This is a genomic window from Paralimibaculum aggregatum, from assembly GCF_030270585.1.
Classification (GTDB): Bacteria; Pseudomonadota; Alphaproteobacteria; order Rhodobacterales; family Rhodobacteraceae; genus Thermohalobaculum; species Thermohalobaculum aggregatum.
Window position 1 is genome coordinate 1 of sequence record NZ_BSYI01000031.1, and the last position, 56709, is coordinate 56709.

The 56709-nt window shown below is 72.7% G+C and carries 44 protein-coding genes and 2 pseudogenes (1 of these 46 only partly in view); 21 read left to right on the forward strand and 25 right to left on the reverse strand.

Annotation, left to right across the window (positions count from 1 at the left end; genetic code table 11):
* Positions 1-103: 103 nt before the first annotated feature.
* From QSJ97_RS16865 to QSJ97_RS16890, 6 genes are all read right to left on the reverse strand, one after another.
* Positions 104-544 carry an ExbD/TolR family protein gene (locus QSJ97_RS16865; RefSeq protein ID WP_285673149.1) on the reverse strand — a complete coding sequence of 147 codons (441 nt, stop codon included), beginning with the start codon at positions 542-544 and terminating at the stop codon, positions 104-106.
* Positions 541-981: an ExbD/TolR family protein gene (locus tag QSJ97_RS16870; RefSeq protein ID WP_285673150.1), complete on the reverse strand. Its 441-nt coding sequence runs from the start codon at positions 979-981 to the stop codon at positions 541-543. Before QSJ97_RS16870 ends, QSJ97_RS16865 begins: the two co-directional genes overlap by 4 nt.
* Entirely contained in the window at positions 962-1675 is a 714-nt protein-coding gene (locus QSJ97_RS16875; RefSeq protein WP_285673151.1) for a MotA/TolQ/ExbB proton channel family protein, read from the reverse strand. Before QSJ97_RS16875 ends, QSJ97_RS16870 begins: the two co-directional genes overlap by 20 nt.
* 28 nt (positions 1676-1703) lie before the next feature.
* Positions 1704-2195 (reverse strand): hypothetical protein, encoded by a 492-nt coding sequence (locus QSJ97_RS16880; protein ID WP_285673152.1) that lies wholly within the window; start codon positions 2193-2195, stop codon positions 1704-1706.
* A gap of 229 nt (positions 2196-2424) precedes the next feature.
* Complete coding sequence (locus tag QSJ97_RS16885; protein ID WP_285673153.1) at positions 2425-5979, reverse strand: hypothetical protein; 3555 nt, start codon at positions 5977-5979, stop codon at positions 2425-2427.
* Between the two features lie 19 nt (positions 5980-5998).
* On the reverse strand, positions 5999-8977 hold the full coding sequence (locus tag QSJ97_RS16890) for a hypothetical protein (protein WP_285673154.1): 2979 nt from the start codon (positions 8975-8977) through the stop codon (positions 5999-6001).
* A 221-nt stretch (positions 8978-9198) separates the two neighbouring features.
* Between QSJ97_RS16890 and QSJ97_RS16895 the strand changes: the two genes are divergently transcribed.
* Positions 9199-10491 (forward strand): NAD(P)H-dependent oxidoreductase, encoded by a 1293-nt coding sequence (locus QSJ97_RS16895; protein ID WP_285673155.1) that lies wholly within the window; start codon positions 9199-9201, stop codon positions 10489-10491.
* A gap of 215 nt (positions 10492-10706) precedes the next feature.
* On the opposite strand, the gene QSJ97_RS16900 is transcribed toward QSJ97_RS16895, so the two are convergent.
* The 3 genes from QSJ97_RS16900 to QSJ97_RS16910 are packed head-to-tail and all read right to left on the reverse strand — an operon-like array spanning position 10707 to position 13430.
* Positions 10707-11612 carry a glycine reductase gene (locus QSJ97_RS16900; protein WP_285673156.1) on the reverse strand — a complete coding sequence of 302 codons (906 nt, stop codon included), beginning with the start codon at positions 11610-11612 and terminating at the stop codon, positions 10707-10709.
* Between the two features lie 19 nt (positions 11613-11631).
* Positions 11632-12501 (reverse strand): aldo/keto reductase, encoded by an 870-nt coding sequence (locus QSJ97_RS16905; protein ID WP_285673157.1) that lies wholly within the window; start codon positions 12499-12501, stop codon positions 11632-11634.
* 44 nt (positions 12502-12545) lie between these two features.
* Positions 12546-13430 (reverse strand): DMT family transporter, encoded by an 885-nt coding sequence (locus QSJ97_RS16910; RefSeq protein WP_285673158.1) that lies wholly within the window; start codon positions 13428-13430, stop codon positions 12546-12548.
* 278 nt (positions 13431-13708) lie between these two features.
* On the opposite strand from QSJ97_RS16910, the gene QSJ97_RS16915 reads away from it, so the two are divergent.
* The 3 genes from QSJ97_RS16915 (at position 13709) to QSJ97_RS16925 (ending at position 16268) form a co-directional block, all read left to right on the forward strand.
* Positions 13709-15025, forward strand: a complete 1317-nt coding sequence (locus QSJ97_RS16915; RefSeq protein WP_285673160.1) for a hypothetical protein — start codon at positions 13709-13711, stop codon at positions 15023-15025.
* Positions 15026-15216: 191 nt separating this feature from the next.
* Positions 15217-15954: a 1-(5-phosphoribosyl)-5-[(5-phosphoribosylamino)methylideneamino]imidazole-4-carboxamide isomerase gene (gene hisA, locus QSJ97_RS16920; RefSeq protein ID WP_285673161.1), complete on the forward strand. Its 738-nt coding sequence runs from the start codon at positions 15217-15219 to the stop codon at positions 15952-15954.
* A complete protein-coding gene (locus tag QSJ97_RS16925; RefSeq protein WP_285673162.1) occupies positions 15951-16268 on the forward strand; it encodes a hypothetical protein in 318 nt (105 codons plus the stop codon). Before hisA ends, QSJ97_RS16925 begins: the two co-directional genes overlap by 4 nt.
* Here the strand turns inward: QSJ97_RS16925 and QSJ97_RS16930 are convergent.
* A complete protein-coding gene (locus QSJ97_RS16930) occupies positions 16240-16695 on the reverse strand; it encodes a DUF302 domain-containing protein (RefSeq protein WP_285673163.1) in 456 nt (151 codons plus the stop codon). The genes QSJ97_RS16925 and QSJ97_RS16930 overlap by 29 nt on opposite strands.
* A 200-nt stretch (positions 16696-16895) precedes the next feature.
* Here QSJ97_RS16930 and hisF point away from each other — a divergent pair, with 200 nt between their 5' ends.
* The 3 genes and pseudogenes from hisF to QSJ97_RS16945 form a co-directional block, all read left to right on the forward strand.
* Entirely contained in the window at positions 16896-17660 is a 765-nt protein-coding gene (gene hisF, locus QSJ97_RS16935; protein ID WP_285673164.1) for an imidazole glycerol phosphate synthase subunit HisF, read from the forward strand.
* A 5-nt stretch (positions 17661-17665) separates the two neighbouring features.
* Positions 17666-17986, forward strand: a pseudogene (locus QSJ97_RS16940) (phosphoribosyl-ATP diphosphatase); the annotation flags it as partial.
* Positions 17987-18052: 66 nt separating this feature from the next.
* Positions 18053-18409 (forward strand): annotated as a pseudogene (locus QSJ97_RS16945) (GNAT family N-acetyltransferase); the annotation flags it as partial.
* A gap of 7 nt (positions 18410-18416) precedes the next feature.
* Here the strand turns inward: QSJ97_RS16945 and QSJ97_RS16950 are convergent.
* The 5 genes from QSJ97_RS16950 to rsmI form a co-directional block, all read right to left on the reverse strand.
* Positions 18417-19334: an alpha/beta hydrolase fold domain-containing protein gene (locus tag QSJ97_RS16950; RefSeq protein WP_285673165.1), complete on the reverse strand. Its 918-nt coding sequence runs from the start codon at positions 19332-19334 to the stop codon at positions 18417-18419.
* A 33-nt stretch (positions 19335-19367) separates the two neighbouring features.
* The gene (gene gshB, locus QSJ97_RS16955) at positions 19368-20306 is read right to left on the reverse strand and encodes a glutathione synthase (RefSeq protein ID WP_285673166.1); all 939 of its coding nucleotides are present in this window, start codon (positions 20304-20306) and stop codon (positions 19368-19370) included.
* A 50-nt stretch (positions 20307-20356) separates the two neighbouring features.
* Positions 20357-20983 (reverse strand): BON domain-containing protein, encoded by a 627-nt coding sequence (locus QSJ97_RS16960; RefSeq protein ID WP_285673167.1) that lies wholly within the window; start codon positions 20981-20983, stop codon positions 20357-20359.
* Positions 20984-21176: 193 nt separating this feature from the next.
* Positions 21177-21536: a YraN family protein gene (locus QSJ97_RS16965; RefSeq protein ID WP_285673168.1), complete on the reverse strand. Its 360-nt coding sequence runs from the start codon at positions 21534-21536 to the stop codon at positions 21177-21179.
* 3 nt (positions 21537-21539) lie between these two features.
* On the reverse strand, positions 21540-22457 hold the full coding sequence (gene rsmI / locus QSJ97_RS16970; protein ID WP_285673169.1) for a 16S rRNA (cytidine(1402)-2'-O)-methyltransferase: 918 nt from the start codon (positions 22455-22457) through the stop codon (positions 21540-21542).
* Positions 22458-22564: 107 nt separating this feature from the next.
* On the opposite strand from rsmI, the gene QSJ97_RS16975 reads away from it, so the two are divergent.
* From QSJ97_RS16975 to QSJ97_RS16990, 4 genes are read left to right on the forward strand one after another with little or no spacing between them, the layout of a single operon-like run.
* The gene (locus QSJ97_RS16975) at positions 22565-23758 is read left to right on the forward strand and encodes a penicillin-binding protein activator (protein WP_285673170.1); all 1194 of its coding nucleotides are present in this window, start codon (positions 22565-22567) and stop codon (positions 23756-23758) included.
* Positions 23759-23765: 7 nt separating this feature from the next.
* Positions 23766-26627 carry a [protein-PII] uridylyltransferase gene (locus QSJ97_RS16980; RefSeq protein ID WP_285673171.1) on the forward strand — a complete coding sequence of 954 codons (2862 nt, stop codon included), beginning with the start codon at positions 23766-23768 and terminating at the stop codon, positions 26625-26627.
* A 7-nt stretch (positions 26628-26634) separates the two neighbouring features.
* Positions 26635-28209, forward strand: coding sequence for a murein biosynthesis integral membrane protein MurJ (gene murJ / locus QSJ97_RS16985; protein WP_285673173.1), 1575 nt, complete (start codon positions 26635-26637; stop codon positions 28207-28209).
* Entirely contained in the window at positions 28209-29495 is a 1287-nt protein-coding gene (locus tag QSJ97_RS16990) for a patatin-like phospholipase family protein (protein ID WP_285673175.1), read from the forward strand. The genes murJ and QSJ97_RS16990 overlap by 1 nt, the downstream gene beginning before the upstream one ends.
* Here the strand turns inward: QSJ97_RS16990 and QSJ97_RS16995 are convergent.
* The gene (locus tag QSJ97_RS16995) at positions 29419-30102 is read right to left on the reverse strand and encodes a rhomboid family intramembrane serine protease (RefSeq protein ID WP_285673176.1); all 684 of its coding nucleotides are present in this window, start codon (positions 30100-30102) and stop codon (positions 29419-29421) included. The two genes, QSJ97_RS16990 and QSJ97_RS16995, sit on opposite strands and share 77 nt — an antisense overlap.
* 140 nt (positions 30103-30242) lie before the next feature.
* On the opposite strand from QSJ97_RS16995, the gene trpS reads away from it, so the two are divergent.
* A complete protein-coding gene (gene trpS / locus QSJ97_RS17000) occupies positions 30243-31271 on the forward strand; it encodes a tryptophan--tRNA ligase (RefSeq protein ID WP_285673177.1) in 1029 nt (342 codons plus the stop codon).
* A 95-nt stretch (positions 31272-31366) separates the two neighbouring features.
* Here trpS and radC read toward each other — a convergent pair whose 3' ends face one another.
* Positions 31367-32224, reverse strand: a complete 858-nt coding sequence (radC, locus tag QSJ97_RS17005; protein ID WP_285673178.1) for a RadC family protein — start codon at positions 32222-32224, stop codon at positions 31367-31369.
* A gap of 79 nt (positions 32225-32303) precedes the next feature.
* On the reverse strand, positions 32304-35273 hold the full coding sequence (locus QSJ97_RS17010) for an Ig-like domain-containing protein (RefSeq protein ID WP_285673179.1): 2970 nt from the start codon (positions 35271-35273) through the stop codon (positions 32304-32306).
* Between the two features lie 287 nt (positions 35274-35560).
* Here QSJ97_RS17010 and QSJ97_RS17015 point away from each other — a divergent pair, with 287 nt between their 5' ends.
* The 4 genes from QSJ97_RS17015 to QSJ97_RS17030 all read left to right on the forward strand — a co-directional run bounded on the left by QSJ97_RS17015 (position 35561) and on the right by QSJ97_RS17030 (position 44674).
* On the forward strand, positions 35561-38413 hold the full coding sequence (locus QSJ97_RS17015; protein WP_285673180.1) for a CARDB domain-containing protein: 2853 nt from the start codon (positions 35561-35563) through the stop codon (positions 38411-38413).
* Between the two features lie 30 nt (positions 38414-38443).
* The gene (locus QSJ97_RS17020) at positions 38444-38932 is read left to right on the forward strand and encodes a hypothetical protein (protein WP_285673182.1); all 489 of its coding nucleotides are present in this window, start codon (positions 38444-38446) and stop codon (positions 38930-38932) included.
* A gap of 241 nt (positions 38933-39173) precedes the next feature.
* Positions 39174-43199 carry a G8 domain-containing protein gene (locus tag QSJ97_RS17025; protein ID WP_285673183.1) on the forward strand — a complete coding sequence of 1342 codons (4026 nt, stop codon included), beginning with the start codon at positions 39174-39176 and terminating at the stop codon, positions 43197-43199.
* Between the two features lie 119 nt (positions 43200-43318).
* A complete protein-coding gene (locus tag QSJ97_RS17030; protein ID WP_285673185.1) occupies positions 43319-44674 on the forward strand; it encodes a sensor histidine kinase in 1356 nt (451 codons plus the stop codon).
* Here the strand turns inward: QSJ97_RS17030 and QSJ97_RS17035 are convergent.
* The 7 genes from QSJ97_RS17035 to QSJ97_RS17065 form a co-directional block, all read right to left on the reverse strand.
* Complete coding sequence (locus QSJ97_RS17035) at positions 44652-45674, reverse strand: histone deacetylase family protein (RefSeq protein WP_285673187.1); 1023 nt, start codon at positions 45672-45674, stop codon at positions 44652-44654. The two genes, QSJ97_RS17030 and QSJ97_RS17035, sit on opposite strands and share 23 nt — an antisense overlap.
* Entirely contained in the window at positions 45671-46165 is a 495-nt protein-coding gene (locus QSJ97_RS17040; protein WP_285673189.1) for a GNAT family N-acetyltransferase, read from the reverse strand. The genes QSJ97_RS17035 and QSJ97_RS17040 overlap by 4 nt, the downstream gene beginning before the upstream one ends.
* A complete protein-coding gene (locus QSJ97_RS17045) occupies positions 46162-46878 on the reverse strand; it encodes an ABC transporter ATP-binding protein (protein ID WP_285673190.1) in 717 nt (238 codons plus the stop codon). The genes QSJ97_RS17040 and QSJ97_RS17045 overlap by 4 nt, the downstream gene beginning before the upstream one ends.
* Positions 46875-47609: an ABC transporter ATP-binding protein gene (locus QSJ97_RS17050; RefSeq protein WP_285673191.1), complete on the reverse strand. Its 735-nt coding sequence runs from the start codon at positions 47607-47609 to the stop codon at positions 46875-46877. The genes QSJ97_RS17045 and QSJ97_RS17050 overlap by 4 nt, the downstream gene beginning before the upstream one ends.
* A complete protein-coding gene (locus tag QSJ97_RS17055; RefSeq protein ID WP_285673192.1) occupies positions 47606-48826 on the reverse strand; it encodes a branched-chain amino acid ABC transporter permease in 1221 nt (406 codons plus the stop codon). Before QSJ97_RS17055 ends, QSJ97_RS17050 begins: the two co-directional genes overlap by 4 nt.
* Before the next feature lies 1 nt (position 48827).
* A complete protein-coding gene (locus tag QSJ97_RS17060; protein WP_285673193.1) occupies positions 48828-50096 on the reverse strand; it encodes a branched-chain amino acid ABC transporter permease in 1269 nt (422 codons plus the stop codon).
* Positions 50097-50182: 86 nt separating this feature from the next.
* A complete protein-coding gene (locus tag QSJ97_RS17065; RefSeq protein ID WP_285673194.1) occupies positions 50183-51427 on the reverse strand; it encodes an ABC transporter substrate-binding protein in 1245 nt (414 codons plus the stop codon).
* Between the two features lie 191 nt (positions 51428-51618).
* Here QSJ97_RS17065 and kce point away from each other — a divergent pair, with 191 nt between their 5' ends.
* The 5 genes from kce to QSJ97_RS17090 form a co-directional block, all read left to right on the forward strand.
* Positions 51619-52557 (forward strand): 3,5-dioxohexanoate:acetyl-CoA acetone transferase, encoded by a 939-nt coding sequence (kce, locus tag QSJ97_RS17070; RefSeq protein WP_285673195.1) that lies wholly within the window; start codon positions 51619-51621, stop codon positions 52555-52557.
* Positions 52558-52574: 17 nt separating this feature from the next.
* Positions 52575-53534, forward strand: a complete 960-nt coding sequence (locus QSJ97_RS17075) for an aminotransferase class IV (protein WP_285673196.1) — start codon at positions 52575-52577, stop codon at positions 53532-53534.
* Positions 53535-54206: 672 nt separating this feature from the next.
* On the forward strand, positions 54207-54647 hold the full coding sequence (locus QSJ97_RS17080; RefSeq protein ID WP_285673197.1) for a YeeE/YedE family protein: 441 nt from the start codon (positions 54207-54209) through the stop codon (positions 54645-54647).
* Entirely contained in the window at positions 54644-55099 is a 456-nt protein-coding gene (locus QSJ97_RS17085) for a DUF6691 family protein (protein ID WP_285673198.1), read from the forward strand. Before QSJ97_RS17080 ends, QSJ97_RS17085 begins: the two co-directional genes overlap by 4 nt.
* 195 nt (positions 55100-55294) lie before the next feature.
* Positions 55295-56709 carry the 5' portion of a cytochrome ubiquinol oxidase subunit I gene (locus QSJ97_RS17090; RefSeq protein WP_285673199.1) on the forward strand. It continues 4 nt past the right edge of the window, so 1415 of the gene's 1419 nt are visible here — the first part of the coding sequence; the start codon lies at positions 55295-55297; its stop codon lies beyond the right edge, outside the window.

Below are 56709 nucleotides of genomic sequence, written 5' to 3' on the forward strand. Positions count from 1 at the left end.
CCGCCCGGCTCCGCCGCCGGCCAGAACACCGCCAGCGCGAGCGCCCCGTGGAGCCCCGCGGCGACCAGCGCGCCGAAGCCGATATGGCGGGCGCCGAGCTCCATCAGCGCGCGCCCCCGGCCGGCAGGGTCAGGAGCCCGATCCGCGTCGCTCCGGCGGCGCGCAGCTCGGCCATCAGCGCCACCACCGCGGCCGCGTCGGCCCGGCGGTCGGCCCTGATCCGGAGCGGCGCCGCCGCCTCCGCCGCCGCGCGCCCGGCGATCTCGGCGATCAGCGCGGGCCGGGTCAGCCGCCGCCCGTCGAGCGCGAGCTGCCCCTCGGCGCCGACCAGCAGGGTGCGCTCGCCGCCGGGACGCGCCGCCGCCGCCGAGCGCGGCGCCTCGACCTCGAAGGGATCGCCGGGCGCGAGCCGCCCGGCCACCATGAAGAACACCAGCAGCAGGAAGACGATGTTGATCAGCGGCAGCACCGCCTCGTCGGAGGCCGCCGCCCGCCGGTCGCGCCGCGCCCGGCGCGCCGGCCGCCCTGCCGCCCGGCCCCTCATCGCGCGCCGCCCGCCGGGGCCAGCGCGAGATCGCGCACCCCGGCCGCGCGCAGCAGGTCGACCGCCGCCACCAGCCGCTGCATCTCGGCCCCCGGCAGCGCGCGCAGCAGCACCCGCTGCTCCGGCACCGCCGCGAGCCGCTCGGCGAGCCGCCGCCGCAGCGCCGCGCCGCTCACCGGCGCCCCGGCCAGCCGCAGCCCGGCGGGCGCCACCTCGACCAGCATCGCCCCCGCCATCGCCGGGGCCGGCGCCCCCGCCATCGCCGGGGCCGCCGCCAGCGGCAGGCTGCGCCAGTCCTCGAAGCTCGAGGCCAGCATGAAGAAGACCAGCAGGATGAACACCACGTCGATCAGCGGCGTCAGCCCGATCCGCAGGCGCCGGCGCAGGCGGCGCCGGGGCCGAGCGGGCTGCGCCGCGTCACTCCCCCGCCGCGGCATGTAGGCTCGGCCCGGCGGGCGCGTCCTGGCCCGGTCCGGCGCTGCGCTCGGCGGGGAAATCGGTGGCGAAGAGCCCGGCCAGCGCGTTGTCCACCGCATGCTCGGCGCGCTCGATGCGCCGCTCGAACCAGTTCACCGCGGCGACCACCGGCATCGCCACCGCGAGCCCCGCCGCGGTGGTCAGCAGCGCCTCCCAGATGCCGCCTGAGAGCAGGCCGGGATCGACCCGGGAGCCCGCCGCCTCGAGCTCGGCGAAGGCCGCGATCATGCCGAGCACCGTGCCGAACAGCCCGAGCAGCGGCGCCAGCCCGGCGATCACCTCGAGCGGGCGCATCCAGCCGCGCAGCAGCTCGAAACGGTCGTCGGCGACGCGGTAGCACTCCTCGCGGATCTTGCCGTCGGGCACGCCGCGGGCCTGCGCCTCGATGGCCAGCGCCAGCGCCTCCGCCGCCGGGCCGCGGCGCCCGCGCACCAGCGCATAGGCCTCGCGCACCGCGCCGGCGCGATAGAGCTCGAGCGCCCGGCGCGGGGTCTGCCGGTCACCGAGCCCGGCCCGCGACAGCTGCACCAGCTTGGCCAGCACGATGGCGGTGGCGAAGACCGACATCGCCGCCAGCACCGCGCCGACCGGGCCGGCGCCGAGCGCCCGCTCGCCGAGCGCGGCGGCCGCCGCCGCGAGCGCGTCTCCCGCCATCGCGATCTCCTCCGTGGCCATGCCCGGTTCAGTCGAGGAATTCGGCCGAAGCGCGCGAGCGGGTGCGGATCATGCCGGCGCAGTCGTCGCGCGCGCCGGCGCCGGTGTCGCAGGAGACCACGCCGTTCACCAGGATGCGGCCGATGGCGTCGCAGGCCAGCCCGTCGATGCCGAAGACCTTGACGCGCATCTTCGCCGCCGCCACCGGGCCGAGCTCGACCGCGAGGCGCCGCACGATGATGCCCTCGGCGTCGAACAGCACGAGGTCGAGCGCCAGGCTCTCGAAGCGCGCATCGGTGCCGTTCTCCATCACCATGTAGGCCTGGCAGGCGGCCCCCGAGGGCTCGAGCCGGTTCAGCTCGATGCTCAGCGCCGGCGCGTCGGCGGCGCCGGGGGCCGGGACCGCGGCGACCAGCGCGGCGGGCAGGGCGATCGGCAGGGCGGCGGGCAGAACGGCGGGCAGGCCGAAGGGGACGGCGAGCGCGAGCGCCCGGCAGGCTGCGGCAATGGAACGGGTCATGACATCCTCGACAGGCTGCGGCTTCGGCGCCTTTTCGCGCGGATCGCCGGCCGCGGCAAGCCGGGGGACGACGGCACCTGACCCGATGGCGACGCCGCCGCGCATCTGTCCCCGCGCGGCGCCGCGCATCTGTCCCCGCGGGGCGCCGCGCATCAGTCTCCGCGGCGCGCCGCGTCTCTGTCTCCGCGGGGCGGCGGCGCGGTTCGGGCGGCTGCGGCGGCGGCGTGGCTCAGTCCTTGTGCCGGGACTCGGGGTCGGGCTGCTCCTCGGGCTCGCGGAGGGCGAGCTCGGCAACCTCCTCGTCTTCGTCTTCGTCTTCGTCTTCGTCCTCGTCCTCGTCCAGGTCTTCGTCCTCGTCTTCGTCCGGGTCCTCGTCCTCGTCCCAGTCCTCGTCCTGGTCTTCGTCTCCGTCCCAGTCTTCGTCCCCGTCCTCGTCCCAGTCTTCGTCCTCGTCCTCGTCTTCGTCCCAGTCCTCGTCCTCGTCGTCGTCGACGGGGGCGGGGGCCAGCGCCGCCTGGTGCGCCTCGACATCGTAGCCCGCCTCGGCCGACATCATGCCGGCGAGCGCGATCAGGCTGTCGGTGATCGCCTGCATCCCGGCATGCGCGCTGCCGTCCCCGGCGACCGGCCGGTAGCCCTGCAGCGCCGTCTGCGCCGCCTTCGCCGCCTTTGCCGCGCCCGCGACGAAGGCGCCGTATGCCGGCGTCGCCGGCGGCTCGCCGAGCGCGTTCAGCGGAAACTTCGCATCGCGCAGCGCGGCATAGCCCCCGGCCGCGTCGGTATAGTCCTTCAGCCCGGCCAGCGCCGCATCGACCGCCGGCGAGCGGCCCGAGGCCTCGCCGAGCGGCGGATCGGTGCGGGTCATCGCCGCCGCCTTGAAGCGCACCCAGCTCTCGAGCGTCAGCACCGGCACGCCGGGATGCCAGTCGGCCGGGATCGGCACCCGGCGCATCACCACCGGGTCGTCGCTGTAGAGCGTCTCGAAATAGCTCACCACGCGGGGGCAGACATCCTTCTGGTCGGCCAGCACCTCCGGGGTCAGCCCGCAGTTGCGCCCGACCTCCATGGCGATCGGGTCCTTGTCGATCACCACCCCGTAGGCGATCACGCATTTCGACAGCGTCGAGTTCCAGCGCATCGCGCTGCGCGCCTTCTTGCGGTTGTTGGGGTGGGCGAGGGCGTCCTTGTAGGTCCGCCAGCCGGCGATGATCTCGCCTTCCTTGTGCATCTGGTAGCCGAACTTCTTCAGCGCCCGCAGCAGGTCGTTGGCGATCTCGATGCCGTGCCCGGCCGCGCCCACCGGCGCGCCGACGCCGCTGGCATCGGCGAGCTTCAGCGCATCGGCGGTCAGCGCCACCGCGTCGAGCAGCACGTCGACGGTCTTCTCGCTGACCTGCACCGCGGCGAGGCGCAGGCGGTTCTTGATCGCCGGGCCATAGACCGAGTCGTTGCCCCAGGTCAGCACCATGTTCTTGCGCCAGGTGTTGAGCTGCGCCGACTTGCGCACGAGGATCGCGATGTCGCAGGCCAGCTTGGTCGCCGAGGCCACGCCGCCGGCCACCGGCAGCGCCGCGGCGATCACGCCGGCGCCCCCGGTGGCGAGGCCGGTGAACGCCTTCCAGGCCATGTTGCAGCGCTGGGCCTGCTTGATCAGCTTCTCGATCGCGGCCATCGCCGCCCGGGCGCGCTCCTCGTCGGCGAGATCGGTGGCGGAGGGGGTGGCCTCCTCGATCAGCCTGCGCATCGCCTCGGCCTCGCCCTCGGCCTCGGCATTGACCTCCGCCGCCACCCTGGCACGGAAATCCGGATCGGTGCGGAGCTTCTCCCGGAAGCCCTTCACCTCGGCCGCGGCCTGCTCCGCCTCGGCCTTCCGATGCGCCTCCATCAGCGCCTTCATGCGCCGGTCGACGGCGGTCTCGTCGGCGCGGTCGATGAAGCCGTCGAAGGCGGCGCGCAGGGCATCGGCATCCTTCGCCATGGCGGCGAGCGCGGCGCCCTGGCCCTCCTTGCGCAGCTGCTTCGCATAGGCGTCCTCGGTGAAGGCGTTGCGGTCCTCGGCCTGGCGATCCGTCTCGCCCTCCTGGAACTGGTCGATATCCTTGCGCACCACGTCGCCGAGCGGCTCCTGGCTCGCCGCCGCGCCGATCTGGACGATGTCGACGATGCTCTTGCCCGCGATGCCGGCGAGGAACCAGCCGAGATCGGCCTTGGTGAGGCTCGGGTCCTTGCCCGCCTCGATCCTCGTGATGATGGCGCCGGCCAGCTTGCCGGCATCGGCGCCGCGGCGGATCGCGGCCCCGAAGGCGGCGCCGACCAGCGCGAACTGGCCCTCGGTGCCGGTGTCGCGCTCGGTCACCTTGTCGCCCTTGCGGTCGTAGACCTGCTTGCCGGTTTCGTCCTTCTTGTCGACATTGCCGGGCGGCGTGTCGCAGGCCGCGATCGCCTGCTCGATCACGTCGCCGAGGCAGCCGGCCACCTTCTGCAGCGCCGCCTCGCGCTCGGCCCGGCTCTTGTTGGGCATCATCGCCTCGGCCAGGTGCAGCCCGGCCCGGGTGCCCTTGAGCCCGCCCGTCACCGCGCGGGTGACGATGTTCTGCATCTTCTTGTGGTCCTGCGTCTTCGCGGTATCGCTGTCGCGCACGGCAAACTCGGCAAAGCCGAGCGCGAGGCCCGACGCCGCCAGCGCCTCGATCTGCCCCAGCGCCCTCTCGGCAAAGGCGAAGACGTTCCGGTCCTTGCCCTTCTTCGACGCCATGTCGATCGTGGCATCGACCATCTCGAGGCCGCCGTTCAGCGCCAGCACCCCGAGGCTGATCGCCGCCCGGTCGCGCAGGTTCTCGCGCCCGGCTTCGTAGAAGTCGTCGATCCGGTCCTTGACCGAGGCCGCCTCGATCTTGTCGAGCTGGCCGTCGATGCCGTCGATCCTGCCCTGGAGCTGCGCGACCTTCGCGGTATCGCCGGCCTTCTTCGCCTCGCCGAGCTGTGCGGTCAGGTCCTTGCGCTCGTCCTTCAACTCGCCCGCCTTGAGGTCGAGCTGCTTGTTCTTCTTCCAGTCGTCGGCGTCGATGAAGCCGCCATCGGCGAAGCCCTCGACATTCACCGCAAAAGTCGCCGCGGCGCCGCAGAGCGAGATGCCGGCCTGCGCGATGCGCAGCGCCTGCTTGACGTTCTGGTGCCGCGAGGCGGTCTCGGAGAAGTCCTCGAGCTTCTTCCGGTAGAGCTCGCAGGCGCCGTTCCAGACCTGCACCTCCTGGCTGTATTCGTCGGCCACCGCGTTGGAGGGGATCAGCCCGGCCTGCACCAGCGGCGTCCAGAGCTCGCGCGTGATGTCGCGGGCATCGAAGAGCGGCACCTCGGCCGGCTCGCCCTCCCGCGCATCGGGGTTCGGCATGGTCTGGGCGGCGAGCTCCTCCTGGATCTGCACCAGCCGCCGGTGGAACCGCTGCACCGCGCGGGCGGCATCCTCGTCCACCTCCATGCGGCCGGTCATCTCGTCGGTGTCGAGCTCGTCGCCGCGGTCGCCGGACATCCAGTCCACCGTCCTGTCGCGGGCGCCGAACAGGGTGGAGAGGCTGCGCTTGCCCTTGAAGACGATCTGCAGCCGCTCGTTGGCGGCCACCATCTCGTCGCGCAGCGCGTCGATCCTGGCGCTCATCTTCTCGAGCGCCTCGGTCTTGCGCGCCGCGGCTTCCGAGGCGGCGATCAGGCTGTCGGCCGAGCCGGGCGCGCCGCCGTCGCCGAGCACCTCGCCGAGCCATTTCTTCTGTTTCGCGGTGAAACCCATGGCGGTTCTCCCTGACGGTTCAGGCCCCCGGGCCGGTGTGGATCGCGGTCAGCAGCGCCAGCTCGAGCCGCGGCAGGCTGAGGCGCAGCGCACCGAGCGCCGCGGCATCGACGAAGGGCTGCCGGCGGAACGCGGCCATGCCGGGATGCGACTCGACCGCCAGCTTGAGTTCGCGCACGATGCCGAGCGCGCTGCGCCGGGCATCGAGCCGCTTCGCCTTGGCCTCGTCGCCATTGACCACGATCCGCACCAGCCCCGGCAGCGTCTTGGCCTGCTCGGCCGGGATCGCCCTGGCCAGCGCATCGGCGATCCGCTTCAGCCGCGCCTCGCCCTTCGGATAGACCGAGAGATCGCCGGCATCCTTCACCGCGGGCACGAAGGCCTGCACCGCGGCGTGCAGCTTGCGGGCCGCGCGCGCGGCCTGCCGCGCCTGCTTCAGCGCATCGCCCGAGGCGATCTGCCCGGCGCCGCCGAGCTCGGCCTTCAGCCTGCCGAGCTCGGTCTCGATCTCGGCCAGCGCGGCCATCCCCGAGGCATAGGTCTCCGAGGCCTTCACCCGGCTGCGCTCGCCCTTCAGCCGGCGCTCGAGCGCCATCGCCTCGGTCGGGTCCATGCGGCGCTTGCCGAGCTGCTTGACGAGGCTCTTGATATCCTTGCCGAGGCGCCTGGCGATGCGCCCATAGGCCTTCTTCGACGCGAGCTGCTTGCTGCGGTCGGCGTCGCGGGCGCGCACCTCCTGCAGGCAGGCCTTCAGCATCGCGTCGTTCAGCGCCTGCATCCGCTGCGCAGCGGCCTCGTCGCGCTTCTTCCCGGCGCCGATGCCGTCCAGCACGGCGTTCAGCGCCTCGGCCTCGTCGCGCAGCCGGTCGAGCATCGGCCCCGCCTCGTACATCGCCGCCTCGGTGCGCTCGTCGAGCTTGGCGCGGATCTTCCGCGCCTGGTCGGTCAGCGGCAGCAGGTTGACATCCGGCACCGGGTCGAGCGCATGCCGCCCGATGATCTTCCAGAGCCTGTCGAGCCGCGCCTCCTCGTCCTTGAGCTTCCCGAGCATCGCCTTCCGGGTCGCGCCCACGGCGTGGCATTTGCGGATATGCGCCAGCGTGTCGGCGCGCAGCGCCCTGTAGGTCTCCCGGCTCTTCTCGAAGGGCTGGGTCTTGCAGGCCGCCTCCAACGCGTCCCAGCGGTCGAGCAGGCGCTTGCGGTCGGGCAGTTCGTAGAGCTTGACCAAATCCTTGTTCGAGAGCCGCTCGCGCCAGGCCGGGATCAGCCGGCCGAGCGTGTCGAAGAAGGTCTCGGAGAAATGCTTGCCGGCCTCGGCCTTGACGTCGGCCATCAGCGCGGTGAGCTCCGCCAGCGCCGCGCTGGCCTCGGCCGCCGCCTCGCCCGAGCCGCTCGCCGCCAGCAGCTCGGCCGCGCGGATCGACAGCTTGAGATGCTCGACGGTCTCGCGGGGCACCGATTTCAGCGGGTCGATCCGCTCCTTCGACGCCTGCGTGCGGCGGTCCGACTGGGTGACGACCTTGCCGGTCACCGGGTTGTGCAGGAACAGCGCGTCGAGATCCTTCTTCAGCGCGGCGATGTCCCGGCTCACCGCCAGCGGATCGACCTTGGCCTTGCGCAGCGCCGCGGCGCGGGCCGCGATGGCCGCCCGGTCGGCGGCCGCGACCGCCTTGCCGAGCGCGCCGATGATCGGGTCGACATCCGACCTGCCGAGCGCCGCCGTCACCGCCGCCTCCAGCCGGTCGGCCTCGGTGCCGGCACCGTTGACCCGCAGCACCCGGCCGATCTCGGCCGCCCGCGCGCAGAGCGCGGCGATGGTCTCGCGCGCCCCGGCGAGCCGCGCGGTCCGGCCCTCCAGCGCGTCGAGCGCCGCCCGGTTGCGCCGGTGCAGCTCGTCGAAGATCCAGTCCGGCTCGAGATCCGCCGCGGCGGGCAGGGCGTCGATCGCCGCCCGCGCCGCCACCAGATCGGCGACCGCGGCCCTGCGGTCGGCCTCCAGCGCGTCGGCCGGCTTCGCGATCAGCGCCTCGCGCAGGCGGTTCACCTCGCCGGCGGCGTCCTGCAGGATCCGGTCGATCCGCGGGCCATGGCCGGCATCGGTGCGGCCCGTGCCGTCGATATCGGCGGTGCCGAGCGCGATGCTGGTGCCGGTGCGCGCGGCGATCAGCGCGCCGATCTTCGCCCGCACCGCCTCGAGCTTGTCCATCGCCGGCTTCGGGTCGCCCCCCGCGGCGTCGCGGAACAGCAGCACCGCGGTGCTCAGCATGGCGTTCAGCAGCACCTGCTCCCGGGTGCCGAGGGCCGGCAGCGTCTCGCTCAGCTCGGAGCCGTCGGGCAGGGTGTAGCGGGTCTCGTAATAGTCCTCCCCGTAATCCGCGATCTGCCCGCGCAGCCGCTCCACCGCCGCCTGGAACGCCTTGAACGCCGCCGGGTCGGCCCGCACCGGCACCGTGCCGCCGCTGTCCTGCGCATCGCGCAGCGCCTTGGCCGCCGCCGCCTCCGCCGCGAGATCGCCGGCGATGGCCTGCTCCAGCCGGTCGAACCGCTCCACGCGCTGGCGCAGCTCCCTGCGCGAGTTGCGGCGGAAGTCGCGCAGCTCCACCTCGGCATCCGCGGCATCGCGCTCCGCGGCGAAGAGATCCTCCATCAGCGCGTCGACCCGGTCGCCGTCCTCCATGACGTCGAAGCCGTGGAGCAGCGCGCCGATCCGGGCGACCTCGGCGCGCGCCATGTCGCGCCGCCGCTTGAGCTTCCGGCGCCCGGCGCGCCCGGCCTCGCGGAACTCCGCCGCGGCCGCCTTCGGCGTGACCTCATCGGTCCGCGTCGGGGCCAGGCGGAGCTCGCGCAGCACCGCCTGCGCCCAGGCCTCCTGCGCCTTGCGCTCGGCCTCCTTGGCGGCATCGCCGGTGATACGGTCCCTGATCTGGCCGGCGGTCTTCGATGCCTTGTCCTTCGCCCCGTCGAGCTTGCCCTTTGCCGAGCCCAGGAATCCGCTCATTCGGCCAGTCTCCCCTTGGTTACACGCCCTGCACGCGGGGGAGTCTTGCCCGACAGGCCGACATTCACAAGAATTTATCCGTATCGCCCGGCCCCCGCCGCGTCACGGGTTGCATGCTGCCACCGCACCGGCCGATACTCCGCGCGCGGCGGGCATGACCGCCCCCGCAGGGCCATCATGACAGGCATAACCACAGGCATCAGGACAGGGGGAGGAGAGCGATGAATCTCGCAAGGCTCGCGGCGGCCCGCGCCGATCAGGGGAGCCCGGTGCGCGCCGGGCTGATCGGTGCCGGCAAGTTCGGCTCGATGTTCCTGGCGCAGGTGCCGCATATCGCCGGGCTCGAGGTCGCCGCCATCGCCGACCTGTCGCCCGACCGGGCCCGCGCCGCCTGCGCCGCCACCGGCTGGGACGAGGCCCGCATCGGCGCCACCGCCTTCCTCGAGGACGGCCGCGCGCTGGCCGCCCGCGACGATGTCGACGTGGTGATCGAGGCCACCGGCAACCCGGCCGCCGGCATCGCCCATGCGCTCGCCGCCATCGCCGCGGGCAAGCATGTGGTGATGGTCAATGTCGAGGCCGACGTGCTGGCCGGGCCGGCGCTGGCGGCGGAGGCGGCGCGCGCCGGGGTGGTGATCTCGATGGCCTATGGCGACCAGCCGGCGCTGGTCTCGGAGATGGTCGACTGGGCCCGCGCCACCGGCTTCCGGGTGATGGCGGCGGGCAAGGGCACGAAATATCTCCCGGCCTATCACCAGGTCACGCCGGACGATGTCTGGAGCCATTACGGCATGACCCCGGAGGCGGCGCAGGCCGCCGGCATGAACCCGCAGATGTTCAACTCCTTCCTCGACGGCACCAAGAGCGCCATCGAGATGGCCGCCATCGCCAATGCCTGCGATCTCGCGGTGCCGGAGGCCGGGCTCGGCTTCCCGCCCTGCGGCGTCGACGACCTCGCCCACCTGCTGCGGCCGCGGGCGCTCGGCGGGGTGCTCGAGGGGCCCGGCATGGTCGAGGTGGTCTCGAGCCTCGAGCGCGACGGCCGGCCGGTGTTCCGCGACCTGCGCTGGGGCGTCTACGTGGTGCTGGAGGCGCCGTCCGACTATGCCGCCGCCTGCTTCCGGCAATATGGCCTCTCGACCGACGGCTCGGGGCGCTTCGCGGCGATGTACAAGCCCTATCACCTGATCGGCCTCGAGCTTTCGGTCTCGGTGCTCAGCGCGGCGCTGCGCGGCGAGCCCACCGGCTGCGCGCGGGCCTGGCGGGGCAATGTCGCGGCGGTGGCCAAGCGCGATCTCAGGGCCGGCGAGATGCTCGACGGGGAGGGCGGCTACACCGTCTGGGGCAAGCTGATGCCGGCCGGCGCGGCGGCCGGGGCGCTGCCGATCGGGCTCGCCCATGGCGTGGCGCTGACCCGCGACGTGCCGGCGGGCACCGCGCTCGGCATGGCCGACGTGGCGCTCGGCGAGAGCGAGGCGCTGACCTGGCACCGCAAGGCGGCGGCGATGGCCTGAGGCGCCCGGCCCGGCGGTTCCCGCGGCGCCGCCGGCCGGAGATCCGGTGCGAACCGGGCTTGCGAACCTCCGCTGCGGAGGTTCGCGGGAACCTTCGGGCCGGCTTCAGGCCTTCGGAACAAACGCCTGGAAAACGGACATTCCTGCCGCCGAACATTCCTGCCCCCGAAACCGGACCGCGCGGCGCCCGGCGCCCACCGGATCAGGTTGGCGGATCAGGCTGGCGGGGTCTCCTCGCGCAGCCGCTTCGCCTCCCGCTTGCCGGCGTCGAAGGCCGCCCGCCGGGCCGCGATCTCCTCGGCGGAGAGCCGCTCGATGTTGCAATAGTCGCGCTTCCAGCCCGGATCGCCGGGCCAGCGCAGCGGGCTGGCGACGGTGCTGCGCGGCCCCGTCGCCGTCTCCAGCAGCCCGAGCGCCAGCGCCAGCGTCGCGTCCTGCCCGGCCGGATCATGCGGCGGCCCGGCGGCATTGCCAAGCGGGAAATCGCTGAAGACAAAACGGCTTACGCCGACTATCTCGACGATGTCGCGGGCGCAGCCGAGCACCGCCGCGGGGATCCCGCCGGCCTCCAGCGCCCGCGCCGCCAGCGCGGTGGACTGGTGGCAGACCGGGCAGTTGGCCACCAGCAGCACCGCGTCGAGCCGGTCCTCGCGGCAGCGGGCGAGGAGCTCCGGGCAGTCCACCTCCATCGTCGTCGCCTGCGAGCGGTTGGTCGGCAGCCCGTGAAACCGCGGCCCCACCGCGCCGATCCGCCCCGCCGCGGCGGCCCGCCGAAGCGCCGCCAGCGGGAAATAGCTCCCGAGATCTTCGGCGGTGGTATGGTCCCGGTCTATCGCCAGGTGGGAGATCCGCAGATCCGGCAGAGGCCCATCGGCCGGGCCGGAATAAACCTTATAGAACTTGGCCTTGGCGTTGTAAGCTGCACCGGGACCCTGGTCTCCGGCGCCCGGCTTCACCGGCGCGGCGGTGGTCACCAGCCCGATCCGGCACGCCGCGAGGGGCCTGCCGACCGGCAGGAAGGGCACCGTCTCGAACCGCGCCCAGCGATAGGGCGCGCCATAGCCGAGGGCGGCGTAGTAGCTCCGCGTCCGCTCGATGTAACGGATCGGCTCCCCGGACATCGGCTCCCCGGGCATCGGCTCAGAGGATCTCGAGCGGCTCGCGCCGCCGCGGCGGCGGGCAGGCCTCGTCGACCGCCGCCATCACCTCGTCCGGCAGCCGCATCACCGCCGCCGCGGCCAGCGCGTCGACATGCGCCGGCGTCGCGGATTTCGGGATCGGGCAGGCGCCGCTGCGGGTCATGTGCCAGGCCAGCGCGAGCCGTGCCGGGCTCAGCCCGGCGCCGCGCGCCACCTCGGCGAAGCCCCGGTTCGCGCCGAGGCGGCCGGGCTCGATCGGGGAATAGGCGACGCAGGCGATCCCGGCCTTCCCGAGGAAGGGCAGAAGGTCGAACTCGATGCCCCGCCGCCCCGGATTGTAGAGCACCTGGTTGACATCGACGAGCCGGTCCGCGTCGTCCGAGACCGCCGCGGCGATGTCCTCGATGTCGAAATTGCTGACCCCGAAGGCGCGGATCTTGCCGGCCGCGCGCAGCCGCTCGGCGCCGCGCAGCGTCTCCTCGAGCGGCGTGCTGCCCGGCCAGTGCAGCAGGTAGAGGTCGAGGCACTCGATCCCGAGCCGCCTCAGCGAGCGCTCGCAGGCCCGCTCCATCTGGTCGGCGCGGGCATGGTGGGGGTAGAATTTCGAGGTGATGAAGAGCGCCTCGCGCGGCCAGCCGGCGATCGCCTGGCCGAGCAGCGTCTCGCTGCCGCCTTCGCCATACATCTCCGCGGTGTCGAAATGGCGGAAGCCGCGGGCCAGCGCATGGCGCAGGGCGGCAAGCTCGGCCTCGGCCTGAGACCGGCTCTCGCCGATCCGCCAGGTGCCGAAGCCGATGCCGGGCATGACGGTGCCGGAGCGCAGCCGGATGGGCGGAATGTCGAGGGGCGGGTCGTCCGGAAGATTGGGCATGGCTCCGAGCCTAGCCGCGGCGGGGCGGCGCGACAACTCCCCGCTCAGGCCCGGCGCGCCGCGCGGCGCAGGTGCAGCAGATAGAGCGTCAGGCTGCCGACCACGATGGCGCCGCCGGCGAGCATCGGCCAGGTCGGCGCCTCGCCGGTGCCGAGCCAGACCCAGACCGGGCCGAGCACCGTCTCGAGCAGCATCAGCAGGCTGACATTGGAGGCATGGGTGTGCCGGGTCGCCGCGGTCAGCGCGAAGAACGACACCGGCAGGATCACCGCGCCGCTCACCGCGATCGCCCAGACCTCGCCCTCGAGCAGCGCCGCCGGCCCGGCCAGCGCCAGCCCGATCAGCCCGGAGCAGAGCGCGCCGAGCCCGATCACCGGCAGGATCGGGATGCCGCGGGCATGGCGCATCACCACGAAGCCGAAGGCCAGCGCCAGCGCCACGCCGAGCCCCGCGGCGGCGCCGGTGAGGGCGGCGAGGTCGAGCGCAAGGCCGCCCTCGGCGCCGCCGAGCACCGCCAGCGCGATGCCCGAGAGCACCGCGGCGATGGCGATCCAGGTCGCCGGGCTGGTCGGCTCGCCGGCGATCAGCCGCGCCAGCAGCGCCGAGAACACCGGCACCGTGGCGACGCCGAACAGCACCACCGCCACCGGCGCATTGGCGATGCCATAGCTGAACAGCAGCGAGTTGCCCGCCTGGCAGAGGATCACCACGGCGCAGATCGGCGCCGCCAGCGCGCGGAGCTCGGCGCCGAGCCGCGGCCCGGCGACGAGCGGCCAGGCCAGCAGCAGCGCGCCGCCCATCAGCAGCCCGCGCCAGGCCACCATCTGGCTGCCATCCATGCCGGAGAGCCGCATGAACAGCGCATCCGGCGTGAGCAGCAGCGCGCCGGCGGTGGCCAGCGCGAGGCCGTGGAGGGGGTGGGATCGCATCGGGCGGGTCCGTCGCTCGCAGGTGGCGGGGTCGGCCGGTTGTGGCACGGGCCGGGCCGGCGATCCAGCGATCCCTGCGCCATTGCCGGGGCGGCGCCCCGCCCGGCCGCGCCATCGCCGCGGGCCGGCGCCCGCCCGCCCACCCCGCCGGCCCGCGGCGATGGCGCGGCCGGGCGGGGCACGGGGGGCCGCGGTGGCGGGTGCAGCGGCGAAGGCACTGGCCGGCGGCGCGCGCCGGGGATAGGGTCGCGCGCGCAGGCTTGTCGAGGGAGGGCGCGATGCTGAGATGGCTTGGCCGGCTGCTGCTGCTGGCGCTCGTCGCGGTGCCGGTCTGGCTCGCCGCGGCGATGGTGGAGCCGGCGCCGCTGGTGCCCGTGCCCACCGAGGCGACGCCGGAGGACGCCCATGCCGCGCGGGCGCTGGTGCGCCGGCTGCGCGCGGTGACCGAGAACCCGGATGCCGATCCGCGGCTGCAGGTCGGCCTCGGCGAGGTGAACGGCGCCATGGCCTTCGGCGCGCGGCTGGTGCCGGGCCTGCGCGGCGAGGCGCGCATCCGCGCCGCGGCGGGCGGCGGGCGGGCGCTGCAGCTGGCGCTCTCCTGGCCGCTGCCGGCGGGGCTCGGATGGCTCAATGCCGAGGCGGTGGTGCCGGAGTTCGGCGCCGGCCCGCGGCTCGAGCGGGTGCGGCTCGGGGCGCTGGCGCTGCCGCCGGCCTTCACGCTCCGGGTCGGCGCGGCGCTGGCCGACCTGGTGCTCGGCGGCGATGCCGGGCAGACCATGCTGGCCGCGGTGCCGGAGCTGGCGATCGGCGAGGACACGCTGCAGATGGCGCTGCGCATGGACGGCGACATGCGGCGCGGGCTGACCCGGCGGGTCTCGGCGCTGCTGCGCGGCGAGGAGATGCCGACCGGGGCGGAGATCCAGGCGCATTACGTCGCGCTGCGCGACGCGGTGGACGACGGGCGGCTGCCGGACAGCGGCTCGCTGGTGCCGCTGCTGCGCTTCGCCGCCGAGCGCGTGCTGGCGACCGCGCCGCCGGGGCGCGAGGCGCATGGCTTCACCGCGGCGCTGTTCGCGCTGACCAAGTTCTGCGGCGCCAAGGAGTTCCGCCTGGTGGTCGGGCGGCTGGCCGAGGGCATCGTGCCGGAGGACGGCCGCAGCTGGACCCGGAGCTGCGACGGCATCAGCCTGGCCGGGCGCATCGACACGCGGCGCCATTTCATCACCGCGGCGGCGATCAAGGCGGCGAGCACGATCCATGTCAGCTTCACCATCGGCGAGTTCAAGGAGCTCTTCGACGCGGCGCGGCGCACCGGCGGCTTCGATTTCACCGATATCGTGGCGAACAGCTCGGGCATCCGCTTCGCCGCGACGATGATGGCGGCGCCGCGCGCCGACTGGCCGGCGCTGATCGCCCGGCTGGACGGCGAGGCGGCGGTGATCCCCGGCTTCGCGGGCATCCCGCCGAAGCTGTCGCGGGCGGAGTTCGAGACCCGCTTCGGCGATGTCGAGAGCGCCGCCTATCGCGCGATGCTGGCCGAGATCGAGGCGCGGATCGACCGGCTGGCGCTGCACGCCCCGGCGCCCGGCGGCTGAGGCCGGCCCGGGCAGGGGGCTTTTCCGGCGGCCGGGCGCAGGCTAAGAGGGCGCCCCCGGGGTGCGGGCACGGGGCCGGGCCGACGCCCACCCGCCCACCCCGTCGCCCCGCCCCCGTGGCCGCGCCCCCCGGGGGCTGGTCTCCGGTCGCGGGGTGGGCGGCTCACGGATGCGCGGAAGGACAGGCGGCGATGAACCTCTACCCGGCGATCGATCTCAAGGACGGGGCCTGCGTGCGGCTCCTGCGCGGCGACATGGCGGCCGCCACGGTGTTCAGCGAGGACCCCGGCGCCCAGGCCCGCGCCTTTGCCGAGGCCGGCTGCCGCTGGCTGCACATCGTCGATCTCAACGGCGCCTTCGCCGGGCGGCCGGTGAACGGCGCGGCGGTGGACGCGATCCTCGATGCGGTGACGGTGCCGGTGCAGCTCGGCGGCGGCATCCGCGACCGGGCGGTGCTGGAGCACTGGCTGGAGCGCGGGCTGCGCCGGGCGATCCTCGGCACCGCGGCGGTGCGGGACCCGGATTTCGTGCGCGCCGCGGCGGCGGCGCATCCGGGCCGCGTGGCGGTGGGGATCGACGCCCGCGGCGGCCGCGTCGCGGTGGCCGGCTGGGCCGAGGCGACCGAGATCGAGGCGGTCGAGCTCGCGAAACGCTTCGAGGATGCCGGGGTCGCGGCGATCATCTATACCGACATCGACCGCGACGGCGCCATGCAGGGCCCCAACCTGGCCGCCACCGCGGCGCTGGCGCGGGCGGTCTCGATCCCGGTGATCGCCTCGGGCGGGGTCTCCTCGCTCGACGACCTGCGCGCGCTGAAGGCCTGCGGCGCGCCGCTCGACGGGGTGATCTCGGGCCGCGCGCTCTATGACGGGCGGATCGACCTCGCCGAGGCGGTGGCGCTGCTGGACGGCCCCGACGACGCGGCATGAGCCGGCGCTGGCGCTGGCGGGTGGCGGGGCTGCTGCTCGTCGTCGCCGTCTCGCCCTGGCTGAGCCTGATCGTGCTGGCCCCGCTGGCGGCGATCGGCGACTGCACGATCACCGAGGCGGGGGTGAACCCGTGCCGCATCCTCGGCCGCGACATCGGCGCGGCGATGACGCATCTCGGGCTCTTCGCGGCCTGGGGGGTGCTGCTGACCGGGCCGCTGGCGCTGGCGCTGGCGGCGCTCTGGGGGGCGGCGGAGCTGGCGCTCTGGCTGCTCCGCCGCCGCGGCGTCATTCCGCCGCGATCGCCGCGTCCGTGAGCTTGTCGAGCGCGCCCGCGGCCTTGGCCACCGTCGGCACGTCGACCTCGTATTCCGCCGCCATCAGCCGCACGTCGCGGTAGACCACGTGCACCACGTCTTCGGCATCGCGATAGGCGACGACGCGCAGCGGCAGGTCGAGCCCGATGGCGCCGTTGGCCTGCATCATCGGCGTGCCGATCAGCGGGTTGCCGAAGAGCAGCGTGGTGGTCGGGCGGAGCGTCATGCCGGCGCGGGCGGCGCCCTCGGCATGGTTGATCCGGGCGAAGACCCTGGCGCCGGCCTTCTCCACCGCCGCGGCGAGGCGGTCGATGGTGACCTCCACCGTATGCGGGCTGGTCTTGCGCACGAAGGTCTCGGCGGCGGCGGCGGGCAGGGCGGCGAGGCCGAGGGCGAGGATCGAGGCGGCGAGGGCGATGCGGCGCATGGGGTCTCCTTCGGGTTGCACGGGGTGTCTGGGCTCCCGCGGGACCATAGCGCCCGCGGGCCGGCGGTGCCACTTCTTGCACGCCGCCTGCCGGGCGACTATCACGACCCCGTGCGCGGCCGCCGCGCCCGCACGCGTTGCGCGGCCCCCGCGCCAGACGAGATGCGCGCCCCCGCGCGGAGCGAGAGAGGACCGGCCCGATGCTCAAGACCCGCGTGATCCCCTGCCTCGACGTGAAGGACGGCCGGGTGGTGAAGGGCGTCAACTTCGTCGGCCTGCGCGATGCCGGCGACCCGGTCGAGCAGGCGCAGATCTACGACGCCGCCGGGGCCGACGAGCTCTGCTTCCTCGACATCACCGCGAGCCACGAGAAGCGCGGCATCCTGCTCGACGTGGTGCAGCGCACCGCCGAGCACTGCTTCATGCCGCTGACGGTGGGCGGCGGGGTGCGCACGCTGGAGGACATCCGCGCGCTGCTGCTGGCCGGGGCCGACAAGGTCTCGATCAACACCGCCGCGGTGCGCGACCCGGATTTCGTCGCCCGCGCGGCGGAGAAGGTCGGCAGCCAGTGCATCACCGTGGCGATCGACGCGAAATCCACCGGCGCGACGCCCTCCGGCTTCGAGATCTTCACCCATGGCGGGCGCGAGGCCACCGGCATCGACGCGCTCGACTTCGCGCGCGAGATGGAGGCGCGCGGGGCCGGCGAGATCCTGCTGACCTCGATGGACCGCGACGGCACCCGCGCCGGCTTCAACATCCCGCTCACCCGGGCGGTCTCGCGCGCCGTCGGCATCCCGGTGATCGCCTCGGGCGGCGTCGGCACGCTCGACCATCTCGTCGAGGGGGTGCGCGAGGGCCATGCCTCGGCGGTGCTGGCGGCCTCGATCTTCCATTTCGGCGAGCACTCGATCCGCGAGGCCAAGCAGCACATGGCCGCGGCCGGCATCCCGGTGCGGCTGTGAGCGTCATGGGGCAGGGCGGCGTGCTCGGGCGGCTGGCGAGGACCGTCGCGGCGCGCCGGGGCGCCGACCCGGAGAGCTCGCACACCGCGCGGCTGTTCTCCAGGGGGCCGGAGAAATGCGCCGAGAAGTTCGGCGAGGAGGCCATCGAGGCGATCATCGAGGCGGTGAAGGGAGACCGGGCGAAGCTCACCGCCGAGGCGGCGGACGTGCTCTATCACCTGCTGGTGATGCTGGCGGCGCGCGACGTCTCGCTCGACGACGTGCTGGCCGAGCTGGCGCGGCGCGAGGGCACCTCGGGGATCGCCGAGAAGGCGGCGCGGCCGCAGATCCGCCGCGCCGACTGGGCGACCGAGGGCGCGCTCTGCACCGAGATCCGCCACCGCGTCTTCGTCGAGGAACAGAGGGTGCCGAAGGCGCTGGAGATCGACGGCGAGGACCCAAGCTGCCGGCACTGGCTGGTGTTTCTCGGCGGCGCGCCGGTGGCCACCGCACGGGTCAGGCTGGCCGATGGCCGGGCCAAGATCCAGCGCGTCGCGGTGGCGGCGGAGGCCCGCGGCACCGGCATCGGGGCGGCGCTGATGCAGGCGATCCTGGCCGAGCTCGCCGCCGATCCCGCGGTCTCCGAGGCCTGGCTCGAGAGCCAGACCCATGCGCTCGCCTTCTACGAGCGGCTCGGCTTCGTGGCCGAGGGGCCGGAGTTTCTCGATGCCGGGCTGCCGCACCGCCGGATGCGCCGCGCGCTGCGCTGAGGCAGGCTCAGGCCAGCCGCTCCGCGAGGAAGCCGCCGGCCTCCGCCACGGTCCGGTCGGCCGCCGCGAGCAGCCCGACAAAGGCCGGCCAGGCATGCGGCGCCTCCGGCTCGATCCGCAGCGTGACCGCGCCCCCCGCCGCGCGCAGGCGCTCGGCCAGCGCCGTCGCATCGTCGCGCACGATCTCGCGCCGGCTCGCCGAGATCCAGGCCGGCGGCGGCGCCTCGAACGCCGCCAGCGCCGGCGAGGCCAGCGGGTCCGCCGGGTCCGCGCCCTGCAGGATCATCGCCACCACCTCGGCCATCCGGTGCGCCGGCAGCATGGCATCGGTGCGGGCGTTCTCGGCAAGGCTCGCCCCGCGCATCGTCATGTCGGCCCAGGGCGAGAAGGCGACGAGCGCGGCGGGCTGCGGCAGGCCGGCGCGGCCGGCGGCGAGCAGCAGCGCCGCCGCCAGCCCGCCGCCGGCGCTGTCGCCCGCCACGGCGATGCGCGCCGCCGGGGTGCCGGCCTCGAGCAGCGCGCGATAGGCGGTGAGCGCATCCTCGGGCGCCGCCGGGAACGGGTGCTCGGGCGCGAGGCGATAATCCGGCAGCACCGCCACCGCCCCGGCCCGCGCCCCGAGATGCGCCGCGAGATGGGCATGGGTGCACGGCGAGCCGGCGAGATAGGCCCCTCCATGCAGATAGAGCAGCACGCGGGCCTCCGAGACCCCGGCGGCGGCCACGCGCAGCGCCGGCACCGCGCGCCCGCCGGCGGCCAGCGCCAGCGGCGCGGTCGCGGTGCCCTTCGGCAGGCGGAACAGCCGCCCGGCGCTGCGCTCGAAATTGGCGCGCAGCGCGACCGGGCTGTCCTGCCGCGCCAGCGAGCGCTTGACGAGGAGACGCAGCGCCAGATCGAGCACCGCCCGCGGCAGCCTCAGCGCCATCGCCCGCCCCCCCGGCTCAGCCCCGCGGCCGGCTCAGCGCCGGGCCTCGATCGCATCCCAGATCAGCCCCGCGACATTGGTGCCGTCGAAGCGCTCCATCTCCTGGATGCCGGTCGGCGAGGTGACGTTGATCTCGGTCAGCCAGGGGCCGATCACGTCGATGCCGGTGAAGATCAGCCCGCGCTCCTTCAGCACCGGGCCGAGGCGGGCGCAGATCTCGCGGTCGCGGTCGCTCAGCGCCACCTTCTCCGGCCGCCCGCCGACATGCATGTTGGAGCGCGTCTCGCCGGGCTGCGGCACCCGGTTGATCGCGCCCACCACCTCGCCGTCGACGAGGATCACCCGCTTGTCGCCGGCGGCGACGTCGGGCAGGAACTTCTGCACCATCAGCGGCTCGCGGCTCTGCATCGAGAACATCTCGTGCAGCGAGGCGAGGTTGCCGTCCTCGGGCCGCAGCCGGAACACCCCGGCGCCGCCATTGCCGTAGAGCGGCTTGACCACGATGTCGCCATGCTCGGCGCGGAACCGGCGGATCTCCTCGAGCGAGCGCGCCACCATGGTCGGCGGCATCAGGTCGAGGAAGTCGAGCACCAGCAGCTTCTCGGGCGAGTTGCGCACCCAGAACGGGTCGTTGACCACCAGGGTCTTCGGATGGATGCGCTCGAGCAGATGGGTGTTGGTGATGTAGGACATATCGAAGGGCGGGTCCTGGCGCAGCAGCACCACATCCGCCTCGGCGAGGTCGCGCCGCTCGCGCGGGCCGAAGCCGACATGGTTGCCGGCCTCGGCGCGGACCTCGATGGCATGGCCGGTGGCGAGCACGCGCCCGGCCTCCCAGGCCAGGTCCGGCACCAGGTAGTAGAACAGCCGGTGACCCCGCGCCTGCGCCTCGAGCGCCAGGCGGAAGGTGCTGTCGGCGCGGATGTCCACCGCCTCGATCGGGTCCATCTGGATGGCGACGTCGAGTGCCATGGCGCGGTCCTTTCCTCGTCCTGTCGCGCCGGCAGAACGAGGCCGGGCGTTCAGCCGCCGCGGGCGATGCGGGCCACGCGGCGGGGGTCGTCGATGGTCAGCACATGGCTGACGACACGGCGCACGCCCTCGACCTCGCGGGCGTGGTCGATGACGCGCTGAAGCTCCTTGGCCGAGCGCGCCAGCCCGGTCAAGTGGACAGTGCGGTCCACCGTGGTCACGTTGTAGTTGATCGAGCGGATGTCCGGATCGGTCAGCAGCACGAAGCGCAGCCGGTTGGAGATCGAGACATCGCCGAAATAGGCGTTGGTGCCGCCGTCGCCGGCGACCTCGAGCGCATCCTCGACCGAGACCACGCCCGGCGTCGCCCAGGCCGCCTCGGTGGCGGCGACCCGGTCCTCGGGCCGCGGCACCGAGCCGGTCAGCACCACGGCGCCCTCGGTGACGTCGACGAAGACGTCGCGGTAGAGCTCGCCGGAATGGTTGCCGAGCCGGTTGGCGATGCCGAGCTCGATATCGGTGTCGTTGAGCGCGGCCAGCGTGGTGCGCTCCTCGAAGACGGCGGTGCCCAGCACCGCGCTGCCGCCGATCACCGGAACCACCGGGGCGCAGCCCGCGGCCACGGCGAGAACCGCTCCGCCGGCAAGCCAGGCCGGCGCCTTCATTCGCTTGATCATCTGCTCTGCCTCGTAGCTGGGGCGCTCTCGGCGGCGCCCTGATGCGCCGAGGATACACGGATCGGCCGCGAATCGCCAGTGCGGCCGCGCATCGGGCCTGCCGCGGGCCCCGCCCACCCTGCTGCCGTCGGCCCGGGCTGCGCCGCCGTGCCCCCCTTCGCCCGCGGCAGGCCCGATGCGCGGACGCCGCGCCTCAGCCGCCGCCGGGCCGCCAGGCATCGGCGACGAGCTCGAGCCGGCCGGCGCCGTCGATCAGCGCCGCGTCGAAGCGGTAGCCGGTGACCGCAGGATCGGGATGCGCGGCGATCCAGCGGCTCGCGGCAGCGGCGATGCGGGCCCATTGCCGCGGGCTGACCGGGCTGTCCGGGCCGGACCGGCGGCGCTGCTTGACCTCGACGAAGACGGTGAGCGTGCCGAGCCGCACCACGAGGTCGATCTCGCCCTCCGGCACGCGCCAGCGGCTGGCCAGCACCTCGCCGCCCTCGGCCGCATAGCGGGCGGCGGCGATCTCCTCCGCCGCCAGCCCGGCATGGAAGCGCCGCCCGTCCGTCACCGCTCAGTCCTCGCGGCCGAGCTCGAGGGCGCGGGCATAGACCTGCTTGCGCGGCAGCCCGAGGCGCTCGGCGGTCTGCTTCACCGCGTCCTTCAGGCTGGCGTGCGCCATCGCCTCGGCCAGCGCGCCGTCGAGCGAGAGCGCCGCCTCGGCCGCTTGGGCCGCGCGGTCCGGCGGGCCGATCACCACGACGATCTCGCCGCGCGGGTCCGCTGCCGCATAGCGTGCGGCGAGATCGGGCAGGGCGCCGCGCACCACCTCCTCGTGCAGCTTGGTGAGCTCGCGCGCCACCGCCGCCGGGCGGGCGCCCAGCACCTCGGCCATCTCGGCCAGCGCGGCGCCGAGCCGGCGCGGGCTTTCGTAGAACACCAGCGTCGCCGGCACCGCGGCGAGCTCGGCCAGCGCGGCGCGCCGGGCGCCGGCCTTCGGCGGCAGGAAGCCGGCGAACAGGAACCGGTCGCTCGGCAGCCCGGAGACGCTGAGCGCCGCCAGCACCGCGCTCGCCCCCGGCACCGCGGTGAGCCCGTGCCCGGCCGCCAGCGCCGCCTCGGCCAGCCGGTAGCCCGGATCGGCGACCAGCGGCGTGCCGGCATCGGAGCAGTAGGCGACCGAGCGGCCCTCGGCCAGCCAGCCCATGATCTGCGGCCGCCGGGCCGGGCCGTTCTGGTCGTGATAGCTGACGATCGGCCGTTCCCCGAGGGCGATGCCGTGGATCTGCATCAGCTTGCGGGTGCGGCGCGTGTCCTCGGCGGCCAGCACCTCGGCCCGCGCCAGAATGTCCAGCGCGCGCAGCGAGATGTCGGCGGCATTGCCGATCGGCGTCGCGACCAGGTAGAGCCCCGGCGCGAGTGACCCGGCCGCGACAGGAGCCCCGGCGGGGGCCAATGTCGGGGGGTCAGTCCGTTTACTTTCCTCGCGCATGCTCCTAGTTTCCGCTTCGTGAAAGAATGAAGGCGGGGGCGTCACCACCCCGCCGGGCAGGGAGAGGGGACCTCATGCGCGCCTGTTTGTCAAAAGCCCGGAGCCGGTTGCACCTTCTGGCGGCCGCCTGCGCGTTCCTCGTCTCGGCCTGTGCCAGCGGCCCGGAGCCGCAGCCGGTGGCCTCGGGCTTCAGCGGCGGCGGCAGCGGCGGCCGGGCGGTCGCGCCGGCGCCCGAGGGGCACCGCATCGCCCCCGGCAGCCCGGTGACGCTGGCGCTGCTGGTGCCGCAGACCGCCAGCGCCGAGGGCGCCGCGCGGCTCGGCCGCGCCATCGCCAACGCCGCGCAGCTCGGCCTCGAGGATCTGCGTAACCCGAACATCTCGCTGCGCGTCTACAACACCGGCGGCCAGCCGCAGACCGCCCGCGCCGTCGCCGAGCAGGCGCTGCGCGAGGGGGCGGACCTCTTCCTCGGGCCGCTCTTCGCCGCCAATACCGAGGCGGTGGGCGCCGTCGCCGCCGCCTCCGACCGCAAGGTGATCTCGTTTTCCACGATCACCGCGGTGGCCGGCGACCCGGTCAGCCTGATCGGCTACAGCCCGGAGGCCGAGGCCCGGCGCGTGCTCTCCTATGCCGCGGCGCAGGGCCGGCGCGACGTGGCGGTGTTCTACCCTGGCAACGATTACGGCGAGGCCGCGGTGCGCGGGGCGCAGTCGGTGCCCGGCGTGCAGATCACCGCGGTCGGCGACTACGAGCGCAGCTTCAAGAGCATCGAGGAGAACTCCCGGCCCTTCGCGCAGGCGGCGCGCGAGCTCGGCGCCACCTCGGTGTTCCTGCCCGCCGGCGGCAAGGAGCTGCAGGCGGTGGCGAGCTTCGTCAACTATCACGGGCTCGACCCGCAGCGGGTGCAGTATGTCGGCCTCGGCCAGTGGAACAGCCGCGCCACCCTGCAGGAGCCCTCGCTGCAGGGCGGCTGGTTCCCGGCGCCGGACCCGGATGCCTTCGCCCGCTTCGCCGGGCGCTATCGCGACCGCTTCGGCGAGGAGCCGCCGCTGCTCGCCACCCTCGGCCACACCGCGGTGCAGGTCGCCGGGCAGCTGCTCGCCAGCGCCGCCGCCGAGGGCCGTGACGATCCCTTCTCGGCCGCGCGGATCGTGCGGCCGCAGGGCTTCCGCGGCACGCTCGGCCCGCTGCGCATCCTGCCCGACGGCACCAGCGAGCACGCCATGGCGATTCTCGAGGTGAGCGCCGGCCGCTTCGTCACCCGCGACCCCGCGCCGCTGGCCATCGGTGCCGGCTCGTGAGGCGCGCATGAACCACGCCCCCGAGGCCTTCGCCGCCGGGATCGACAAGCGCGACATGGCGACACGCACCGCCGCGGGCCTCGCCCATCTGGTGGCCCCGGCCGAGACGCTTGCCGACGGCCCCGCCGTGATCGCCGAGATCGACCGGCTGGCCGGGGCGCATCCCGAGCCCGACGCGCTGCGCCCGGCGGTGCTGGCGCTGCTGTCCGAGACACTGGCCACCGGGCGCGAGCGGGTCCGCGCCGCGCTGCTGGCGCATCCGGCGGCCGGCCTGCGGGTCGCGCGCAGCTATGCCCATGTCACCGACGTGGTGGTGCAGGGGGCGGTGCATGTCTGCCAGCGCTGGCTGCACGATGCGCCGATCCGCACCACCGGCGAGCACCTCGCTGTGGTCGCCGTCGGCGGCTATGGCCGCGGCGAGATGGCGGCGTTCTCGGATGTCGACCTGCTGTTCCTGTTTCCCTACAAGGCCACCGCCTGGTCCGAGAGCGTTGTGGAGAGCACGCTCTACCTGCTCTGGGACCTGCGGCTGAAGGTCGGCCAGTCGGTGCGCTCGGTGGCCGACTGCATGCGCTATGCGCGCGAGGACCTGACGATCCGCACCTCGCTCCTGGAGATGCGCTTCATCGCCGGCGACCGCGGCCCCTACGAGACCCTCGAGGAGAAGCTCTGGGACGATCTCTTCTCCCGCACCGGGGCGGAGTTCGTCGAGGCCAAGCTCGCCGAGCGCGACGGCCGGCACGAGCGCCATGGCGGCTCGCGCTACCTGCTCGAGCCCAACATCAAGGAGGGCAAGGGCGGGCTGCGCGACCTGCAGACGCTGCACTGGGTCTCGAAATACCTGCACCGCTGCGAGACCGCCTGGGATCTCGTCTCGCGCGGCATCTTCCTGCGCGAGGAGGTGCAGCGCTTCGCCGACGCCTCGAAGTTCATCTGGGCGGTGCGCTGCCACCTGCACGACCTCGCCGGCCGCGCGCAGGACCAGCTCACCTTCGACCGGCAGGTCGAGATCGCCGAGCGCATGGGCTTCGCCGAGAGCAACGGGCGCCAGGCGGTCGAGCATTTCATGCATTGCTACTTCCGCCATGCCAAGAATGTCGGCGACCTGACGCGGATCTTCTCGGCCGCCCTCGAGGCGCAGCACGCCAAGAAGCCGCCGCGGCTCTCGCTGCTGCTGCGCAGCCTCTCCTTCGCGCCGGATGCCGGGGTGCAGGGGCCGTTCCGGATCTCCGAGGGGCGGCTCACGGTGCGCGACGACGAGGTGTTTGCCGAGGACCCGGTGAACCTGCTGCGGCTGTTCCACGAGGCCGCAAGGCTCGATGCCCGCATCCACCCGCAGGCGATGCGCCTCGTCACCCAGAACCTCGACCTGATCGACGAGGCCATGCGCCAGGACCCGGAGGCCAACCGCATCTTCCTCGAGATGCTGACCGACCGGCTCCATTCCGAATGGCTGCTGCGGCTTCTCAACGAGACCGACGTGCTCGGCCGCTTCCTGCCGGAATTCGGGCGCATCGTGGCGATGATGCAGTTCAACATGTACCACCACTACACGGTGGACGAGCACATCATCCGCTGCATCGGGGTGTTGAACGAGATCGACCGGCTGGAGGCGCGCGAGGCGCATCCGGTGGCCTCGGAGATCCTCAAGGCCAAGCTCAACCGCCGGGTGCTCTATGTCGCGCTGCTGCTGCACGACATCGGCAAGGGCACGCGGCAGGACCATTCGGAGCTCGGCGCCGAGATCGCGGCGCAGGTCTGCCCGCGCCTCGGCCTCACCGAGGCGGAGACCGAGACCGTGGTCTGGCTGGTGCGCCACCACCTGCTGATGTCCGACACCGCGCAGAAGCGCGACATCGCCGACCCGGTGACGGTGCGCGACTTCGCCAACCTGGTGCAGAGCCCGGAGCGGCTGCGCCTGCTGCTGGTGCTCACGGTCTGCGACATCCGCGGCGTCGGGCCGAATGTCTGGAACAACTGGAAGGCGCAGCTGCTGCGCAGCCTCTACTGGGAGACCCGCGACCTGCTGACCGGCAGCTTCGACGTCCGCTCGCGCCAGCACCGGATCGACGAGGCCCGCGCGGCGGTGGCCGAGGCGCTGTCCGACTGGACGCCGGAGGCGCGCGAGCGCGAGCTCGGCCGGCACTATCCGCACTACTGGCTCGGGCTCGACACCGAGACCCAGCGGATCTTCGCCGAGATGGCCCGCGAGCCCGCCGAGCCGCCGATCAAGAGCCGCCTGATGGCCGACGAGAGCCGCGACGCGACCAAGGCCTGCCTCTACATGGCCGACCATCCGGGCATCTTCTCGCGCATGGCCGGGGCCTTCGCGCTGGCCGGGGCGGATGTGAAGGACGCGCGCACCTACACCACCTCCGACGGCATGGCCTGCTCGACCTTCTGGATCCAGGACGACGAGGGCCACCCCTTCGACCCGATGCGCTTCGACCGGCTGAAGCGCCATATCGACCGCATCCTCGGCGGCAAGCTGGTGGCCCGCGAGGCGATCCGCGAGAAGGAGCGGGTGCGCCCGCGCGAGCTCTCATTCACGGTGCCGACCCGCATCCATTTCGACAATGACGGCTCCGAGCTCTACACCATCATCGAGGTCAACGCGCGCGACCGGCTCGGCCTGCTGCACGCGCTGACCCGGACCCTGGCGGCGCTCAACCTCAACATCTTCTCGGCGATCATCGCCACCTATGGCGAGCATGCGGTGGATGTCTTCTACGTGAAGGACCTCTTCGGGCTGAAGATCCGCGGCGAGGCCAAGCAGCGGCTGATCGAGGAGCGGCTCGCCGCCGCCATCGAGGCGATCGACCCCGAGCATGGGGGGCAGGGCGCTTCCCCGGCGCGGCGCGGCAGGTGACGCGCGCATGATCGCCCGCCCGGTGCGGCTTGTCGCCGGCTTCGCCACCGTCGGGGCCTGGACCATGGCGAGCCGCGTGCTCGGCTTCCTGCGCGACATCCTGATCGCCGCCAGCCTCGGCGCCGGGCCGGTGGCGGAGGCCTTCTTCGTCGCCTTCACGCTGCCCAACATGTTCCGCCGGCTGTTCGCCGAGGGCGCCTTCAACACCGCCTTCGTGCCGCTCTTCGCCAAGCGCCTCGAGGGCGAGGGGCCGGAGGAGGCCCGCGCCTTCGCCGAGGCCGCCTTCGCCGGGCTCGCGAGCCTTCTGGTGGTGTTCACGCTGGCGGCGCAGATCGCCATGCCGGCCATGGTGCTGCTGCTGGCCAGCGGCTTCGCCGGCGACGCGCGCTTTGCGCTGACGGTGGAGTTCGGGCGGATCGTCTTCCCCTACATCGTGTTCATCTCGCTGGCGGCGCTGGTCTCGGGGGTGCTGAACGCGCTCGGGCGCTTCGCCGCCGCCGCCGCCGCGCCGGTGGTGCTCAACCTCGTGTTGATCGCGGCGCTGCTGCTTGCCGGGCTGCCGGGGGTGGATGCCGGCGGCACCCCGCTGGCCGGCACGATCCTGAGCTGGGGGGTGATCCTCGCCGGGATCGGACAGCTCGCGCTGGTCTGGTTCGCCGCCTCGCGCGCCGGGATGCGGATCGCGCTGCGCCGGCCGCGGCTGACCCCGGGCCTCCGGCGCCTCGCGGTGATCGCGCTGCCGGCGGCGCTGGCCGCCGGGGTGATGCAGATCAACCTCGTGGTGGGGCGGCAGGTCGCGAGCTATTTCGAGGGCTCGGTGGCCTGGCTCTGGCTGGCCGACCGGATCTACCAGCTGCCGCTCGGCGTGGTCGGCGTCGCGGTCGGCGTGGTGCTGCTGCCGGAGCTCGCGCGGCGCCTGCGCGCCGACGACGCCCCCGGCGCGCAGCACGCGGTGAGCCGGGCGGCGGAGTTCGCGCTCTTCCTGACGCTGCCGGCCACGGTTGCGCTCGTCGCGATCCCGGCCCCGATCACCGCGCTGCTGTTCGAGCGCGGCGCCTTCGGCCCGGCCGACACCGCCGCTACCGCCGCGGCGCTGGTGATCTACACCCTCGGCCTGCCCGCCTTCGTGCTGCAGAAGGTCGTCCAGCCGGTCTATTTCGCGCGGGAGGACACCGCGACGCCGCTGCGTTTCGCCATCGTCGCGATGGCGGTCAACGCGGTCGTGGCTGTGGGCCTTGCCGGCGTGATCGGTTATCTTGCTGCTCCGCTCGGCACCACGCTGGCGGCCTGGGCCAATCTCTGGCTGCTCTGGCGCGGCGCCCGGCGGGTCGGGGCGGAGCTCGCGCCGGATGCGCGCTTTGCCCGGCGGCTGCCGCGAATCGGGCTCGCCGCGCTCGGCATGGGCGCGGTGCTGCTGGCCGGCGCGGCGGCGGGCGAGGCGGTGCTGCCGGGGCTTCCGGCGGCGCTGACGGTTGCGCTGGTCTGCCTCGGCCTCGGCGCCTATGGCGGGCTGGCGCTGGCACTCGGAGCGGTGACGCGCGCGGATCTGCGCGACGCCGTGCGGCGCAAGCGGAGGTCCTGATGCTGAGGCTCGCAAGTATCCTGATGGTGGCGCTGGTGCTTGCCGGATGCACCGGCGTGCGCAACCTGCCGGCGCCGCCCCGGGAGCTCTACCGCAGCGCCGAGATCCCCGGCTATCCCGGCGCCCGCGACTGGGGCGACACCCCGATCGCCGACGGCCGCGAACGGCTCGACGAGTTCATCCGGCAGATCCGCGCCCGCCGCCGCGCCGAGGGCGCGATGCCCAACGACAACCGGCTCGACACGCTGATCCTCTCGGGCGGCGGCTCCGACGGGCCGTTCGGCGCCGGGCTCCTGGTGGGCTGGACCGCGGCCGGCACGCGGCCCGAGTTCACCGTGGTCACCGGCATCTCGGCCGGCGCGCTGATCGCGCCCTTCGCCTTTCTCGGGCCGGAATACGATGACGCGCTGCGCAGCTTCACCGTGGAGAACTCGACCGACACGCTGGTCACCGTCACGCTGCTGCGCGGGGTGCTCGACGGCGTCGGGCTGGTGGACAACTCCAAGCTCCGGCAGAAGCTGCGCGGCCTGATCACCAACGACATGGTCCGGCGCCTCGCCGAGGAACATGCCCGCGGCCGGCGCCTGCTGATCGGCACCACCAATCTCGACGCGCAGGCCCCGGTCTACTGGCGGGTCAGCCGCATCGCCTGGCTCGGCCGCGACCGGCCCGGCAAGACCGCCGACCTGATCACCAAGATCATGATCGCCTCGGCCTCGATCCCCGGCGCCTTCTCGCCGCAGTTCTTCACCGTGGAGGCGAACGGCGAGCAGTACAGCGAGCTGCATGTCGATGGCGGCGTCACCAACCAGCTGTTCTTCCTGCCGCGCACCACGCGGATCGAGAACCTGCCGGGCGACATCTCGCGCTTCGCCCGCCGCGGCACCATGTACATCATCCGCAACACCAAGCTGACGCCGAGCTACGACCCGCTGCCGCTCGGGCTCTTTCACATCGCCAGCCGGTCGATCTCCACGATGATCAAGTTCGGCGGCCGCTCGGACATCTTCGCGCTCTCCGACCAGGCGCGGCGGACCGGCTTCGGCATGAAGGTGACGGCGGTGCCGGAGAGCTTCTCGCTGGAGGAGCGCGAGCTCTTCGACCCGGCCTACATGCAGGCGCTGTTCGAGATCGGCTACCGGCTCGGGCGCGACGAGAACGCCTGGACGGTGGAGATCCTGCCCGGCGGCAAGGAGCTCGACGAACCGATCAGGCCCGACCCGATAGAGGCTGCCGTGTCGTCCATGGTGCGCGCGGAGGACGTGGCCGGATCCGCTGCGCAATGATCCAGCCGGCGACGAAGCCGCCGAGATGGGCCTGCCAGGCGAGCATGCCGCCCATGCCGAAATCCAGCAGCGCGTTGATCGCGATCAGCCCGAGGATGCGCCCCCAGATCGGCGAGCGGTCGAGCCCGCGGCGGCGCAGATAGCGCTCCTGCCAGGCGGTCACCACGCCGAGGAAGCCGAACACCACCCCCGAGGCGCCGACCATCGGCCCGCGGAAATCCGCCAGCAGCCCGTAGGCGAGCGCGCCGCCCGCCGCCGTGCCGAGAAAGATCCAGAGCAGCGCGCGGATGCCGACGCTCTGCGAGATCAGGTGGCCGAGGCCGAGGAAGGCCGCGCCGTTCATCGCCAGATGCAGCCAGCCGCCATGCAGGAAGGCATGCGTCACCGGCGTCCAGAGCAGCTCGAGCGGAAAGCCGTAGCCCTGCCGGGCATGCTCGAAGACCGGGTCCCAGAAGCCGAAACGGACATAGGCCGCCTCGCGCCCGGCCTCGCGGCCAACATAGCCGAGATCGACCGCGGCGAACAGCAGCTCCGGCAGCACCATGGCGCCGAGCAGGATCCAGAGCAGCGGATGCACCGGGCGGTGCGTCACACCGCGATCAAGCATGTTCATCCGCCCCAGATAGTCGGTTGCCGGCGCCGCCGCCAGTCCTGCCTCGTGCGGCGACCGCTTTGCCGCGGCCCCGGCTTGACTGCGCCCCGGCCGCGCGCCAAGACAGGGCCCCGACGAAAAGAGGGAGCAGGCCCATGCCAGCCCATACGCCCCGCGTGTTCTCCGGCGTGCAGCCGACCGGCAAGCTGACGCTCGGCAACTATCTCGGCGCGGTCAAGCGCTTCGACGAGCTCCAGGGCTCGGGGATGGAGACGATCTACTGCGTCGTCGACATGCATGCGATCACGCAGTGGCAGGACCCGGCCGAGCTGACCCGCGCCACCCGGCTGGTGACCGCGAGCTTCCTCGCCTGCGGGCTCGACCCGAAGCGCTCGATCCTGTTCAACCAGTCCGCCGTGCCGGGCCATGCCGAGCTCGCCTGGATCCTGTCCTGCGTGATCCGCATCGGCTGGCTGAACCGGATGACCCAGTTCAAGGACAAGGCGGGCAAGAACCGCGAGGCCGCCTCGGCCGGGCTCTACACCTATCCGGCGCTGATGGCGGCCGACATCCTGCTCTACAAGGCAACCCATGTGCCGGTCGGCGACGACCAGAAGCAGCATCTCGAGCTCGCCCGCGACACCGCGGCGAAGTTCAACCTCGACTACGGCGCGCCGGGCGGGGCGGCTGATTTCTTCCCGCTGCCCGAGCCGCTGATCGAGGGCACGGTGACGCGGGTGATGAGCCTGCGCGACGGCTCCAAGAAGATGTCGAAATCCGACCCCTCCGACATGAGCCGGATCAACCTCACCGACGATGCCGACACCATCGCGCAGAAGATCCGCAAGGCGAAGACCGATCCGGAGCCGCTGCCGGAGACGGCGGAGGGGCTGGCCGAGCGGCCGGAGGCGAGGAACCTCGTCGGCATCTTCGCGGCGCTGACCGGGCGCGGCGTGGCGGATGTGCTCGGCGAGTTCGCCGGGCAGGGCTTCAGCGCCTTCAAGCCGGCGCTCGCGGAGGTCGCGGTCTCGGTGCTGGCGCCGATCGGCGCGGAGATGGCGCGGCTGATGGACGACCCGGCGGAGATCGACCGGGTGCTGGCCGACGGCGCGGCGCGGGCGCGGGCGGTCTCCGAGCCGCTCCTCGAGGAGACGCGGCGGCTGGTCGGCTTCCTGCCGCGCTAGGCGCCCGGCCGGCGGGGCCCGCCGGTGCGCGCCGGCCTGCGCGCGCCCCGCCCGCCCACCCGCGCGCGCAGCCCCGGCGGCGCACCGGCGGGCGGTCAGAGCAGGCCGAGCGCGCGGAAGCTCGCATCCTCCGCCTTGCCGACCACCACATGGTCGTGGACCACGACGCCGACCGCCCTGGCCGCCTGCTCGATGCGCCGGGTCATCTCGACATCGGCCTGGCTCGGCGTCGGGTCGCCCGAGGGGTGGTTGTGCACCAGGATGACCGCCGAGGCGTTGAGCTCGAGCGCGCGCTTGACCACCTCGCGGGGATAGACCGGCACGTGATCGACGGTGCCGCGGGCCTGTTCCTCGTCGGCCACCAGGACATTCTTGCGATCGAGGAACAGGATGCGGAACTGCTCGGTGTCGCGATGCGCCATGGTGGTCTTGCAGTACTCCATCAGCGCCGACCAGGAGGACAGCGCCGGGCGGCCGATCACCCGGGCGCGGGCCAGCCGGTGCGCCGCCGCCTCGACGATCTTGAGCTCGCAGATCACCGCCGGGCCGACGCCCTGCACCTCGGCGAGCCGGGCCGGCGGCGCCGAGATCACCGCGTTGACATCGCCGAAGCGCTCCAGCAGGCGCTTGGCCAGCGGCTTGACGTCGCGCCGCGGGATCGCCCGGAAGAGCACCAGCTCGAGGATCTCGTAATCGGCGATCCCGGCCGGCCCGGCCCCGAGCAGGCGCTGGCGCAGCCGTGTCCGGTGATCGTGGAAATGCGGGCGCTGCGCCGCCGGCGCCCGCGCCGCGGCGCCCGTGCCCGTGCCCGTGCCCGGCGCGCCCGGCTCCGGCTCCCGGCGCACCCGCCTGCCGGGCCTTGCGGCCGGCGCCGTCTCCGCCCCGAACAGACCCGGAGCGGCGCTCTCGTCAAAGGCCGGGCCATCCGCACCCGGCTCGTCGTCCTCACGCATCTCGACCAATCCCGCAACGAACCGCGCAAGCATCGTCGCGGCGGATGGTGACCAAATCGTTAACGCCGCACCGGCCGCGTCAGAAGAACGCGATCTCCGCCGCGACATCGGCGAAATCGTCGAACCCGAGCCCGCCGAAGCGGATCACGTCGGCCGGGTCGTCGCTGTAGGCGATGGTGAGCCGGCCGCCGGAATCGCTGCCCGCCACCAGATCGCCGACCTCCCCGGCGATGCCGGTGATCCGGATGCTGTCGGTGCCCGGCGTAAAGTCGAAGATCAGGTCGGTGCCGTCGCCATCGGCGAAGACGAAGACATCCGCCCCGGCATCGCCGCCCATGCGGTCGTTGCCGGTGCCGCCCTCGATGGTGTCGTCGCCGCCCTGGCCGCGCAGCACGTCGACGCCGGCGCCGCCGGCGATCGCGTCGTTGCCGGTGCCGCCGAAGAGCGTGTCCTCGCCATCGCCGCCGGCGAGCCGGTCGTCATCGGCGCTGCCGTCGATCAGGTCGTCGCCGGCGCCGCCGTCGATGCTGTCGTCGCCGCTGCCGCCGACGGCCCGGTCGTCGCCGCCGCCGCCGGCGATGGTGTCGGCGCCGGCATCGCCCTTGAGGATGTCGTCGCCGTCGTCGCCGGCGAGCAGGTCGTCGCCGGCATTGCCGAAGATCATGTCGTTGCCCGCCCCGCCGCCGACAGTATCGGCGCCGTCCTGGCCGTAGATCCGGTCGCCGCCGTCGCCGCCGAGGATCGAATCGTCGCCGAGATCGCCGCGCAGGGTGTCGTTGCCGGCGCCGCCATCCATCGTGTCGGCACCGTCGCCGGCAAGCAGGATGTCGGCCCCCTCGCCGCCGGAGAGGTCGTCGTCGCCGGCGCCGCCGTCGATGCGGTCGTTGCCGGTGCCGCCGGAGACGGTGTCGTGCCCGTCGCCGCCGTTGAGGACATCGTTGCCGCCGTCGCCGGAGAGCAGGTCGTCGCCGGCATGGCCGCTCAGGGTGTCGCGGTCGTCGCCGCCGAGCAGGCTGTCGTCGCCCTCGTTGCCGTTGAGCACGTCGACGCCGGCGCCGCCGTGGATGGTGTCGTTGCCGAGCTCGCCATGCAGCGTGTCGGCGCCGCCATTGCCGGAGAGCAGGTCGTCGCCGGCGCCGCCGTTCAGCACGTCGTTCTGGCCGGTCGCCGGGTCGCCGCCGTCGCCGATCAGGACATCGTCGCCGTCCTGCCCGAGCAGGGTGTCGCGCCCGGCGCCGCCGGTGAGGGTGTCGGCGCCGGTGCCGCCGTTGATCCGGTCGTGGTCGCCGCCGCCGTCGATGGCATCGGCGCCGCCGCCGCCGGTGAGCGTGTCGTCGCCGCGCCGGCCGAAGATCGTGTCGGCGCCGTCGCCGGTGGTGAGGCTGTCGGCGCCATCGGTGCCCTCGACCACGGCATCGGCCGCGGTGACGGTGACGCTGACGAAGGAGCCGCTGGCGCCGCCGCGCCCGTCGGCGATGGCGTAGTCGAACTGGTCGAGCCCGCTGAAGCCGGCATCGGCGGTGTAGACCAGCCGGCCCTCGACGATCTCCACGGTTCCGCCCGAGGGCGTGCCGAGCGCCGAGATCGCCAGCGCATCGGCATCCGGGTCGCTGTCGTTCGCCAGCACGTCGATCACCACGCTCTGCCCGCTGGCGACGGTCGCGGTGTCCGGCGCCGCGGTCGGCGCGGCATTGGCGGCATCGACCGCCTCGATCGCGATGTTGGCCGCGGTCAGCGGCGTGCCGGACTGGCTGGCATGGAAGATGTCGATGCTCGTCGTCTGGTCGAGCTGGAGGCGCGTGACGTTGGCGAACGGCTTGCTCGCGGTCGCCAGCACCGCGGCGGCATCGGCGAGGCCGAAATCCGGCGAGATCAGCAGGGTCTCGGCGGCGATGTCGAAATCCGAGATGGTCGCGGTGCCGTCGCCCGGCGCGAAGACGAAGCGGTCGACCCCGGCATCGCCGTAGAGCGTGTCGCTGCCGCCGCCGCCGTCGATCAGGTCGGCGCCGTCGCCGCCGAGGATGATGTCGCCGCCGGCGCCGCCGATCAGGCGGTCGTCGCCGGCCTGGCCAAAGAGCGTGTCGGCGCCGCCGCCGCCCTCGATGGTGTCGTTGCCGGCATTGCCCTGGATCTGGTCGTCGCCGCCGAGGCCCGCGATGGCATCCGCCACGATGGTGCCGAAGACCGGGCCGTCGTCGCCCTCGGTGGTGATCGCGAAGGGCGTGCCCTGGGTGGTGTAGCCGTCGATCTCGTAGCCGATATCGGCCAGCAGCGCCTTGTCGATCTCGGAGAGCGACACCCGCTGGTTCGAACTGATCGAGGGGTCCATCACCACGCTGTTGTCGTTGTGCCCGGCGGCGACATGGGCGCTGTCGCCATGCACCGGCAGCGCCTGCCCGCCATTCGCCGCGGTGGCGTTGGGGCCGGTGAAGCTGCCGCCGGAGATCCAGTCGCCGAAGGCCCCGGCGGTGCCGATGCCGAGCACATGGCCGATCTCGTGCAGCGCGACGGTGAGGAAGTCGTAGGTGCCGGCGCTCGGCCCGGCGAGGTCGTAGTTCCAGCTGTAGGAGGTGTTGAACCCCATCACCCCGGCATAGGGCTCGAAATCGCTCGCCGCGCCCTGGCCGCGGAAGTTGGTCGAGATCCGGGCGTTCAGCGCATCCCCCGCGGCGCCGTAGCCGGAATAGCCCGCCCGCGCCAGCGCCCCGGCCTCGGCGGTGACCGCGGGGTTGCCGCAGCAGAGCGCGCAGGAACAGGCATAGCCCTCCGGCAGCAGCGCCTCGGCCTCGTGCGCGATGCCGAAGGGCGCGGCGCTGGCGCCGACGAAGATCAGCAGGTCGTCGATCTCCGCATCGAGCACCACCTGTTCGGCGGTTCCGTCCACCGGGTTGCTGACCCAGAAGGCGACGCCGGCGGGCACGGCCTCGAACTCGTCGCCGATCACGCCCTCCCAGATCGCGGCGGCAGCCTCCAGCGCGGCCACCGCATCGGGATTGTCGAAGAAGCCCGCCGTGTCGAAGCGGTAGTCGAAACTGATATCGAAGGACATTGGCTCATACCCCATGCGGTTCGTTGCCGCCAATCTCCCCGAGTTCCGTAGAAATAAACTCTCCAATTTCGGCAAAGCGGGGTGAAATATATCTGGTAAACCGGGCGTTACGTATTTCGTGTGTACTTCTTGTTAATCAAGACAGGTCGAACATCGTAAAGTATGGAACGGGCAACCAAGGCGGCGGCGGCGGCGTGCCGCGGGGCCGGGCAGGGCGCCGCGTTAATCGAAGCGAAACCATGATCGGTGGAGTGTCCGAGGCATCCATTCGAGGCACGGGAGCGGCAATGGCGGGCGCAGCGCAGGCGGAGGCGGGGCCGGGGCTCACGCAGGACGAGAGCGTCTTCGGCAGCGACGACCGTGTCCGCGTCGGCGACACCACCGCCTTCCCCTGGCGCAGCATCGGCAAGGTCACGATCACCGCCGAGGCCGGCATCTTCGTCGGCACCGGCTTCCTGGTCGGCGCCTATCACATGCTGACCGCGGGCCATGTCGTGCACAGCGGCGAGTTCGGCAGCGATCCCTGGGCACAGTCGATCACCGTCGCCTTCGGCAAGGACGGCGCGCTCGAGCCCTTCGCCCGCGCCGAGGCGGCGGCGATGCGCGCGCCGGCGGGCTGGACCGGCGCCGCCGACACCGGGGCGGACTGGGCGCTGGTCACGCTCGACCGCAGCATCGGCGCGGTGCTGGGATACATGGATCTGGCGGCGCCGCCGGAGCCGGCCGGCGCCAATGTCACGCTCGCCGGCTATCCCGGCGATCTGTCCGGCGGCGCCGCGCAATATGCCGCCGCCGGCACCCTGAGCGGCGCCTCCGACGACCGGCTGTTCTATGGCGGCACGCTCGACACCGCCGGCGGCATGAGCGGCGCGCCGGTCTGGCAGTATTACGAGGCCAGCGGCCGGCGCGAGGTGATCGGCATCCACACCACCGGCGCCGCCGATCCGCAGGCGCCCGGCGCCAGCAATGGCGCGACCCGGCTCACCGCCGCCACCATCGGGCTGATCGAGGAGTGGATCGGGCAGGACGCGATCCTCAACCCGCCGACCGACCTGCCGGACCTCACCGATGCCGTCACCGCCTTCGGCAGCGGGACGGCGGCGATCTCCAGGGCCGAGCTCGGCGCCGGCGAAAGCGCGACGCTGACGGTGGACCTGGCCAATATCGGCACCGCGGCGGCGGCGGGCACGATCACCGTCTACGCCTCCACCAACGCCACCATCACGGAATACGACACGCCCCTCGGCAGCGCCGCGATCCCCGCGCTCGCCCCCTTCGCGCAGGCCGAGATCACGGTGCCGCTGGAGATCCCCGCGGCGATGCCCGCCGGCAGCTACCGCCTCGGCTGGGCGCTCGAGGCGGCGGGCGGGCAGGCGGAGTTCGGCACCACCAACAACACCGGGCTGATCGCGCAGAGCATCACCGTCTCGGCGCGGCCGGATCTGCTGGCCGAGGCGCTCAGCCTCTCCGCCACGGCCTGGCAGGCGGGGCAGGCCATCGGCGTCTCCTGGACCGTGCGCAATGCCGGCGGCGCCGCGGCCCCCGCCGTCGGCTCGGCGCTGCATCTCTCGCCGGACCCGGTGGTGGACGCGGCCGACACGCTGCTGCTGGCCGATCCGCAGGGCACGCTGCTCGCCGCCGGGGGCGCCGCCACCGAGGGCGCGCCGTTCGTCTTCACCGTGCCGGCCGAGCTGCCCTCGGGCACCTACCATGTCGCCGCGCTGGCCGACAGCGACGGGCAGGTGGCGGAGGCCAGCGAGGGCAACAACGCCTCCGCCGCCATCGTCATCGAGATCGGCGCGCCGGGGATCTCCGAGACCGGCACCGCCGGCGCCGACCTCATGCTCGGCGGCGCGCTCGACGACACGCTGCGCGGCGCCGGCGGCGACGACACGCTGCGCGGCGGCGGCGGCGCCGACCGGCTCGAGGGCGGCGCCGATGCCGACCTGCTCTACGGCGAGGCGCAGCAGGACAGCCTGCGCGGCGATGCCGGCGCCGACACCCTGCTGGGCCAGGCCGGCAACGATCTGCTCGAGGGCGATCTCGGCGACCGCATCTCCGGCCAGGGCGATCTGCTCAACGGCGGCCCGGGCAACGACACGCTGCATGGCGAGGGCGGCCCCGACACGCTCTACGGCGAGGATGGCGACGACAGCATGGAGGGCGGCCCCGGCATCGACCTGATGATCGGCAATGCCGGCAACGACACGCTCCGCGGCGGCGACAAGCGCGACACCGTCGACGGTGCCGAGGGCGATGACAGCCTGTTCGGCGACGACGGCAACGATGCCGTCTATGGCGGCCCGGGGGACGACACGATCTGGGCCGGCACCGGGCCGGATTTCGTCGATGGCGAGGATGGCGACGATCTCGCGATGGCGGGCGAGGATGCCGACATCCTGCTCGGCGGCGCCGGCCGCGACACGCTGCTGGGCGAGGCCGGCAACGACACGCTGCGCGGCGGCGATGACGGCGATCTCCTGCAGGGCGGGGCGGGCGCCGACCGGGTCTATGGCGAGGCCGGCGACGACAGCCTCGAGGGCGGGGCGGACAACGACTTCCTCAACGGCAACGAGGGCGACGACAGCCTCGACGGCGGCCCGGGCGACGACACGCTGCGCGGCGGCGACGGCGCCGATCTGCTGGCCGGCGGCGACGGCGAGGATGCCGTCGCGGGCCGCGCCGGCGACGACACGCTGCTCGGCGGCGCGGGCGCGGATGCTCTCGATGGCGAGCAGGGCGACGACGTGCTCGACGGCGGCACCGGCAACGACGCGCTCCGCGGCAAGGCCGGGCGCGACAGTCTCGACGGCGGCCCGGGCGACGACAGCCTCTTCGGCGGCAACGAGGCCGATACCCTGGCGGGCGGCACCGGCGCCGACCGCATCGCCGGCGAGGCGGGGATCGACGTGTTCCACTTCACCGCCGGCGATGGCGACGACCTGATCTTCGACTTCCAGCCGGGGCTGGAGACGCTGCTGCTCGCCGGCGGCATGCAAAGCTTCGGCGCGCTCGATCTCGGCACCTCGGCGGATGGCTGGCTGACGCTCGGCTACAGCGCCGATCCGGGCGACCTGATCACCCTGCAGGGCGTGCTGCCCGGGGAGCTGACCGATGACGGCACCGTCGTCTTCGCCTGAGCCCGGCGCGCGGGCCGGGGGCGCGGGCTGATGTCGGTCGCCGCCGGGCTCCCGCTGGTCCTGCCGATCGCCGTGCTGGCGGCGGCGATCGGCGCCGTGGCGGCCGTCGCGCTCTCTGGCCTCCTCCGCGCGCGCGGCGCCGCCGCCCGCGCCGGGGCCGCCGCCGGGATCGAAACCGGGGACGCCACCGGGCTCGCCGCCCGCCTCGCGGTTGCCGAGCGGCGCCTCGCCGATCTCGAGCGGCAGGGCCGGCGCCAGGAGGACGAGATCGCGCGCCGCTGCGGCCAGCTCGCGGCGCAGATGCGGGAGATCGCCGATATCCTCGCCCGGCTGTCGCGGGAGAGCCGGCAGGCCGAGGGCGCCGCGGCGCGCCGGGCCGAGCTCGTGACCCGCCGGCTGACCGACCAGGTGGAGACCCTGGCCGACCGGGTGTTCGACATCGACACCCGGCTCGGGCAGCTCCTGCCGCCGGACGATCCGGCCAGCGCGCCGCAGGACCGCCCCGCGCGGGACGACTGAGCCCCGCCACCCCCGAAGCAGCGCCACTCCCCGCAGCACCGCCGCCCCAGCCAGCACCGCCCTGCCGCCCCGCAGTCGCCCGGCCGCGGGCGTCAACCATGCCGCACCCCCTCCGATTGGCACTTCGCTTGCTCCTGCCCGCTCAAGGCGTGCGCCGCAGCCCCGTTTCGGGTCGAAAGCGCCGCCCCGGGCGGGAGGCCGGCTTGGCCCCGCCCCGTTTCGGGACAAGGGGAGAGCCGGGATGCTCGAGGACTGGATCGGCGAGGTCGGGGAACTGGAGCTGTCGCAGGGCGCGGCCGAGAGCTGGCAGCGCGTCGCGTTCGACCGCGAGATCGAGGACCCGGTGGTGGTCGCCGGCAGCCAGTCGGCCAATGGCGCGCATCCCTTCACGCTGGCGATCCGCGGCGTCGACGAGACCGGCTTCGAGATCCGCATCGACGAGTGGGACTATCTCGATGGCGCGCACGGGGCCGAGACGGTGAGCTGGATTGCCGTCTCCGAGGGGCGGCACGCGCTGGCCGATGGCCGCGTGATCGAGGCCGGTGCGGCGACGCTGGCCGCGGTGGACGGGCCGCGCTTTGCCGGGATCGGCTTCGCGGCGGAATACGGGACGGCGCCGGTGGTGCTCGGCCAGATCCAGTCCGAGACCGATGGCGCGGCCACCACGCGGCTGCACGCGGTGACGGCGGAGGGCTTCGCCGCCTCGCTGCAGGCCGAGGAGGCCGCCACCGGCGCGGTCGCCGCGAGCTTCGGCTGGATCGCGGTCGCGGGCGCGGCAGTCGAGCAGGCTTCGGGGCAGGCCTCGGGGCAGGTCGCCGGCGTCACCCATGTGCCGGGCGGCTTCGAGGCCGAGGCCGGGGCGATCTTCGCCCAGGCGCAGACCGCGAACGGCCCGGACACCGCCACCGTCGCCCTCGACCTCGCCGGCGACCGGATCTGGATCGCCGAGGAAGCCTCGGCCGATGCCGAGACCACCCATGCCGCCGAGACCGTCGGCTTCGCCGGCTTCGATCTCGGCGGGCTCGCCGCGATCGGGCTGGACGCGGCCCCCGCCGCCGCCGATCTCGCCGCCGACGGCCCGGTCGAGCGCTGGTCCGACCCCGCCACCTGGGGCGGCGCACTGCCCGGCCCCGGCGACGTGGTGGTGATCGAGGCCGGCCGCACCGTGCTGCTCGACACCGATGTCGCGCTGGCCGGGCTGATGGTGCACGGCACGCTGGTCGCCGAGGACAGCCGCGACCTCGCCCTCGCGACCGACTGGATGATGGTGATGGACGGCGGCGACTTCATCGTCGGCACCGCGGATGCGCCCTTCGTCCATGAATTCACGCTGACCCTCACCGGCGACCCGGAGGACCGCACCGACTGGGCCTCGCTCCACGACGACCACGCGGATGCCTGCCCGGTGACCGGCGGCGTCTGCAAATGCGCGCTGGCGGCGCTCGAGGCCGACGAGACCGGCTTCCTGATGGCGATGGGCGAGGGCTCCACCATCGCGCTGCATTCCGCCGATGCCGCCAAGACCGACTGGACGCGCCTCGCCGCCACGGTCGAGGCCGGCAGCCGGATGCTCCGGCTCGAGGCGGATGCCGGCTGGGAGGTCGGCGACGCGATCGTCATCGCCTCCACCGATTTCGACATGGAGCAGGCCGAGACCGCGACCATCGCCGCGATCAGCGCCGACGGCACCCGGATCGAGCTCGACCGGGCGCTCGCCCACATGCATTTCGGCGCGCTTCAGACCTATGCCGACGGCAGCCTGCTCGACACCCGCGCCGAGGTCGGCCTGCTGTCGCGCAACATCGTGATCCGCGGCGACGAGGATGCCCATCTCGACGGTTTTGGCGGCCATACCATGGTGATGCAGGGCGCCGAGATGCGCATCGCGGGCGTCGAGTTCACCCGCATGGGCCAGGCCGGCGCGCTCGGGAAATACCCCGCGCACTGGCACCAGATCGGCGATGCCGCGGGCCAGTGGATCACCGATTCGAGCTTCCACGAGACCTACAACCGCGCGATCACCGTGCACGGCACCGACAATGCCCGCATCGAGGACAATGTCGCCCATGACGTGATCGGCCATACCTTTTTCCTCGAGGACGGCAGCGAGACCGGCAACCGCTTCGAGGGCAATCTCGGGCTGGTCACCCGCGCCGCCGCGCCGGGCGAGGGCACGACCCCTACCGACGAGACCCATGTCGCGACCTTCTGGATCACCAACCCGGACAACACCTTCCTCGGCAATGTCGCGGGCGGCGCCGAGCATGGCGGCTTCTGGTTCGCCCCGGCGCCGGGCGAGGCGACGCTGGCGCTCGGCCGCTTCGAGGGCAATGTCGCGCATTCCAACGCCTTCGCCAACCTCGCCTTCGACGGCCATGCCGACCCGGAGACCGGCGTCTTCGTCGAGAGCGAGTACCACCCCGCCGGCGATGCCGTGGTGCGGGACTTCACCTCCTACAAGTCCGCCGACCGGGCGATCTGGGTGCGCGCCGAGGGCATCGAGTTCCACGACGTGAAATCCGCCGACAACGCCCGCGCGACCTTCTTCTCCTACAACCAGGTGATCTATGACAGCCTGATCGTCGGGCGCTCGGCCAATATCGGCACGCCGGAGACGGCGGAGGAGATCGCCCAGGGCCGCTCGCTGCCGGAGCCCTACAACGGCCGCTATTTCCGCGGGCATTCGATCTATGACGGCCCCTCCGGCGTGATCGACAGCCATTTCGCCGGCTTCACCGATCTCGACGCGGCCTTCCAGAGCAACGGCGCGGCGCAGAAGAGCCCGGCGCATTTCGTCTCCGGCCTCGGCTTCGAGGATGTGAGCGCGGCGGGCCGGGTGGATTTCGCGCCGCAGACCCATGTCGGGCACATGTGGTCCTCCGGCATCCTCGATGTCGATGGCAGCCTGAGCGGCACCGCCGGCGCGCGGCTGATGCCGATCCTGGCCGATACCGCGGGCGGCGAGAGCCGGCTGCACGTCCCCGATGGCGGCATCCGCCGCGAGGACTGGGGCGCCTGGGTGCTGGCGGAGGCCGATATCGGCCTGCTGCGGGCCGATACCGATATCGCGCCGGGCACCGCGGATGTGGTGCGCTGGACCCGCTCGGACGGCGAGACGATCGCCGATGGCGGCACCTTCGACACCTATCACCAGAGCGCGGCGGTGCTGAACTCCGATCTGAGCTACCGGCTGCAATATCCCGAAATTCCCGGGGAAATCACCCTGTCGCTCCGCTTTGCCGAGGCCGGGGACACGGTGCTGGTGGAGCTGCCGGGGATGCCCTCCGATGCCGCGCTGACCGGCGCGGTCGAGGTCGCGGGGCGCGCCGCGCTGGCCGCGGCCGACGGCTCCGCCTTCACCCGCGAGGGCGACCTGCTGGTGCTCCGCCTCGTCGCCGATACCGAGGAGGCCGACCCGCGCTTCCGCGCCAACACCGCACTCGGGGCCGCCGCCGCCAGTCGCTTCGTCGCCGGCGTGCGGATCGAGACCGGCGCGCCGGGCAACCCGGTGGTGGCGGATTTCGACGGCGGCGCCGATCCGCGCCTCGTCGCCTCGGGCCGCTCGGCCGCGGTCTCCGCGCCGACCCCCGCCTGGCAGGACCAGCCCGACAGCATCGTGTTCTGGGACGTCGTCTCCGACGGCGACGGCAGCGCCGGGCATGGCGACATGTCGATCCTGCTCGACGGCGCCGACTGGTCCGGCGCCGACACGCTCGACATCCGCGCCGCCACCCAGGCGCTCGGCGGCGGCACCGTGGCGGGCTACAAGGTGTTCATCCGCGATGCCGGCGACGGCGTGAGCTATCTCGGGCAGCACGACGGCCATGCCGCGGTCGATCTCTCGGGCCTCGCGCCGGAGCTGCGCGACGAGGTGGACCAGCTGCTGTTCCGCGTGGCCGAGACCGCGGTGGCACCGGATATCGCCGCCGCCGGCGACGGCCAGCGGCTGATCCTCTTCGACGTGACGCTCGGCGCCGGCTTCGCGGCCCGGGCGGTCGACCTGCCGGCGCTGATCCCGGCGGGCGAGAGCTTCGGCATCGTCAGCGCCGCGATCACCGGCGCGCAGGGCGGGCAGGCCGGGCTCGCGGTGGCGGGCGTCTCCGACCCGGTGGGCGGCCGCGTGCGCACCGGCGTGCCGGGGCAGGGCGACAATGTCTTCTTCGACACCGATGCGGATTTCCGCGGCATCGCCAGCTTCACCGTCACCCTGCGCGATGCCGCGGGCCGCGAGGACACGGCGCGGGTCAGCTTCGAGGTGACCGCCTGATTCCGGCCGCGGCGTCGGAAACGTCGGCAGATCGTCATCGGAACGCGAATTCCCCTGTGCTATAGCGGGGCGGAAGAGCCAGACCAGAGGCCAGCAGGCCGCCCCGCAGGACCGCGCCCATGTCGATCGCCACCGCCCTCGCGCCGGCACTTCTCGCAGGCGCCGCAGGCGCCGCCGCCCAGTTCGGCTGGCAGGACCCGACCTCGACCATCATCGCCGCCGCCGCCGGGGCGCTGGCGGGCGGCGCGATGCTGCCGGGGCACGGGCCGTCGCTGGGGCGCCATGCCAGGGCCGCCGCGGCCGCAGCCGCAGCCGCATCCGGCAGGGCCGCCCCGGCCCGGGCGGGGACCGGCGAGATGGCGATGCCGGCACCCTCGGGCAAGCTGCTGCTCGAGCGGCTGCCGCTCGCCGTGCTGATGATCGACGAACGCGACGTGGTGCGCTTTGCCAACCCGATGGCGAGCGAGCTGTTCGGCCGGCTGCCGGAGGCGGGCTTCCATGTCGCGGCGCTGCGGGCGCCGAAGCTGCTCGCCGGGATCGGCGCGGCGCGCGCCGGCGCCGGTGCCGTCTCGGTCGATTTCGCGGTGATGCGCAAATGCGAGATCCATCTCCGCGCGCATCTGCGCCTGCTCGACGACGTGCCGAAGGACGCGCAGGCCGACACCGCCGGCTCGGTGATCGCGGTGATCGAGGACATCACCCAGAACCGGCGGACCGAGACGCTCTATCGCGACTTCGTGGCCAATGCGAGCCACGAGCTGAAGACCCCGCTGGCCAGCATCAGCGGCATCATCGAGACCCTGCAGGGCCATGCGCGCGACGATCCGGAGGCCGCCGAGCGCTTTCTCGGGATCATGGCGACCCAGGCCGAGCGCATGCGCCGGCTGATCAACGACATGCTCTCGCTCAGCCGCATCGAGCAGAACGAGCGCGTGCCGCCGCGCAACCCGCAGCCGCTGCGCGAGATCGTCGGCGAGACGGTGGAGGCGATGCAGCCGATCGCCGATGCCGCCGGGGTCGCCCTCGCCGCCGCGCTGCCGGATGCCGAGACCGTGGTGCTCGGCAGCCGCGAGGAGCTGTCGCAGGTGTTCCAGAACCTGATCGACAACGCGATCAAGTATGCCCGGCCGGAGGATCGGGTCTGGGTCGAGCCGGTCGCGACGCCGGAGGAGCGCCGCGGCATGATCGGCGTGGTGATCGGCGACACCGGCCCCGGCATCCCGCGCACCGACCTGCCGCGGCTGACCGAGCGGTTCTACCGCGTCTCGGTGCCGAAATCGCGCGCCCGCGGCGGCACCGGGCTGGGGCTGGCGATCGTCAAGCACGTGCTGAGCCGGCACCGGGGCGATCTCGAGATCGAGAGCGAGCTGGGGCAGGGCTCGCGCTTCACCGTCTGGCTGCCGGTGGTGGCGGTGTCGGCGGAGGTGTCGGCGGCGGAGCCGGCCGAGGCTGTCACCCCGCCGGCAGGCCGCTGAGGAAGCTCTCGAGATTGGCGCCGAGCTCCGCGCAGAGATAGCCGCCCTCCTGCACGATCACCAGCGGCAGGCCGAGCCTGCCGATGGCCTCGGCGATGCGCGCGAACCCCGGCGTCGTGACCGCCAGCCCGCCGAAGGGGTCGCCCTCGAAGGCATCGAGGCCGAGCGCCAGCACCAACACATCCGGCCCGAAGGCGGCGATGCGCTCGAGCCCGCGCTCCAGCGCATCGAGAAAGCCGGCATCGGCGGTGCCGCGCGGGATCGGCAGGTTGAGATTGGCGCCGAGGCCCGGCCCCTCGCCGCGCTCCTGCGCATGGCCCCAGAAGAAGGGGTAGTAGCGCGCCGGGTCGGCATGGATCGAGACGGTGAGCACGTCGCCGCGGGCATAGAAGATCCCCTGCGTGCCGTTGCCGTGATGCAGGTCGACGTCGAGGATCGCCGGGCGCCGGCCGCCGCGCAGGCAGTGGTCGGCGGCGATGGCGGTGTTGTTGAGGAAGCAGAAGCCGCCGGCGAGGTCGGCGAAGGCGTGGTGCCCCGGCGGGCGGCAGAGCGCATAGGCCGCGCGCGCCCCGCCCAGCACGAGATCGGCGGCGCCGAGCGCGGTCTGCGCGCTCCAGTAGGCCGATCCCCAGGTCTCGGCGGAGATCGGGCAGGCGGTGTCGGCCTGGTGATAGCCGGCCTGACCGACCGCCGAGAGCGGGTAGCTGGCGCTGCGCCGGTCCGGGTGGATGTTGGGGATCACCTCCTCTGAGGCGCCCTCGATGCGCCGCCAGCGGGCGTGGATGGTCTGCAGGAAGCGCAGGTATTCCGCCGTGTGCACCCGCGCGATCGGGCCGAGGCCGCGATCCGCCGGCGCCGCCGGCGCGATGCCGCGGCGCTCGAGCGCGCCGAGCAGGGCATCGACGCGGGCCGGCTGCTCCGGATTGGGCTGCGGCGCGCCGGAGGACAGGAAGTGCTTCGGGTCATGCGCGCGCTGCGCCGGGTGATAGACGGCCTTCATGTGCTCTCCCCGAGGCGGTCGAACGCCTCGCCGCCGATGAAGCAGGGTTTCTCGCGGTCGTCGATGCGGAAGCCGAGGCGGCGATAGAAGGCGAGCGCGCGGGCGTTGTCGGCATAGGCGGTGAGCTTGAGATAGCCCGCGCCCCAGCCCCGCGCCTCCGCCGCCACACCGCCGAGCAGCCGCGCGGCCAGCCCCGAGCCGCGATGGGCCGGCGCGACATAGAGATCCTGGACATAGACCCCGGGCGCGCCGCGCAGGGTGGAGAACTCGGGGAAGAACACCGCCGCCCCCGCGGTCTCCGCGCCGGCCTCGGCGATCAGCGCATGGAACCGCGGCGCCGCGCCGAAACCGTGGCGCGCGAGATCCTCCGGCCGCGCGCGGAAGGCCGCGCCGTCGCCGATCTCCGCCGCCATCGCGGCGAGGCAGGCATGGAGCGCGGGCACGTCCTGCCGCGCCGCCCGGCGGATCGCCGCCACCCCGGCGCCGCTCATGTCACCCAGAACGCCTTCTCGAGATCGCGGAACTCGTCCACCGGCCCCTCGAACTTGTTCCGCCCGAGCTCGAGCACATAGACATAGTCGGCGATCTTCAGCGCCTGGCGGATCTCCTGATCGACCAGCAGGATGGTCAGCCGGTCGCGCCGCGCGAGGTCGGTGAGCATGGCATAGACCTCCGCCGCCAGCATCTTCGAAAGCCCCGCGGTCGGCTCGTCCACCAGCAGCATCTTCGGCTCCGACATCAGCGTGCGGCCGATCTCCACCATGCGCTGCTGGCCGCCGGAGAGCTCGCCGGTGATCTGCCGGCGCTTGTCGCGCAGCGCCGGGAAGCGCTCGTAGTTCGCCTCGACCTTCTCCCGCACCCGGCGCCGGTCGCCGCGGAAGGTCCAGCCGCCGAGCTGCAGGTTCTCCTCCACCGTCATGTCCTTGAAGACGCCGGGGTTCTGCGGGATGTAGGCCAGCCCCTTCAGGATCTTCTCGTGCGGCGGGATGTCGAGGATGCTCTCGCCATGCAGCAGGATGTCGCCGGCATTGGGCGCGAGAAAGCCGAAGGCCGCCTTCAGCGCGGTCGACTTGCCGACCCCGTTGGCGCCGAGGATCGTGGTGATCTGCCCCGGCATCGCCTTGATGTCGAGCGCCTGCAGGATGTTGAGGTCGCGGTAGTAGCCGACCGAGAGGTTGCGCATCTCGAGAACCGGTTCGCTCATGCCTCCTCCTCCTCGTCGCTGCCGAGATAGGCCTCGATCACCGCCGGGTCGCGCTTCACCGCCTCGGGCGGGCCGTCGGCGATCAGGTCGCCGAAGTTCAGCACCAGCAGCCGCTCGGAGAGGGAGAAGATCGAGTCCATCTGGTGGCTGATGATGATGATCGCCTTGCCCGCCTCGTTCACCCGGCGGATATAGGCATAGATGATCTCCATCAGCTTCGGATGCACCCCGGCGAAGGGCTCGTCGAGGATGATCACGTCCGGGTCGAGCATCAGCAGGCGCCCGAGCTCGAGCAGCTTCTGCTGCCCGCCGGAGAGCGCCTGGGCGAACTCGTTGCGCAGGTGCTCCATTGTCAGGAACTCGAGCACGTCATGGGCCTTGTCGCGCATCTCGGCGCGGCTCTCGCCCCGGTCCATCGCCAGCGCCGGCACCTGGAGGTTCTCCAGCACCGTCATCCGGCGGAACGAGCGGGTCACCTGGAAGGTGCGGCCGAGCCCGGCGCGCGCCACCTCGTAGGGCTCGAGCTGGTCGATCCGCTCGCCGTTGAGATAGACCGTGCCGCTGGTCGGCTTGATGGCGCCGTCGAGGATGTTGGTCAGCGTCGTCTTGCCGGCGCCGTTGGGGCCGATCAGGCCGATCAGCTCGGCGCCCTTGACCTCGAAGCCGACGCCCTTCAGCACGTGGTTGCCGCCGAAGTGCTTGTGCAGGTTGCGCACCGTGAGATGGATCATCGGCCCGCCTCCCGCCCGGCCTCGAAGGCCGCCTCGGCCGCCTGCCGGCGCGCCACCGTCTCCTTCGCGACATGGCCGCGGGTGAAGTACTCGATCATCGGCGCCAGCAGCCCGTTGCGGAAGAACCGCAGCGTGATCATCAGCAGCAGGCCGAAGAAGACCAGCCGCCAGATCGTCATGTCGATCTCGTAGCCGCCGACCTCGAAGCTGTTGCGCAGCAGCTCGAGCATCACCTGCAGGATGATCGCCCCGACCGCCGCGGCGAAGAAGTTCTCCACCCCGCCGATCACCGCCATCGCCACCACGAGGCTCATCTGCAGCAGGAACAGGAGGTTCGGCGTGATGATCCCGATGTAATGCGCCTGCACCGCACCCGCCGCCGCCGCCATGGCGCAGGTGATGGTGAAGACCAGCACCTTGTAGCGCGTGGTGTTGACGCCGAGCGCCGCCGCCGCGTCCTGGTCCTCGCGCAGCGCCCGCACGAAGAGCCCGAAGCGCGAGCGCGCCAGCCAGGTCAGGATGCCGAGGCAGAGCAGCAGCAGCCCCAGCATGGTGAAATAGGGCGGCAGCTTGGCGGTCTTGTCGTAGGTCGTGCCGAGGAGGGTGATGCCGCTCTCGTAGAGCGAGGGCAGCTCGAGCCCGGCCTGGCCGCGGGTGACCTCGATCTCGGCCGAGATCGTGGCCTTCAGGATCTCCGAGAAGCCGAGGGTGAAGAGCGCCAGATAGGCCGCCCGCAGCCGCAGCACCAGCAGCCCGATCAGGAAGCCGGCGAGCCCGCCCATCACCGTGCCGAGGACGATCCCGAGCAGCACCGGCATCCGCCCCACCGAGAGCGCGGGGTCGGCCGCCAGCGCCTCGCGCAGGCAGTCCTGCGTCAGTGTCGAGGAGGTGACCCCGATCGCGTCCACCACGATGAACCAGGTGCCGAAGATCTCCACCTCGTCGCAGAGCCCGGTCGGCGCGTCCGCGACCCAGAGATAATGGCAGAACAGCGCCGTGGTATAGGCGCCGATCCCCATGAAGCCCATGTGCCCGAACGAGAACTGCCCGGCATAGCCGGCCAGCATCGACCAGCTCGAGGCCAGGATCGCATAGAAGAAGGCGGTGATCAGGACATGCATCACATAGTCGTAGTCGCCCGCCGTGTAGACGAAGGGGAAGGCGACCAGCACGCCGAGGAACAGCACCGCCGCGATGTTGGGAACCTGACGCATCATGTCAGAACTTCCCGTGGGTGCCGGCGGCGAAGCGCCGTCCGAACATGCCGGTGGGGCGCAGCAGCAGGGTGAGCGTCAGCACGATCATGCCATAGGCCGGGATGTAGGAGGCGGCCTTCTGCGCATCGGGGATGCAGCCGGTGCCGGCGGCCTCGACGAGGCCCACCATGATCCCGCCGAGGAAGGCCCCGGGCAGCGAGCCGAGCCCGCCGAGCACCACGATCACGAAGCTGCGCATCGCCGGGATGTTGCCGACCTGCGGCAGCCAGGAGAAGGCCTGCACCAGCAGCGCTCCGGCCAGCGCCGCGATCATGCCGCCGAGGGCGAAGGCCAGCATGTTCATCCGGTCCGGGTTGATGCCGGCGATGGCGGCGGCGTCGCGGTCCTGGCTGACCGCGCGCAGGGCCTTGCCGGTCCATGTCCGGTGCAGCAGGTACATCAGCGCCAGCAGCACCAGCACGCAGGTCACCGCCGCGATCAGCCGCGGGTTGGAGACCGAGACCTGCTCGAAGAGCGTGACCCCGCCGCGGCTGGTCTTGACCCAGATCGGGTCGCTGTCTTCCGGCCAGCGCATCCGCGGGAAGTCGATGAAGCGCTGCGCCTTCACCGGGTTGGCGCCGGCCACCGCCTGCACGAAATACTGCATGGTGAAGGCGAGGCCGAAGGTGACGAGGATGCCGTATTCCACCGGCCGGTCGATCTTGCCGCGATACATCGGCGTCAGCATCAGCCGCTCGAAGACCGCGCCGATCAGGAACGCGATGGCGCAGGCCCCCATCACCGCGACCAGCGGCGGCACCCCCGGCAGCCAGACCGCCGAGATGAAATAGACCAGCATCCCGCCGACCATGTAGAACTCGCCATGCGCGAAGCTGACGATGCCGAGGATCGAGAAGATCAGCGTGAGCCCGAGCGCCATGAAGCCGTAGATGATGCCGATGATCAGCCCGTTCACCGCCTGGCTGGCGACGAAGCCCGAGCTGGTCACGCAGATGTTGTCCGGGTCGGCGAAGGAGAAGGCCACCGCGATCAGGAACACCGTCAGCAGCGCCGGCGCGATGATCAGCAGGTTGCCGAGCTTCGGCGTGGTCAGCCAGAGCGGCGCCAGCCCGACGGGCCCGAGCGCGGCGCCGGACATCGCGCCGACGAAGACGGTGTTGGTGGTATCGAGATCGCGGTGCAGGTAGCGCCGGCGCAGCACCACGCTGCCGACAGCACCCCAGACGATCATCCAGAGGATGACGCCCCAGAAGAGAAGAGGAGACTCCACGTCACGCCCCGCTCGCTTGCCGGCTCAAGCCGGGAGGAAATGGGCGCGCCGCACCGGGGATGCCCGGCGCGGCGCGGTTCGGGCGCTCACTGATGCACGTAGACCGGGTCGCCGGTGCGATAGGCCTCGGGCCAGACGATGGTCGCGCCGCCGGAGCTCTCGCCCTCGGTCTGGTACTGGATCACCGTCAGCGCCACGTCGGGCCACTGGTGCCACCACTCGTCGCCCTTGCCGTCCTCGGAGGGGTCCTTCTTGGTGCCGTAGGGGAAGTAGATCTTGCCGAGCGTGCCGTGGTGCTCGATGTTCTCGAGCGCCGCGACGATGGCCTCGCCATCCGTCGAGCCGGCCTCGGCGATCGCCTGCGCGATGATGGCGATCGAGTCATAGGCCTCCATGGCATAGCTCTCGACCGCGTCCTTGCCGGTGCGCTCCTTGTACTTCGCGGCAAAGGCCTTGCCCTCGTCGGTGAACAGGGTCTCGGGCACGCCGATGCGCTGCACGAAGGCATAGTTCCCGTCCGGCACGTTCTCCCAGTAGGCCTTCGATTCGAGCGAGACCTGGCCGGCATGGAAGGGGATGTCGAGCGAGCCGATGCCGGCATCCGAGGCCTGCTGCTGGAAGTTGTAGCCCGCCTCGCCGGTGGCCAGCACGATGATCATGTCGGGGTCGCCCGCCTTCATGCGCTGCACGATGCCGGCATAGTCCTGCGTGCCGATATCCACCGAGAAGGTCTCGACCTCCTTGCCGCCGCCCTCGAGGCCCTTGGTGGTCTCCTGCGCGGCGGGGATGCCGTAATCGGTGTTCTCGGTGAGGATCGCGACCTTCTGCACGCCGGGCACCTCGAGGGTGTGCTTCCAGATCGTCGAGGAGGCCCAGGAGGAGAGCGGCGCGATGCGGAAGATGAACTTCTGCTTGTCGCCGGTGATGGTGTCGTTCCAGGTCTCGGCAAAGACCACGGGCACGCCGCGGGCCTCGGCGACATCCTTCGAGGCGACGCCGACCGAGCTGTGATAGCCGCCGCCGACCGCGACCACGCCGTCCTGCGTGATGAACTTCTCCATCAGCGCCGCGCCCTTCTCGGGCAGGCCCTCGGTGTCGCCGATCACCACCTCGACCTCGCAGCCGAGCACCCCGCCGGCGGCGTTGATGTCCTCCTCGGCAATCAGCATGGCGTCGCGCATCGCCTCGCCGCCGACCACCGTGCCCGGCGCCGAGAGCGGGGCCATGCCGCCGATCTTGATCGGGCAATCCGCGGCGAAGGCGGCGCCGCTGGTGAGCGCCAACGCCATTGCCGAGGCGCCCAGCAGGCTGCGTCGCGTGAAACTTGTCATGATGAACTCCCTGTTCGGTCTCGCAGCCCGGCGGATAAGTCTTTCTGTGTTCTGGCCCGCGCAATGGCGGAGGCTTGCGGCCACCAATTCCCCCGAGCCTAAGTGACGCATCCTTGCCAGCACAACAGGCAGGGTGAATTATCTCCGACAAATCCGGATCGCGGCGGGCCGGGGCAGGGAGGACGGATGCGATGACGGCACGCAACAGGAAGGTGATCGTGAGCTGCGCGATCACCGGCTCGATCCACACGCCCAGCATGTCGCCGCATCTGCCGGTGACGCCCGAGCAGATCGCCGCCTCGGCGATCGGCGCGGCGGAGGCCGGGGCGGCGATCCTGCATCTCCATGCGCGCGAGCCCGAGACCGGCCGGCCCTCGCCGAACCCGGCGCTGTTCCTGCGCTTCCTGCCGGCGATCCGCGAGGCCACCGACGCGGTGCTCAACATCACCACCGGCGGCGGGCAGGGCATGAGCGTGGACGAGCGCATCGCCGCCGCCCGCCGCGCCAGCCCCGAGATGGCCTCGCTCAACATGGGCAGCATGAATTTCGGGCTCTATCCGCTGCTCGGGCGCTACGAAACCTTCCGGCACGACTGGGAGCGCGCGCATCTCGAGAACTCGCGCGACTTCATCTTCCGCAACACATTCGCCGATATCGAGCGCATCCTCGCGGCGCTGGGCGAGGGCTGCGGCACCCGCTTCGAGTTCGAGTGCTACGATGTCGGGCATCTCTACACGCTGGCGCATTTCCTCGACCGCGGCCTGGTGCGCCCGCCGCTTTTCGTGCAGACGATCTTCGGCATCCTCGGCGGCATCGGGCCGGACCCGGAGAACGTCGCGCATATGCGCCGGATCGCCGACAAGCTGTTCGGCCGCGACTATCTCTGGTCGATCCTGGCCGGCGGGCGCCACCAGATGCCGCTCTGCACGATGGCCGCGACCATGGGCGCCAACATCCGCGTCGGGCTTGAGGACAGCCTCTATCTCGGCAAGGGTGAGCTGGCGCCGTCGAACGCGGCGCAGGTGAGCCGCATCCGGCGCATTCTCGCGGAACTGTCGCTCGAGGCCGCGACCCCCGCCGAGGCCCGCGCCATGCTCGATCTCAAGGGCGCCGACCAGGTCGCCTTCTGACGCCGGGGGAGAATCGCATGGACGACCGAACAGATGTCCGCACGAACCAAGGTTCGACCGAACGTTCCAACGAGCGAACCGTCTGGTTCAACGGAAAGTTCGTGCCGGAAAGCCGTGCGCTGGTGCCCTATCGCGACCGGAGCTTCCTCTTCGGCGACGGCGCCTTCGACCTCACGCGCACCTTCAACCACCGCATCTTCAAGCTCGACGAGCATGTCGACCGCCTCTACGCCTCGCTGCGCGCGCTGCGCCTCGACCCGACGATGGAGCCCGAGGCGATGAAGGCGATCACCCGCGAGGTGGTGGAGCGCAACCGCCACCTGCTGGCCGAGGGCGAGGACTGGTGGGTCGGCCAGCGCATCAGCCGCGGCGTGATGAAGGTGGCGGGCGACAACTGGGACCATTACGGCCCCACGGTGGTCGTCGAATGCCTGCCGATGCCGGTGGCCGAGCGCGCGCACCTGTTCGAGAGCGGCGTCCAGGTGGTGACGCCCTCGGTGCGCCGCACGCCGCCCGAGGCGCTGACCCCGCGCACCAAGAGCCACAACTATCTCAACCTGATCATGGGCGATCTCGAGGTCCGCGCGCAGAACCCGGACGGCTGGGCGATCCTGCTCGACATGCAGGGCAATTTCTGCGAGGGGCTCGGCTCCAACATCTTCCTGGTGCGCGGGGGCGAGGTCCTGACCCCGCGCGCGAAGAACGTCCTGCCGGGGGTGAGCCGCGAGACCGCGATGGAGCTCGCCCGCGGCCTCGGGCTCCCGGTGCGCGAGACCGATCTCGACCTCTACGACGCCTACAACGCCGACGAGGCCTTCATCACCTCCACCAGCCTCTGCATCTGCCCGGTGGCCAGCATCAACGGCGTGGCCCCGGCGGCCGGCGCCTATGGCCCGGTGACCCGGCGCCTGATCGCCGCCTATGTCGATTTCGTCGGCTGCGATTTCGTCGCGCAGTATCTGGCGAAGCTCGGCTGACCCCCCGAGCGGCGGGGCGGGAGCGACAGGGCCGTAGCGATTGGGCCAAAGCGGCGGCCCCGCCGCGGCGGGGCCTGAGCAGCAGGGCCGGTGCCACAAGACCGGAACGGCAGGGTCAGGGCGGAAGGGCCAGAGCGGCGGAGCCGGCGCGGCGAGGCCGGTGCGACAACGCCAGAGCGGCAGGACCGAAGCGGCGGGGCCGGTGCGACAGCGCCAGAGCGGCAGGACCGGTGCGACGGGGCCAGTGCGGCGGGGCCAGTGCGACATGGCCGGAGCGGCAGGGCCAGTGCGACATGGCCGGAGCGGCAGGGCCAGTGCGACATGGCCGGAGCGGCAGGGCCGGAACGGCTGGGCCGGTGCAGCAGTGCCGTAGCGACGGGGCCGATGCGGCGGGGCTGGTACGAAAGGGTCGGTGCGGCAGGCCCGGAGCGGCGGAGCCGGTGCGGCGGGGTCGGTGCGACAGGGCCAGAACGGCAGGCCCGAAGCGGCAGGACCAGAGCGGCGGGGCCGGAGCAACGGGGTCGGTGCGCCAGGGCCGGAGTGGCGGGGCCGGAGGGGGCAGGCGCCTTCCCGCTGCCGGGCCGGGCGGCGCGGCCATCCGCACCTCGAAATGACACATATGAATATATACATGTATCATGGATCACCCGATGATGCAGCGAGGATTGCCCCATGCCGCTTGACCCGACCCCCTTCACCCCGTGGATGTCGCTGCTCGGCGGCGTCCTGATCGGCATCGCCAGCCTGATGGTGCTCGGCCTGCTCGGCCGCATCGCCGGCATCTCCGGCATCACGCTCGCCGCCATGCGCCCGGGCGGCGACCGCGGCTGGCGCATCGGCTTCCTGCTCGGCCTCGTCGCCGCGCCGCTGGCCTGGGCCGCCCTCGGCAACGGCGCGGTCGCGCAGTCGGTGCCCGGCAACCTGCCGGCGATGGCGCTCGCCGGGCTGCTGGTCGGCGCCGGCAGCATCCTCGGCGCGGGCTGCACCTCGGGGCACGGCGTCTGCGGGCTCTCGCGCCTCTCGCCGCGCTCGATGGTCGCGGTGCCGCTGTTCATGGCGGTGGCGGCGGCGACGGTGTTCGCCATCCGCCACCTGCTCGGGGGCGGGGCATGAGCGCCGCGGCGCTGCGCCCGCTGGCGGGGCTGGCGGCCGGGCTGGTGTTCGGGCTCGGGCTGGTCATCTCCGGCATGGCGGACCCGGCGAAGGTGCTGGCCTTCCTCGACATCGCCGGCGCCTGGGACCCGAGCCTCGCCTTCGTGATGGGCGGCGCCATCGCGGTGGCGCTGCCCGGCTTCCTGCTGCTGCCGCGCCGCGGCGCGCCGGCGCTCGGCGGGCGCTTCGAGCTGCCGACGGCGCGCGCGATCGACCGCAACCTGCTGCTCGGCGCGGCGCTGTTCGGCCTCGGCTGGGGCATCGGCGGCTTCTGCCCGGGCCCGGCCTTCACCGCGCTGACGCTGGCCGCGCCGGGCACGCTGGTCTTCGTGCCGGCGATGCTGGCCGGGATGTGGCTCGGGCACCGGCTGCGCGGCGGCCGGCTCGCCGGGCCGGCGGCGCCCGCCCGCTAGCCGCCCGGCCAGGCCGCCCGGCCCGGCGCGACGCCGGGCCGCGGGCGCGGCCTGCGGCGTTTCTTCCGGTTGGTGCCGCGCCGGACAAATCCATGTTAAGCATATCGCGAGAGGACCGACGGTCCGCCCGCCGGCCGCTCCGCCGGCGGGCCGCGCGGGGCCCTGCCGGCCCGGCTGACAGAATGGGAGAGGTGCATGCTCCTCGGCTACGAAGCGATCGACCTCGCGCGCTTCCAGTTCGCCTTCACGGTCGCCTTCCACATCATCTTCCCCTCCTTCTCCATCGGGCTGGCGAGCTATCTCGCGGTGCTCGAGGCGCTGGACCTGAAGACCGGGAACCCGGTCTATCGCCGGCTGTTCGACTACTGGAAGAAGATCTTCGCGGTGGCCTTCGGCATGGGCGTGGTCTCGGGGCTGGTGATGTCCTACCAGTTCGGCACCAACTGGTCGGTGTTCTCCGACCGGGCCGGGCCCATCGTCGGCCCGCTGATGGGCTACGAGGTGCTCTCAGCCTTCTTCCTCGAGGCCGGCTTCCTCGGGGTGATGCTGTTCGGCCGCGACAAGGTCGGCCCGGGGCTGCATTTCTTCGCGACGCTGATGGTCGCCGCCGGCACGCTGTTCTCGGCGTTCTGGATCCTCAGCGTGAACAGCTGGATGCAGACCCCGGCGGGCTACGCGCTCAACGAGGCCGGGCAATACGTGCCGGCGGACTGGTGGGCGGTGGTGTTCAACCCCTCCTTCCCCTACCGGCTCGTGCACATGGTGCTGGCGGCCTATCTCACCACCGCCTTCGTGGTGGGGGCGGTCGGCGCCTGGCACCTGCTGCGCGACCGGCGCGACCGGGCGGCGCAGGTGATGTTCTCGATGGCGATGTGGATGGCGCTGATCGTCTCGCCGCTGCAGATCGTCGCGGGCGACCAGCACGGGCTCAACACGCTCGCGCACCAGCCCGAGAAGATCGCGGCGATGGAGGGGCATTACGAGACCCGCTCCGGCGCGCCGCTGGTGCTGTTCGGCATTCCCGACGACGAGAACGCCCGCATCGACCACGTGATCGAGATCCCGCATCTCGGCTCGCTGATCCTCACCCACAGCTGGGACGGCGAGGTCAAGGGGCTGAAGGCCTGGCCCGCGGAGGACCGCCCGCCGGCGGAGATCGTGTTCTGGTCGTTCCGGGTGATGGTGGCGGTGGGCTTCGCGATGCTGGCGATCGGGCTCTGGTCCGGGCTCGGGCGGCTGCGCGGCTGGCTGCACGAGGCGCCCTGGCTGCACCGCGCCGCGGTGGCGATGGGGCCGAGCGGCTTCGTCGCGGTGCTGGCGGGCTGGATCACCACCGAGGTCGGCCGCCAGCCCTGGGTGATCCACGGGCTGCTGCGCACCGCGGATGCCGCCTCGCCGCTCGACGCACCGGCGGTGGAGGCCTCGCTGATCGCCTTCATCGTGGTCTATTTCGCGGTGTTCGGCGCCGGCACCTTCTACATCCTGCGGCTGATGAACAAGCGCCCCGAGGGCGGCGAGAGCGCGGACGGCGGCGCCGGCGAGGGGCCGATCCGCACCGGCGGCGTCGCGCAGGCGCTGTCGCTCGACGCCGGGCGCGCAACCACGGCCAA

Excerpts from the sequence above, each read along its gene's own strand:
- QSJ97_RS16865 (WP_285673149.1), bottom strand. The coding sequence starts at position 544 with ATGAGGGGCCGGGCGGCAGGGCGGCCGGCGCGCCGGGCGCGGCGCGAC.
- QSJ97_RS16870 (WP_285673150.1), bottom strand. The coding sequence starts at position 981 with ATGCCGCGGCGGGGGAGTGACGCGGCGCAGCCCGCTCGGCCCCGGCGC.
- QSJ97_RS16875 (WP_285673151.1), bottom strand. The coding sequence starts at position 1,675 with ATGGCGGGAGACGCGCTCGCGGCGGCGGCCGCCGCGCTCGGCGAGCGG.
- QSJ97_RS16880 (WP_285673152.1), bottom strand. The coding sequence starts at position 2,195 with ATGACCCGTTCCATTGCCGCAGCCTGCCGGGCGCTCGCGCTCGCCGTC.
- QSJ97_RS16885 (WP_285673153.1), bottom strand. The coding sequence starts at position 5,979 with ATGGGTTTCACCGCGAAACAGAAGAAATGGCTCGGCGAGGTGCTCGGC.
- QSJ97_RS16890 (WP_285673154.1), bottom strand. The coding sequence starts at position 8,977 with ATGAGCGGATTCCTGGGCTCGGCAAAGGGCAAGCTCGACGGGGCGAAG.
- QSJ97_RS16895 (WP_285673155.1), top strand. The coding sequence starts at position 9,199 with ATGAATCTCGCAAGGCTCGCGGCGGCCCGCGCCGATCAGGGGAGCCCG.
- QSJ97_RS16900 (WP_285673156.1), bottom strand. The coding sequence starts at position 11,612 with ATGTCCGGGGAGCCGATCCGTTACATCGAGCGGACGCGGAGCTACTAC.
- QSJ97_RS16905 (WP_285673157.1), bottom strand. The coding sequence starts at position 12,501 with ATGCCCAATCTTCCGGACGACCCGCCCCTCGACATTCCGCCCATCCGG.
- QSJ97_RS16910 (WP_285673158.1), bottom strand. The coding sequence starts at position 13,430 with ATGCGATCCCACCCCCTCCACGGCCTCGCGCTGGCCACCGCCGGCGCG.
- QSJ97_RS16915 (WP_285673160.1), top strand. The coding sequence starts at position 13,709 with ATGCTGAGATGGCTTGGCCGGCTGCTGCTGCTGGCGCTCGTCGCGGTG.
- hisA (WP_285673161.1), top strand. The coding sequence starts at position 15,217 with ATGAACCTCTACCCGGCGATCGATCTCAAGGACGGGGCCTGCGTGCGG.
- QSJ97_RS16925 (WP_285673162.1), top strand. The coding sequence starts at position 15,951 with ATGAGCCGGCGCTGGCGCTGGCGGGTGGCGGGGCTGCTGCTCGTCGTC.
- QSJ97_RS16930 (WP_285673163.1), bottom strand. The coding sequence starts at position 16,695 with ATGCGCCGCATCGCCCTCGCCGCCTCGATCCTCGCCCTCGGCCTCGCC.
- hisF (WP_285673164.1), top strand. The coding sequence starts at position 16,896 with ATGCTCAAGACCCGCGTGATCCCCTGCCTCGACGTGAAGGACGGCCGG.
- QSJ97_RS16950 (WP_285673165.1), bottom strand. The coding sequence starts at position 19,334 with ATGGCGCTGAGGCTGCCGCGGGCGGTGCTCGATCTGGCGCTGCGTCTC.
- gshB (WP_285673166.1), bottom strand. The coding sequence starts at position 20,306 with ATGGCACTCGACGTCGCCATCCAGATGGACCCGATCGAGGCGGTGGAC.
- QSJ97_RS16960 (WP_285673167.1), bottom strand. The coding sequence starts at position 20,983 with ATGATCAAGCGAATGAAGGCGCCGGCCTGGCTTGCCGGCGGAGCGGTT.
- rsmI (WP_285673169.1), bottom strand. The coding sequence starts at position 22,457 with ATGCGCGAGGAAAGTAAACGGACTGACCCCCCGACATTGGCCCCCGCC.
- QSJ97_RS16980 (WP_285673171.1), top strand. The coding sequence starts at position 23,766 with ATGAACCACGCCCCCGAGGCCTTCGCCGCCGGGATCGACAAGCGCGAC.
- murJ (WP_285673173.1), top strand. The coding sequence starts at position 26,635 with ATGATCGCCCGCCCGGTGCGGCTTGTCGCCGGCTTCGCCACCGTCGGG.
- QSJ97_RS16990 (WP_285673175.1), top strand. The coding sequence starts at position 28,209 with ATGCTGAGGCTCGCAAGTATCCTGATGGTGGCGCTGGTGCTTGCCGGA.
- QSJ97_RS16995 (WP_285673176.1), bottom strand. The coding sequence starts at position 30,102 with ATGCTTGATCGCGGTGTGACGCACCGCCCGGTGCATCCGCTGCTCTGG.
- trpS (WP_285673177.1), top strand. The coding sequence starts at position 30,243 with ATGCCAGCCCATACGCCCCGCGTGTTCTCCGGCGTGCAGCCGACCGGC.
- radC (WP_285673178.1), bottom strand. The coding sequence starts at position 32,224 with ATGCGTGAGGACGACGAGCCGGGTGCGGATGGCCCGGCCTTTGACGAG.
- QSJ97_RS17010 (WP_285673179.1), bottom strand. The coding sequence starts at position 35,273 with ATGTCCTTCGATATCAGTTTCGACTACCGCTTCGACACGGCGGGCTTC.
- QSJ97_RS17015 (WP_285673180.1), top strand. The coding sequence starts at position 35,561 with ATGGCGGGCGCAGCGCAGGCGGAGGCGGGGCCGGGGCTCACGCAGGAC.
- QSJ97_RS17020 (WP_285673182.1), top strand. The coding sequence starts at position 38,444 with ATGTCGGTCGCCGCCGGGCTCCCGCTGGTCCTGCCGATCGCCGTGCTG.
- QSJ97_RS17025 (WP_285673183.1), top strand. The coding sequence starts at position 39,174 with ATGCTCGAGGACTGGATCGGCGAGGTCGGGGAACTGGAGCTGTCGCAG.
- QSJ97_RS17030 (WP_285673185.1), top strand. The coding sequence starts at position 43,319 with ATGTCGATCGCCACCGCCCTCGCGCCGGCACTTCTCGCAGGCGCCGCA.
- QSJ97_RS17035 (WP_285673187.1), bottom strand. The coding sequence starts at position 45,674 with ATGAAGGCCGTCTATCACCCGGCGCAGCGCGCGCATGACCCGAAGCAC.
- QSJ97_RS17040 (WP_285673189.1), bottom strand. The coding sequence starts at position 46,165 with ATGAGCGGCGCCGGGGTGGCGGCGATCCGCCGGGCGGCGCGGCAGGAC.
- QSJ97_RS17045 (WP_285673190.1), bottom strand. The coding sequence starts at position 46,878 with ATGAGCGAACCGGTTCTCGAGATGCGCAACCTCTCGGTCGGCTACTAC.
- QSJ97_RS17050 (WP_285673191.1), bottom strand. The coding sequence starts at position 47,609 with ATGATCCATCTCACGGTGCGCAACCTGCACAAGCACTTCGGCGGCAAC.
- QSJ97_RS17055 (WP_285673192.1), bottom strand. The coding sequence starts at position 48,826 with ATGATGCGTCAGGTTCCCAACATCGCGGCGGTGCTGTTCCTCGGCGTG.
- QSJ97_RS17065 (WP_285673194.1), bottom strand. The coding sequence starts at position 51,427 with ATGACAAGTTTCACGCGACGCAGCCTGCTGGGCGCCTCGGCAATGGCG.
- kce (WP_285673195.1), top strand. The coding sequence starts at position 51,619 with ATGACGGCACGCAACAGGAAGGTGATCGTGAGCTGCGCGATCACCGGC.
- QSJ97_RS17075 (WP_285673196.1), top strand. The coding sequence starts at position 52,575 with ATGGACGACCGAACAGATGTCCGCACGAACCAAGGTTCGACCGAACGT.
- QSJ97_RS17080 (WP_285673197.1), top strand. The coding sequence starts at position 54,207 with ATGCCGCTTGACCCGACCCCCTTCACCCCGTGGATGTCGCTGCTCGGC.
- QSJ97_RS17085 (WP_285673198.1), top strand. The coding sequence starts at position 54,644 with ATGAGCGCCGCGGCGCTGCGCCCGCTGGCGGGGCTGGCGGCCGGGCTG.